Raw genomic sequence first — 57671 nt, forward strand, 5'->3', positions numbered from 1 at the left:
CCGCCAAGGCCCAGTTTGATCTGGCCAGCAGACGCACGAAATGCTGCGATAAACGGATACCTGAAGTCTCGCCTCCGCCCATGGCCACCCGTCGTCCGCAACGAAAAAGGGCGCGAGGTGTGCCCCGCGCCCTTTTTCTGAACCAGAACGGCTTGTTGCCGATCAGCGCTTCGCTAACTAGTATCTCTGCATGCTATTGAAAATACGTGTTTTTCGGCATTGTAGATTCATTTGTCCAAAAAACGTACACACCACTCAGTCATACGTTCCAGTTAGCCTGCTCCGGTCTTGGCCTTCATTGCCAGCAGCACAGCGCGATCCAACTCGCCGCCGTCCGTTGCTGCCCTAAACGCTTCCAGCACCGCAGCCACCTCATCAAGCTTGTTCACGAACACCGCATTGTTGCGACCGCTGATGGCAAGGATGCGCGCCCCGTAGCGGCACTGCACATACCAGCCATTGTCTTGCTGGAAAAACCACGGACGGACGCGCTTGGGAACTTCAACAAGTGCCTTATCGCCGTTGCCATCCTCGCGCCAACGCTTGATCTTGGTGATGTAGCTCTCGCCACGCGCTGTGGCATCCAACACCAACCGTTGCTCTGCAATGCCAGCCAGCAACTTGTCGCGCCGGGCGATCACCGGGTCTCTCTGCACGACGCGCTGGACGGTCTTAAGGTTGAGCTTTGCAAGGAATGACATAGCGTTTCTCCATCGTTTGATAGCGACACGCTGTAGCCAAGGCATTGTTATGTCTACCTATTTCCTTTTTCTTGGCAGGAAAGAACGCTCCATGATCTTGAGTGGCTCAAGATCGCAGCCGTCACAGGTCCGATCTCACGCGCTCAGCCGCGAGCCTAATCGCGCGCCTTCTCCGATCCTCGGCCAGTCGTTCTGCCCATGCGTTAAATTTGTCGTTTCTTTCGATGGCCGGGAACAGTCCGAGTTCGACGTAATGGAGGATGGCATCGATTTTTTTGCGATAACGGCTTATAATGGCCGACTTTGAAGCCTTTGACGCTACATCGTTTTTTACTTGGCCAAGTTTTCCCTGCAGAAAGTCATATAGGTCATAGTGATTGAGGTCGGGGCGTTCACGTTGTGCGCGGTGAACCTTCAAAAAGGTATGCAGCGCGCTCAGGGCGGGGTTGGTAACGACAGGATAGCGGGCTCTGCTGGGGCCCTCCTCGGCTTTGAACTTGGCCATTTCGGGCTTTAGGAGCAGCCGCAACTCGGCAACCGCCTGATCAAGATCGCCCTTGAGCGGAATGGAGAATAGGACACGATCCTCGAAGCCAGCCACAGGCACGGGTGGTGTTTCAATCTCGACGCCGCTTTTGCGTGGCTCGCAGAACAGCTTGCGACCATCGAGTGTCCACCATTCGCGAAAATTCAAATCAAACACGCGCTCGAAATCTGGAAGGATCGAGCCGATTGGGTAATGCCCGGACGGCCGATCAAGCTTTTCCCGCAGATTTGGGATCTCGCGGACAAATCGCCACCAATAATAGTATATCGAACATTTCCAGCCTTGCGCCCCTGTATATGGAGGCTGGGGCCGATCGCCGCTGTACGCATCTTCGGGCTGTGCCCGTTCCAAATGCGGGGGTGCATCGCGGAAATAGTAGATCTGATTTTTGCGCCTTAGCAGATCGGCCTGTTCGTACATCGCTCCCCCCAACGCCCCTTATCGTGACCGCTTGCGGGCCAAATGCATCTTAACAGCACTGGGTCCCGGGGAAAAATGCAATCAAATTTGGGGTGGTGTGTGAATTAGGTGCGTTCCCCTGCGTGGCAGATGGCTGCCTCGCATCCTAGGAGAACGACCATGAATACCGTTGCAAACATCGCCCTGCCCAAGCCCGTCACCGTTGACGAGCTCAATGCCTATGTCGCCGCCGCCGAACTTGAATATGGCAACTACAAGTCTAGCGCCATGAAGTCTGCTGCGAACGCATACCTCGTTTGGCATCATGGCGAGTCCGTGAACGCCGAACCCACTATGCGCACGTGGCTCGATGGGCAGATTGCTGCTCGCAATACCCTGATTGATGCCCACAACAAGGCCGTCGACGATGCGAAGCGGCGCGCAAAGGAATGCGCCGAGGGCAAGATCAATGACCCCCTGACGGAAGAAGCTACGGCGGTCCTGCTGGCTATGCACAAGCGCAAGCCCTCCGAATGGGCTGCGCACAAGCAGGTTAAGATCGAGGGTCGCGATGGTTCAAGCAATTTCACACGCATTGTCAAATTCGTCTTTGGCTTCAAGAAGCCTTCTGACGCATCGCATGTCTCGCGCTATGCCAAGGTGCTGGAATATATTGAGCAGCACAAGAACGAGCTTGGTGGAGACTTCTCGGTTGACGCAATCGTGGCACTTTTGAACGAGGTAGGCGGTTTCGAGGCGGCAATCGACAAGGTGCGCAACCCCGAGGCTGCAAACGATGATAATGTGCGTGCTGCGACCCTGACAAAGATCAAAGAAGCCGTGGATCGCGCAGAAGGTGGTGAAGAAATTGCCTTCACGCCCAAGTACGAACAGAACGGCTACGTCTTCCTTGTTGGCCGCCCGAGCGCAAATGGCGTCAAGCTCTGTGGCGAGCTTGCGATCAACGACAACGAGGCGAACGACCTCATGTTCAAGGTCGATGCGGCAATCATTGGTTCTGCAGACCCTGCCGTTGAATTCATTTCGCGTGTTGTCAGCATCGGCGATCTGGTGCGTGAAGGCCGCGAGGGCAATGCCGTAGACACTGCTGGAACGGGGAAGAGGTTCAAGGTTGCTCGCACCTTCTCGCTGACCGATCTTGGCAGCAAGACGCAGGTGGTCGTCTCTGCCCGCTACACCGAGGCATCTGTGGTCATTCACGCCGCCCCCAAAGCCAACGTGAACATCGGCAAGGTTGAACCAGATCAGGCCGCGCTGCTTAACTCGGAAGATGCTGCTTACATGGCCAAGCACTTTAGTAGTGCGGCTCGTTGCCTGCTAATGACGATCAATGCCTCGCAAGGCGACAGCGATATTCCCGTGCGCTGGAACGTCACTACCGCTCTTGATGGAAAGGATCAGAATAAGGCAATTGTCTGGTCGTCGATGTACAAGGAGGCGCACTGCCCCGTGGATAAGCGTCATTTCGATCCAAAGTGCTCGATGACGCTGACGCAGGAGCAACTGCGCTTGGTGTACAATGATTGCCTGCGCGACTGGGGCAAGAACAAGCAGGATGATCAGAAGGCCAACAAGCAGCTCACTGTCAAGTTTGACGGTGTCACGCTCACAGTCGGGCACGTGGTCTACGGGATTAAGTCATATCCTCTGGGCGATAAGCTGGGATCGCCTGTTTCCCTCGACATTCGCCCGCGTGACATCGTGGACCTGTTTGCAAAGCTGATCGAACTCAACGTGCCGTTCTGCACTCTGCACGGCGACGCTGATGGGATGTTGGCGATTAGCTGGGATGACGAGGTTGGCGACTACACCGTTTATCAGCCGGTGGTCGACATGCGCGGCGGCCTGAGCAAGACCTGCGTCGGGTACATGAAGGTCAGCAAGTAAGCACTTGCCGGGTGGCGCGCAGCTAAACGCGGGCCACCCACCCCCGACATCTTGAGCAACTCAATATCTGGAGAAATTCAATGGACGCAATTTTCCATAATGGCGAAGCTATGCCCTACCCCAAGGTCCCCAACCATATTGTCGACGACCCCACCCCTCGTGATCAGGCAATCTATGTGCCGTCGATTTCGCCGGGTTTTGCCACAGCGGTTCATGAGGGGCAGTGGTCCCGCGCACTGCCCCAGGGTGTTAGCGCAAGCGATCTGAACTTCCTTGACCCTGCAAATCCCTTGATGCGCCTCAGCCACGCCATGACCTCTGCGGGGCAGGCGTTGAAGCAGGCCAAGCCCTGCATCATTACCGAACGTGATCGTTCGGGCACACTGATCGTGGGCGACAGCGGCGGCTATCAGATCGCCTCCGGCCGCCTCACGATCAATGGCAATGCGGATCGCTTGCGCATCCTACGCTGGCTTGAAGCAACCGCCGATGTAGCAATGACGCTGGATGTACCTACGTTCCCCGTGATCAAGAACCCTGCGCTTTACCGTTTCAAGAGCACGGCGGACTGTCTCACGGAAACGCTAGATCACCTCAAGTTTTTCGCTGCGAACCGCAATCATAACTCCGGGACTCGTTTCCTTAACGTCCTTCAGGGCAACAATCAGGCAGAGGCAGACACATGGTACGACCACGTTAAGACCTTCGATTTTGAAGGCTGGGCGTTTGGCGGCGTATTGCGCAACAATTTCTATGAGGTGTGCCGCCGCATCCTGATCATGGCGCGTGAGGGACAGCTTCAGGGCAAAAGCTGGATCCACATCCTCGGCACGTGTGAATTGGATACCGCCGTCCTGCTGACTGCGCTGCAACGTGCCATCAACACGCACATCAACCCCAACCTGCGGATCAGCTATGACACCAGCAGCCCGTTCCGCATGTCGGCCTATAACTCGGTCTACACGCTACCTTCGTTCACCGCGAAGGAGCTGACAATGGGCGCGAAGGATACGCCCGATGATATGCGTTTCATAGGTTCGCAGGTGCGTTGGCCGTGGCCTAGTCCCATTGGTGATCGCATGGTTATGGCGGATTTCTGTGTTCCCGGCCATCGTCACACGCGGCACTACCGTGATCAGCTCAGCGAAACCTATGCAGCGCACCACAATCTCGGGGCACTGTGCTGGGGGATCGCCACGGCAAACCGTGTGTTCGATGCCGAATGCCTGAACCACGACCACACCATTGCGCTTCCGGTTGGTGCCGCAGCCGAGGCCATCGAGAAGGTGATCTCTTCGGGCTCGATGCAGACGCTCTCCAGCTTTGCCGGAACCTTCGCCAACCTCCGCCACGGCAAGCTGCCCGACAGCGGTGACGAGGACCGCGCCTACTGAACCATAACATAAGCCCCAACCGTGCAGCCGCCTACCGCTGCATGGTCCCCTTGATGGCATGGCGCTTGGGAGCATTGCGCCATGCCATCTTTTTAAGCAGCTTAATGTTCAGCTTTTCGTAGTTGCAGCACACTCCAACCCCCAGCGACTATCTCACCATAAAGCGAGTAGTGGCCTGATCCAAGTTTGTCTTCCTGAAATATACCTCATAGCCCAGTTCGGTCAGTTGCTTGAACGCAGCGTCATTCTTCATAGCCGCTGCGCACTGGCTTTGGATGGCCTGATGACTTTGCATAAAAGCGTTCAATTGTGCGCCATCCCCCGACCTGGCCACATTGTCATAGCCCCCACGATACCGCGCAACCTCGCGCTGGTGGCGATCTAAGGCTTGATCGTAGGTGAGGCCCATTTTGTGGCCAGCAATTCTAGCAGAATAGCTCAGAGCCTCAGCTAGTTGCTGGAAGGTTTGCCAACTGGCCTCCCCCCTTGCCTTGCCTTCGACAGCCGTCAAATTAGCCGGGCCTGCGCACTTAAGCGACAGCATGAATATGCGATTAAGGTTCGAGGAAGGGGCAGGCGCACTGCTTTGGGGTGGCGACGCTTGTGCTACACCTCTAAGCTGCGCGATGCGACTGCGATACGCAGACGTGAGGCACGCCTTGTCCGAACAAGTCCGAAACGAGTTCCTCAGCCAAACTCTCTGACCATCAATCACTACCTGCCGATCAGGAGCACTGTCTCGTGCCATCCTGAAAGCCTGCATCATGGCGACATCGAGCCTTGCCAGCTCATCGTCACCGCATACCAACCGTTCTTGAGGAGTTGATGCTTTGGAGCAGTCAAAGCTCGGGCTTGTGATAGGGCCAGCATGTGCCGGAGATGGCAATGAGACGACGGAACACAGGCCTGCGGCAAGCGACAACACAGGCAATGCCAAGAGTTTCTGAATGGCTTTCATTGTGAAGCCCCCTTCTTTTTTCGTGAAATGTTTAGGCTCAGAATTTTACCGAGCCATCTTCGTTGCAAAGGTTTGCCGCCCCTAGGCCTGCGTTCCGTTCGTCAGGGCCAAGTGCCATGACCATGCGCGACGAAACGCATTGGTCGTAATTGTTGCCCGACACGCATTCGAGATTGGCGCTAGCCCACGCCTTGCAAACTCTGGCTCGCCAAGGTTTGCTGCCCGGTCCTGTGTCGGCTGTTTGCGCAGATGATTCTGATTTCTCGCTGTTAGTCGCCCTAGCGGCTAAGGCTTGCTCATCCATCCATTGGCCAAGCGTCTTTCCATTTGAGGATGACGCAGCCTCTTCCGCCGACCTGTTTTTTGCCTCTTGAGCTTTAGCAGCCTCGGCAGCCTGCGCTTGTGCGGCAACATCAGCCAAATGCTTCGACCAAGACGCCTTGTCGTGGAAGCCTGCCTTGTCGGCCTCGCGCATCTCTGCGACTGATGCGAAGCCGAGGCTCTGAGCCTGGTCCTTGTCACGATGACCGGTGATGCCTGCGATGACGAACAGGATCGCCAAGGCCGCTAGGACACCAATTTTGCCGCGCATGCCAAGTTTGCCCCAGCCGCGCCAAGCAAGCGCCAACCCGTTAGCGATGCCGGAAACCGCATTGCGGAGTAGTTTGAACCACCATCTGCCCGAGATGGCTTGTTTCTCGTTGCCCTGCATTGCGCCCTCCGCTTTTGGGGAGGTCTTTGCGATCAGGCTAGCCTCACCTTTTTTGAGAGGCACCGGCCAAGCCGGGTGTTGGAAACCCTGCGTGATCACAAGGCGCTGCCGCTTTTGGGCAGAGCCTTGGACATACGCGACAGCCACCCGGCCAGAGAATCTCTGACCGGCGATCACGTATTTGAGGTTTCCACGCCTCACAGCCGGGACTGACCGGACTGCTCCAGCACAATGCGCGAAATGGCCTGAGAGGGCAATGGGGGTACCGGATAGGATAACTTGAGGGCTTATGGTGATGGCTCAGCCGCCCCCCCCTCATCGCTTTAAGCCGGGTCTGTTGGCTAGGGCGAAGCCTTGCCTGATCATGTCGTACCCCATTCCAAAGGCGGGAAGACCACCATCGCCAACAGACAAGCTGCCTGCCCAGCCTGCAATCTCGCCAACAGCGGAAAGACCCGAGCACCGCTGTCCGCAGCGATCTTGAGCCATGCAAACTAGCTCATTTGCGCTCCAAACCTCCTGTTTTTTGGTCAATCTCTTGCGTTTCCGCACGAATCGGAACGGCAAAACACATTTATCGTAGAGCAAAATGTATTTTTGGTAATGACATACCGCTTGACCGATTAGCGAATCAGGTTCAGATGGAGCGCATGGAGGCGATCATGCAAACCACGGTTCATATTCAGCAGAGGATGTCCCAGCGCGGCATCAATGGCAAAATGCTCGACATCGTTCTCGAACATGGTCGCTTGGACAAAGATAAGCATGTCTTGGGCCGCAAGGCCGCGATCCGGCTTCTTGATGAGCTTCGTGCGCAGGAAATTGCGGTCAAAAAAATCATCGACAAGGGCGGGATGGTTGTCGTGTCTGACAACGGCGCCTTGATCACCACATACAACTACAGCGGGCGTTACTGATTTTATGGAAACCCAACAGAAAATTTTTGACCAGATCGTCGACAGCCTGCGCGAGACAGGCATGACTGACGAGCGGGTAATCGAACTAGCCCTTCAGGTGATCGTATGGGAGAAACTCTCCCACGACGGCGCTCTGCCAGAGGAACTTCAGCTTCAACAGAAGTATGCGGACAACGCTCAGCGCGGTGCCCATGCGATGTCGAAGCTGGCGGAGCTCGATGGAGTAATTGGCGAAGCATTCGCTACAGCCAATATCAACACCCTGATTGTGTCCGCCGACAATCTCTTCAATCATCTGCGCCGCGCGATTGAAACGCTCCTTCGCCTTCGTAAGTCGGGCATGTTGGAACAGAGCTGGTCGCTGGATGTCTTTGAGGGGCTGAATAGCCGGACAGGCAGCTTTGCACTGCCGCCCGAGCTCGCCGAGTTGATGGTTGCGCTTGCGGATGTGCAACCAGAGGAGTCCGTTTATCTGCCTTGGGATGCCACGGCACAATGCGCAATGCGAGCTTCCCAGCAAGGCTGCGATGCGCTGATCGAGACTCCCATGCGGACTTCGGTCCCAGCTCTCATAAATCTGCTCATGTCGCGCCAATTCGATGTGATTTATGGCGATCCGATCCGCCAGCCAGGTGCGATTGGAGGTGGTAGGCTTCGCAAATTCGATTCCGTAATTGCGTTCCCACCTTTTGGTATGCGCTATGATTTTTCTGCGGTTGAGAGTGATCTTTGGGGGCGCTTCCCTGAACGAACCCAGTCGGGTTCCGTGCTCGCGATCCGCCATGCGCTCGCCCAGTCTAAGGGACGTTGCGTCCTTGCTGTACCTAACTCATTTCTCTTTGGCTCAGGTCCAGAAACAGTCTGCCGTCAGCAGCTTATCGAGCGAGGGCAGATTTCTGCTGTCATTGCTTTGCCACCGATCCTTCCGCATGCGCCGACATTGCCGTTCTCATTGATGCTGCTCGATGCCGCTGGTGGGTCGGAATTCATTCGCTTTATCGGTGCTGATGATGACCGCTTCCGCTCCATGGTGTCGCGGACGCGGGCGAAGCTCACGGATGTTCAAAGCCTTGCGGCCCAAGCTCTGGTCAGCGAGCCGTCCGATGTCATGCGTATGGTTTCGATCCACGAGGTTCAAGCTAACGACTACAATCTGGAAGTCGGTCGTTACCTGCTCGATCAGGCCGCTCAGCGCCTTCAGCAACGGCTCCAAACCGCCGAAACCATCGTGCTTGGTGACACGGTAGAGCTGATCCGGTCGCTTCCTTTGCTCCGCGACGGTGAAGGCCTGAGTGTTCATGAAGTTGGCGCAGCGGACCTGCCGCCCTTCGGTTACATCGAGAGCGCAAGCCGTGAAGTGACTGTTGAAGGGGGAATTGCAAAGCGCAACGCTCACCAGTTTCTCAGGCCATTCGATGTGGTGCTCATCATCAAGGGTAGCGTCGGCAAGGTTGGCATCGTGCCTGCCAGCTGCCCGTCTGCCGGAGAAGGCGGCTGGATCGCGAGCCAATCCGCAATCGTGTTGCGGAGCCGGCGGAAAGATCCACTCGAAGCCCACGCTTTGGCTGTCCAGCTGCGTTCGCCTGTCGGGCAAGAGTTGCTGAAAATGATCACGTCTGGCGCTTCCATTCTCCTCATTCAGGTGCGGGAGCTTCAACAGATGCGGCTCTTTGCCTTTGACACGGTGACTGCAACTCAAGCGCAGAACGCGATTGCGGCAGAAACTGACATTCAGGCCCAAATTATTGCACTTGGCGAGCATCAGGCTTCGGTCGCAGCCGACCTGTGGACCCGCGTCTAACTCGCACTCGCACTTAATCATCTTGAGATACTCAATGTGCTTGACCCAGTGCGCTGCGAGAAGGACAACTTGAAAATGGACAAGAAGGCCCTATCCGAGCGCGATATCTGCACAAAGTTCATCACCCCTGCCGTAAAGAAGGCGGGCTGGGATGAAATGACCCAGATCAGGGAGGAAGTAAGCTTCACCAAGGGCCGCATTATCGTGCGCGGCAAGATGGTCAGCCGTGGCCAAGGCAAGCGAGCCGACTACATACTCTACTATAAGCCGAACATTCCCCTCGCGATTATCGAAGCCAAGGACAACACGCAGGCCATTGGCGCAGGTATGCAGCAGGCACTGGAATACGCCGAAACCCTCGACATCCCGTTTGTCTTCGCCTCGAATGGCGACGGCTTCGTGTTTCACGACCGGACCGGCAATGCGGCCAATGTCGAAACGACGCTGAGCCTCGATAACTTTCCATCACCGGATGAGCTTTGGCGGCGATATGCTGAAGCCAAAGGGCTGACTGCCGAGGCGGAAGAGATCGTCCTTGAAGACTATTACGACGACGGCAGCGGCAAGACCCCGCGCTACTATCAGGTCAATGCCGTCAACGCTGCCATGGAAGCCATAGCCAAGGGGCAGAACCGCATCCTGCTCGTCATGGCCACGGGCACGGGCAAAACCTACACCTCGTTCCAGATCATCTGGCGGCTGTGGAAGGGTGGGCACAAGAAGCGCATCCTGTTCCTCGCCGACCGGAACGTGCTGGTCGATCAGACGATGGTCAACGACTTCCGACCCTTTGGCCCCGCCATGGCCAAGCTGTCCGCTAACGCCAAAACCATTGAACGCGATGATGGCAGCAAGATTGAGCTGCCCACTGCCGTGGATAAAAAGCGCCGCGTGGATACAGCCTACGAGGTCTATCTTGGGCTGTATCAATCCCTGACCGGCCCTGAGGAACGGCAGAAGCTCTACAAGGAGTTCTCGCCCGGTTTCTTCGATCTTATTGTGATCGACGAATGCCATCGTGGCAGTGCCAGTGAGGACAGCGCATGGCGGGAAATCTTGGAGCATTTCTCGGAAGCAACGCAGATCGGTCTCACGGCCACGCCCAAGGAAACCGAGTACGCCTCCAACATCGCCTATTTCAACGAGCCGGTTTATTCGTACACGCTGAAACAGGGCATTCGCGACGGCTTCCTCGCTCCCTACAAGGTTATCAAGGTCCACATCGACCGCGACGTTGAAGGCTATCGCCCCGAGAAAGGGCAGGTGGATCGCGACGGGAACGAGATCGAAGATCGCATCTACAATGCCAAGGACTTCGACCGAAATCTGGTTCTCGACGACCGCACCAAGCTCGTCGCCAAGAAGGTCACTGAGTTCCTCAAGGAAAGCGGCGACCGCTACCAGAAGACCATCATCTTCTGCGTCGATCAGGAACATGCTGCCCGGATGCGGCAGGCGTTGATCAACGAGAACGCCGATCTTGTTGCCGAGAACCACCGCTACGTCATGCGCATCACCGGCAATGACAAGGAAGGTTTGGATCAGCTCGGCAACTTCATCGATCCCGAAGTGCGCTACCCCGTGCTCGTCACCACCTCCCGGCTGCTTTCAACCGGGGTGGATGCTCAGACTTGCCGGCTAATCGTGCTGGACCGCGAAGTGGGTTCGATGACCGAGTTCAAGCAGATCGTCGGTCGTGGCACCCGTGTCCATGAGGACACCCAAAAGTTCTTCTTCACGCTCATGGATTTCCGAGGCGCGACAAATCACTTTGCTGACCCAGACTTCGATGGCGAGCCGGTCCAAATCTACTCACCTGGCCCGGACCAACCGATGGTGCCACCTGACCCCCCGGAAGGTGGTGACGAACCGCAAGGCGGCGAAGGCATCGACGGAGCGGATGGCGGCGAGACCGTTCTCATCAACCCGCTTACAGCGCCGGGTTCAGGGGCGCCCTCTGATGGGTCTCGCAAGATCTACGTCGATGGTGTTCCGGTCGTCATCGTCGCTGAGCGGATCGAGTACCTCGACGAGAACGGCAAGCTGGTCACGGAAAGCCTGCGCGACTTCACAAAGAAGGCACTCCGCAAGCACTTCGCTAGCCTCGATGAGTTCCTCAAGCGCTGGAATGATACCGATCGCAAGCAGGCAATCGTTGATGAGCTGGCTGCCGAAGGCCTGTCGCTAGACGTGATCGCGGAAGAGCTGGGCAAAGACCTCGATCCCTTCGATCTCGTTTGCCACATCGCCTTTGATCGCAAGCCGTTGACCCGACAGGAACGGGCCGAGCAGGTCAAGAAGCGCGACATTTTCGGCAAGTATGGCGATCAGGCGCGGTCCGTGCTCGATGCCTTGCTCACCAAGTATGCCGACGAAGGCATGCTCAACCTCGACGATACCAATGTGCTGCGCATTCCGCCGTTGAATACGCTCGGCACTCCCATGCAACTCATCAAAGCCTTTGGGGGCAAGGCTGGCTTTGAAGATGCCGTCCATGCCCTTCAGAACGAACTTTATCAGGAAGTCGCATAACCTATGTCAGTGAGCACTCTCGTCAAATCTATCCAAAAAATCATGCGGAAGGACGATGGCGTCGATGGCGACGCTCAGCGCATCAGTCAGCTGTGCTGGTTGTTTTTCCTGAAAATCATCGATGATCAGGACCAAGATTTCGAGCTCACCCGCGAAGGATATCAGTCGCCTGTGCCCGATCGGTTCCAGTGGCGGAATTGGGCTGCTGATCCTGAAGGTCTGACAGGTGAGGCTCTAATCCGGTTCGTGAATGACGAACTGTTCCCGGCAATGAAAGCACTGCCGGTGATCGGTGAGGGCCTCAACCGTAAGCGGGTCGTACGTAGCGTATTTGAAGACACCTACAATTTTATGAAATCAGGTCAGGTCCTGCGTCAGGTCATAAACAAAATCAATGATATAGACTTCAATAACCTGACCGAGCGTCAGCACTTTGGCGATGTGTATGAGCATCTGCTCAACGACCTGCAATCCGCTGGCAATGCCGGGGAATATTACACACCTCGCGCCGTCACCGCGTTCATGGTGGATCGCATTGACCCTAAGCCCGGCGAGATCATCTTCGATCCATCTTGTGGCACGGGCGGTTTCCTAACCTGCGCAATGAAGCACATGCGAGATCGCTATGTGAAACGGCCCGAGGATGAGAAACTGATGCAGGCGTCATTCCGGGCAGTGGAAAAGAAGCCGCTGCCGCACATGCTCTGCGTTACCAACATGCTGTTGCACGACATTGAAGACCCCAGTTTCGTGCGTCACGATAACACGCTTGCCCGCCCTTACATCAGTTGGGGGCAGCAAGACCGTGTAGATGTCATCCTTACAAACCCCCCGTTCGGCGGGCAGGAAGAGGACGGCATCGAGAGCAACTTTCCGGCACATTTCCGCACTCGTGAAACTGCAGACCTGTTCCTCGCGCTGTTCATCCGCCTTCTTCGGTCTGGCGGTGTGGCGGCAGTGGTGCTCCCCGACGGCACCCTGTTTGGCGAAGGGGTGAAGACCCGGCTCAAGGAGCAGCTGCTTGAAGAGTGCAATCTCCACACCATCGTTCGCCTGCCCAACAGCGTGTTCAAGCCCTATGCCTCTATCGGCACCAATCTGCTGTTCTTCGAGAAGGGCGAGCCGACCAAGGACATCTGGTACTACGAGCATCAGGTGCCGGAGGGGCAGAAGGCCTACTCCATGACCAAGCCGATCCGGTTTGAGCATTTCCAGAACTGCATCGACTGGTGGGGCGGCGCAGCTCGTGCAGGGCGCGAGGAAGGCCCGCAGGCTTGGAAGGTCAGCATCGACGAGGTCAAGGCTCGCGGCTTTAACCTCGACATCAAGAACCCGCACAGCGTCGAAGCTGATCACGGTGATCCGGCGGAACTGCTTGAGGCACTCAATCGGTCGGAGGCGAAAACGGCAGAGCTGCGCGATCAGCTGAAAGCCATTCTGGCTGAGGCGCTTGCACGATGAATGCTGCGCTATTGCTGGAACACTATCAGCACATTGCTGAAGCGCCTGATGCCATTGCGCGGCTGCGCCGGTTCATTCTGGACCTCGCCGTGCGTGGGAAGCTGGTTGAGCAGGACCCGAACGACGAGCCTGCTTCTGAGCTGCTAAAGCGGAGCCAAAAAAGGGCGCTGACCGGGCGCAAAGCGGCCATGCAAGATGTGATGGCTGAGGCGCCCTATGACCTGCCTTCATCATGGAGTTGGGTGCCTGTCAGTGCCGCATTCCAATATGATGCTGGGCGTAAGGTGGAACCGAAAGCATTGCGATCCGACGCTTGGCTTCTCGAACTTGAGGATATTGAGAAGGACACAGGCCGATTGCTTAACCGGTCACTGGTCTCCGAACGTTCACCTCAAAGCACAAAGTCTGAGTTCACGGCTGGCGACATTCTGTATGGGAAGCTGCGCCCCTATCTGAACAAAGTAATCGTTGCCGGTGAAGGGGGCTATTCGACAACCGAGATCGTCGCCCTGCGCCCTCTCGTGGATGCATATGCACCATATTGCGCATTGGCCTTTCGCCGCCCCGATTATGTCGACTACGTATCGCGGCTTGGGCAAGGCACAAAGATGCCTCGATTGCGCACTGAAGATGCGTTGATCTCACCATTCCCCCTCCCGCCCCTTGCTGAACAGCATCGCATCGTCGCTAAAGTCGATGAACTTATGTCACTGTGCGACCAGCTTGAGGCAGCGCGGGCAGAGCGCGAAACGGGCCGTGACAAGCTCACGCTGTCCACCTTGGCCAAGCTCAACCAACCCGACCCCGAAACCTTCGCCGCCGATGCTAGCTTTGCGCTCGAACATCTTGAGCCACTCACGAAACGCACCGATCAGATCAAGCAGCTCAGGCAGACGATCCTGAACCTTGCTGTGCGGGGAAAACTGGTGGCGCGGGTTGCTGGAGAAGGTAGTGTCAGTGAGCTGCTTGACAGCCTGCGCGATATTGGTCCTTTGCAAGGACGTGGACGTCGCGCCCCTTCCGGTGGGCGGCTTGAGACATCTGAGTTTTATCTGGATATTCCCCCTCATTGGAGCTGGGCTCGTATCCATGAGCTTGGCATTACACAAACCGGCACTAGCCCCAGCTCCTCAAACGCTGACTTGTTCGGGAATTTCATCCCGTTCGTTAAACCGGGCGATCTCGACGGGGCATCAATTTCGTACGATGGCCCCGGACTATCTGAAGAAGGCGTCGGTCATTCTCGTCTTGCACCAGCTGGCACCGTGATGATGGTTTGCATTGGTGCGACACTGGGAAAAGTGAATGTCACTGACAGGGACGTCTGCTTCAATCAACAAATCAACTCTGTCACCCCGCATGTTCGAGACATTGCACGTTTTCTGGCCATCGCGTTCAAGGCCTCAGGTTTCCAGAGCTTGGCTTGGAGCAAAGCCGGGACGGGCACATTGCCCATCATTAGCAAAGGCAAGTGGGAGGTCTTGCCGGTTCCCCTCCCGCCGTTAGCGGAGCAGCATCGCATCGTGGCCAAGGTCGATGAGTTGATGGCACTGTGCGATCAGCTTGAAGCCAGCCTCACCGAAGGCGAGCAGACCCGCTCCAAACTGTTAGAAGCGGTGCTGCATGAGGCTTTGGAGCCGGGCTTGGCCGCATAAACCGATGTTAGTTTTCACTATCGAGGCAGAAAGGATTGACTGTGATCCATAAGGTTTCGGTACAAAATTTTAAGAAATTTAAGGCGGCAAGTTTCGAATTGCGCCCAGCTGGGTTGTCATTTTTGGCCGGTGGGAACAACTCTGGTAAATCAACTTTTCTGCAAGCGTTGGCGGTCTGGGATTTTTGCCGCACGGTACTCGAAATGGAGCGTGGTCTCGAAAGCTTGCTTCCAGGATACACTCGGCAAGGTTTGGGCCTATCTGATGATGAGTTCTCGCCTATCTCTTTGCCAAGCCTCAAGCACCTTTGGACTAATCTAAAGACTATCGAGCCCGGCGCTAGAGATGGCTATTCTCTGGAAGTCCGATGCGACTGGGTGGATGCCGCTGGGGTAAACAAGCATCTAGCTTTAGCTCTCGCGTTAGCAAACGATCGTCTATTTTTGAGAGCATCTAGCTCAAACCTTGCCGAAGGTGATCTGCTTCCGCCGCTTGCTTATCTCCCCCCATTTGCGGGAATTAGCAGCAGGGAAAATCGGATGTCTGGGGCAGAGCGTCGGGCGATGACCGGCCGCGGTCTTGCCGGAGGTGTGATCCGCAACATACTGCACGATCTGCACCGAGACAATGAGCGCAAGCGAGCCAAGCTCAAAGAGGGAAGGACAAAGATCAAGGGATCGGACTTGGAAAAACTCCGGTCTGAAGACCCGTGGGAAGTGCTACAAACCACCTTGGCTGAAGTCTTTGGCCTGCAACTTGAAGTTGCCCCTTTCAACGATCTATATCACACGTATATCAAAGTGAACACGATCAAAGGTAAGTTGGAAGGCAGAAAATTTGTACGCCATAGCGGTTTCAGGCCGCGAGATTTAATGGCCGAAGGCAGCGGCTTTCTGCAGTGGCTGAGTGTTTATGCGCTGGCAGTATCGCCTGAAGTTTGCACCTTGCTGCTCGACGAGCCTGATGCTCACCTCCATCCGTCTCTACAATCGCAGCTGGTCGAAAAGCTTGAAGCCATTGGGCAACGGCTCCATAAGCAAGTGCTTCTTGCGACGCACAGCACGGAAATTTTGCGGGGTGCCGACCACCTTCAGGTGATGCATTTTTCGGGATTGGGCGCCAAATATCTGCAAGAAGCTGATCAGAAGATTGGGCTTTTTCTCGGTTTGGGCAGTGACTATGCGCCCAAGCTTGATCCTTTGCGTAAGGCGAAGCGGCTTCTCATAGTGGAGAATCTGAGCGACAGTCGGATGCTGCGCATATGGGCTGAGAGACTTGGACTGGCGTGGCCCAAAAATCTGGTGGAGTGGCCATGGAATGGAGGTCATGCCGAAAGGAAGCAACTTTTTTTACAACTCCAGTCCGAGATTCCCGAACTTAAGGCATTAAGCTTAAGGGATCGCGATGACATGGAATTGAATCATGTCGATCAGGAAACTTTGCGGGACAAGTCCATTCAAGCTCCGCACATAAATATGGTGCTGAGGGTTTGGAGGCGGCGTCATATCGAGAACTACGTCTTGTTGCCCGCAGCAATTGCCCGAGCTTCAGGGCGAGATATAGCCGAGATTGAAGCGGCTATTGCTATTCATGCGCTTATAGTCCCGGCAAATTTTGCTGCAAAGGATGTCGCTCTAGCGATGTTGGATGCCCGAGGCAAAGAGATTACCCAAAAAGGCGCAGGCTCTATGAGGGCTTTATACGGGGTGTCACCAGAGGATATTGCTAAGGCTATGGAGCCGAATGAGATCCCAGAGGATGTTAAAACCTTGCTGAATCAGATCTCAAACATGTGCGCTGATTGACGTTAAAATGCGTTGGCCGCGCTCCTGAGCTGCTCATCGGATAGGTGGCAGTAGAGCGCAGTGGTCTGAATGCTGGAATGCCCCATTAAAATCTGGATCGTTGCCATCCCGATCCCGATTTCATTCTTCCTTGTGGCGAATGTGCGCCGCCCTGCGTGGCTGCTAGTGTCGATGCCTGCTGCGCGGTAAATGGATTTGAGCCTTGTCGACAGCGTGACCGTGCACATGTGTTTGCCCGTTCGCGAGCTGGCGATCAGGGGCCCTGAATCGGTCAGTTTTTGTGAGTTACTCAAGAAGTTGGTCAAAACCCGGCGCAGCTCGTCACCGACAAACACACGACGAGAGCGATTGCCCTTGGTCTGGTGCTTGGCAAGGTGAATGACCTCAACCGCTCTGCCGTACAAGCCTCTGACATCACCGATCTTGAGCGCGGCGATCTCTCCCACCCGCATGAAGACCTTGCTGGCATAGCAAAATCGTTCCTGCGTCATGCCACCTTTTTGTGTCGGGGCGCTTAGCCCGAGGAAAGGTGAGCTGATGCCAGAACGGCATCGGCAATGCCGACATAATCGGACCGCAGTTCGGCGGGGCCCTCTATCACGATGTCACCGGCCCACATGCACAGGTGCTGCGCAAGTTCCCGCATGCCGCCAGCCGCGAACTGTATCCGCAACGAGCCATCGGCCATTTCTTCGACCATCTGATTGCGATGGAAGCGCCAATGCCGTGCACGTTCCGCGGCATGGGTCAAAACCTTGAGTGACACAGGATAAATCTCGCCCTGCCAGATGCCGAAACTGCGGGACATCCATTCGTCCAGATCAAAGCCCGAAATGTTCTCCGCTATCCGATCTGACAGGGCAATCTCGCTCATGCGGTCCAATCGGTAGTTCACCGGCTGCATATGCTCGCCCGGCACTTTGGCAATCAGGTAGCTTAGCGGCCCCTGTACCAGACCGTATGGTGTAACCCTGCGCCACTCCGGCTTGGGTTTGCCATCAGCCTGATATTTGAACTCCACCATCACACCCGCCATGATCGCGTTCTGAATGACGGCGAAAACCTCTCCCGCGACTGGAATGCATGGCCCGGCAGGAACGAACATTCTCTGAGCGATGTTAAGTGCCTCAATATCCGGCGCGATGCGGGTGCGTGCTGCCAGGTCCAAGGCACTTTGAACCTTGGCCTGCAAGCCAGCGAGAACGTCGGCTCTGGCATCCTGTCTGCTGGCACGAAGCGCTGAGACTTCCTCTGCAAGTGTCGCTAGTTCAACGGCATTGGGCTTGGTGAACATGCGTCCGAGCTTGCCCGCGATCCGCCAGCTTCTATTCCGACCGTCCTGCAACACTTCCAAATCAAAGTGGGCGGCAATGACATCACGCATGCGCTCTGCGGTTCGGCGGTTCACTCTCAGCAATGCCGCCATTTCATTTAGGCTCAAGCCCTCATTATGTTCCACCAATGCGTGGGCTAAGGTTAGTAGGCGATCTAATTTTGGCATACGCACTAATACTTACTCCTTTTAGCCTAGCGCTTCCGTTTGGTCATAGCAAAGTAGAGTACCTACGACAAAGTCGGCCGTATCTCTCCAAAATCACTTTCCCGAAGCTGCGAACCTTGCCATACCAATCTCGCATACACCGTTTTGCGGCGTTGAGTGGCGTGCCGCTAGACCGATATTAGACCCGTCTAAATGGGCTTTTTTTGGAGATTTTTTGTTTATGGCCGATGAAAAACATCTCTACGAGACGCTGCTTGAAGACACCATGGCTGCATGGCTATGGGAGGATAAAGTAGAATATGATGAGGATGGAAATTATTATCATATTGGAACGCCATATACCATCGACGGTACATCGAGCTATCGCATGTTCATTGAGGCGCATGTAGACTCTGCCCTTATAAAGTTCTATGTTTATTCGCCAATAAGCATGCCTGAGAAGCGGCATAAAGACACCTGCGTGGTCATAAACCGACTGAACAAGAACGTATATTGCGGCGCGCTTGATATTTCCGGCGATAATGTCCGTTATTGGCAGGTTGTTGATGTTGAAGGGTTCAACCCTGAGGTCCAGCTAATTACCAACATTCGTCAAGCGGCGGGCGCTGCATTCCGGGCAAAAGTCACTGAAGCTATAGGGTCGCTTGCATTCACTAAGCTATCCGCTGAAGATATCATTGCTCAGTACGAAGCTCCCGAAGATGATGGTGCCGATGGAGATGAAGTGCCTGATGAGCTTTAACGCTCAATAGGCAACGCATTCACTCAATCGGGACTTTCTCAATGTCTTCACCGGTAGCGCGTGTATTTTTGTCCTCCACGTTCCGGGATTTTGGTGAAGAACGGGATCTACTGGTTCGACGAGTGTTTCCGGCATTACGGGCGCGGTTGCGGGAACGCTTCGTCGAACTGGTCGATGTTGATTTGCGTTGGGGCATTACAGCCGATCAGGCCGAACGTGGCGAAGTTCTGCCGATATGCCTTGCAGAAATTGATCGCGCTCGGCCATGGTTCGTGGGTATGCTCGGGGATCGATATGGCTGGGTACCGAAGCCCGATGCATATGATGCTGGCCTTATTGAAGAGCGCCCCTGGCTGAATGAGCATCGAGGCGGCAAGAGTGTAACTGAGCTAGAGATACTGCACGGCGTTCTCAATGATCCTGCGATGGCCGGCCGCGCGCTGTTCTATTTTCGTGATCCCGCTTATGCGCGTAAGAAGGGCGGCGACTATGTTTCCACTTCGGCTGAGGACAGCCAACATCTTGAGCAACTCAAGGACCGTATCCGGGCCAGCAGCTTCCCGGTAGTCGAGAGCTATGTTTCGCCTCAGGCACTTGCCGAGCGGCTTGAGGCTGACCTTTGGGCTTTGCTGGATGAAGCTTTCCCGGCTGAGGATGTGCCCGATCCCTTTACCCGGGAGCAGCGAAAGCATGAAGCCTATGCCGCACCACGCCGCCGCCTATATCTCGGTGCTAATCGTTACATGGCCGCGCTCGATACGGCTCTGGGCGATAATGCCCAGCGTGTTCTGATCACCGGCCAGTCAGGTGGCGGCAAGAGTGCGCTCATCGCTAACTGGCTGGAGGGATATCGAAAGGCGCACCCACAAGATCGTATTCACAAGTACTTTCTTGGCGGCAGCGCCGATGCGGCAAACCCGGCGGCTATGGTCCGGCACCTTGCCGAACACATCAAGCGTGAAACCGATAGTGCAGATGAGATTCCTGCTGATCCCCAAGCACTCTTCGACAGCCTGCCGACTTGGCTGGCTTATGCCTCCTCGCATGCGAGCAAGGAAGGCTACCGCTGGGTGATCACGCTCGATGGCTTGAATGGCCTGACTGACTTAAGTGATCTGCGCTGGTTCCCAACATTTCTGCCCGAGTGCGTGCATGTGGTGATCTCATGCTTGCACGGAGAGGTTCTTGAGGCACTCAAGACCAAAGGTCAGTGGCAGGAAATCGAGGTGGCCCCACTGGATGCCGAGGCATCACGGGAATTGCTGCGTGTTTATCTGGCCCGCTACAACAAGGCGTTGGCTACAGATTTGGAGGCGCGAGCACTCGCTCACCCACAAGCCACCAATCCTCTCTTTTTGCGCACACTTGCCGAAGAACTGCGACTGTTCGGCAGCCATGAGGAACTTTCGGACCGCCTTGACCATTATCTCACCAGCATCACCGTTGACGACCTGTTCGAGCGGGTCTTGGAGCGGGTAGAGGGGGATTGCGGCAAGCGTCGGTTGCAGACGGTCATGACCGCGCTATGGGCAAGCCGTGCCGGCCTCACCGAGCAGGAAATCCTCGAATATGCCAAGCTGGTGCCCGCGACCTGGGCGCCGATCCGCTTGGCGTTGGATGAGGCGCTCATTGAAAGCGGCGGGCGGATCACGTTCGCACACGACTACATGCGGCTCGCCGTCTCGGACCGCTACATGGCTGGCAACAACGAACTGGGAGATGAAAACCAAAGCCTGGAAGCTCTCGCCCTGCGTCGCAAGGCGCATGCGAAACTGGCGAGGTGGTTCGAGGCACATGCGTTCCAGGATGGCACCGAGGGCGACGTACAGTCCCCAGCGCACTTTACCATTGATGACGCTCGTGCCGCCGAAGAAATCCCTTACCAGTGGAAGGCAGCGAAAAACTGGCACAAGCTCCAAGCCTGTCTCACTAAGCGCGACATGTTCGAAGCCACCTATGCATGTCGCTCCAACGAGGAACTCCTAGGTTATTGGCTCGCTGTCGAGACCAACACAAGCACATGTTTTGAGAACGCCTATGCCAAGGCCTGGAACCAGTGGGCGCTCAATGAAACCGCAATCGAAATCGGAGACCTAGCATCCAACCTTCAGATATTCCTGTCCTTTTCAGGAAAATTTTCGCCCTTTACACTCAAACTTGCGCATCTATCGCTCGAACTTGATGAAAAATTAAGGGGATTTGAAACTCCAGCGGTTGCTGTATCTCTCAACAACCTAGCTGCTCTGCTTCGGGACATGGGTGACTATGCTGCGGCAGAGCCACTGTTTCGCCGCGCGCTGGCGGTTGCTGAGAAGGTCCTAGGGCCTGAGCATCCCGAAACGGGGGCCTCCTATAGCAACCTCGCGGGTCTTCTTTACCACATAGGTGACTATGCGGCGGCAGAGCCACTATTTCTCCGCGCGCTTGCAATTGCTGAAAAGGCCCAAGGGCCTGAGCATCCCTCCACAGGCACCAGTCTCAACAATTTGGCCGTCCTGTTACGTGACATCGGTGACTGCGCTAGAGCTGAAGCGCTGTTGCGCCGTGCGCTGGCGATTTATGAAAAGACTCTAGGTCCTAACCATATCAGCACGGGTGGCTCACTCGATAATCTAGCTATTCTGCTAAAAAATTTGGGGGACTATGCGTCGGCTGAACCACTGTACCGCCGCGCCCTCGCCATTGCCGAAAAGTCCCAAGGGCCCGAGCACCCCTCGACAGGCACAACGCTCAACAACCTGGCGGGGCTGCTTTATGCCATGGGGGACTATACTGCATCAGAGCCACTGTTTCGCCGCGCGCTGGCGATTGCTGAGAAAACCCAAGGGCCCGAACACCCCGATACAGGCAATCGCCTCAACGGCCTGGCTCTCCTGTTGAAAAATTTGGGGGACTACGCGTCGGCTGAACCACTTTATCGCCGCGCCCTTGCCATCGCTGAGAAGTCTCAAGGGCCCGAGCACCCCGATACAGGCAATCGCCTCAGTAACCTCGCGGGGCTACTTTACGCCATGGGTGACTATGCCGCAGCAGAGCCTCTGTTTCGCCGCGCGCTGGCGATTGCTGAGAAAACCCAAGGGCCCGAACACCCCGATACAGGCAATCGCCTCAACGGCCTGGCTCTCCTGTTGAAAAATTTGGGGGACTACGCGTCGGCTGAACCACTTTATCGCCGCGCCCTTGCCATCGCTGAGCAGTCTCAAGGGCCCGAACACCCCGAAACAGGCACGAGCATCAATAACCTCGCGGGGCTACTTTACGCCAAGGGTGACTATGCCGCAGCAGAGCCACTGTTTCGCCGCGCGCTGGCGGTTGCTGAGAAGACCCAAGGGCCTGAGCATCCGCAAACCGGCACGAGCCTCAATAATCTTGCACTCATGCTGAAGATCATGGGGGATTACGCTTCAGCTGCGCCTCTTTATCGCCGCGCCCTAGACATCGCTGAGAAGTCTCTAGGACCCGAGCATCCTGCGACAATCGCAAAGCTCACCAACCTAGCTTACCTGCTTCAAGAAATGGGAGACTACGTTGCAGCCGAGCCGTTGTTCCGTCGTGCGCTGGCGATTTCTGAAAAGTTGCGAGGTGCCAATCATCCAGAGGTAGGCAACATTGTTTATGGTTTGGGAAACATCCTTGTCGCACTGGGTCGCTTTGATGAGGCTGAACTGCTCTTCCGCCGTGAAATTTCCATCATTGAAAAATCAGAGGGGACGGATTGCGCATCGGTTGGCATTAGCTGCCACCAATTGGGAGTTCTATTACGAAACGCCGGTCGCCTTGATGAGGCCGAAGTCGAACTTCAAAAGGCTTTAGTGATACGCGAAAAGCTTGATCCGCACAGCGCTGACCTGAGCTATACCCTCAGTGCGCTGGGAAAACTCTACGCCCTGCGTGGAGACATGCTGTCAGCTCACTCGTACTATGACCGGAGTCTGACTATCCTGCGCGCGCAGGCCGATCCTGACGAAAACGACATTCGCGATGTCGAGCAGCGAATCGCGGAATTGGGCGGGGATTGATTGAATGGCGCCCAACATGACATCTCAAGCGTTCATTCCCTTCGCCATAGGAATCACCGGCCATCGAAATATCTCACGCGTTGAAGAAGATCGGGTCCGTCCGGCTCTTGATGCCTTCTTTTCTAATCATGCGCGAGCCTATCCCTTCGTTCCGCTGCGCCTGCTTTCGGGCCTAGCCGAAGGGGCAGATCGGATCGTTGCCAGGGTCTTTCTGGAGGTAAGATCGCGTTTGATGGCCGAAGGCCGTGATGGCGTGGCAAATTGGGAGTTGGTTGCAACTATTCCCTTCTCAGAACAGTCCTACAAGGACGATTTCCCTGAAACCCAAGACGAGTTCTACGAACTCATGGCGGCGGCTTCGGACGTGGTCGCCGTTACCCAAACGCCTGCTGAGGCACTGCGGCGCGAACCATCGCTGCGAGACAATGGATATGAGGCGCAAGGCTATTACATGCTGCGCCATTCCAACATGATCATTGCGTTATGGGATGGTATCCACCTCGAACTACGCGGAGGCACCTCTCACGTTGTGCGTCTAAAGCTTAACGGCCATGAGAGCCCCGATAACCCCTTCTCGGTGCATGATTGCGGATCGGTCTTCCATATCCCTGTGCAACGCAGTGAACCATCAAATTCACATGCGCCAATGGCACCTCGGCATCTGTTCCCGGCAGCCCATCCAAACGGGGAAAAAGATCTTGAGGAACTCAAGATTGCCATTGGCCGTTTCAACCAATCTGCCCATCTAACTGTCCAACCGGACGATATAGCGCAATCGCTGCGTTATCTATCGCCATCGGACGAGGATGGAACGGCAGCCCATCAGCATTGGCTTGACCGCGCCTCCGGGCTCGATCTGACGGTCATCAATGCTTTTGCCGCTACCGATACCATGGCGAGCTGCCTCGACAAAAAGCGCATCCGCTTCACGCGTGTGCTCTATGGCGCCGGAATGATACTCGCATTAGCCCTTTGGATTGGCCTGGATAGAATTGCCCAGGGCTGGATGGTCGGGCTCTATCTTTGTGCGTTGGGCTTGATTGTCGCCCTGTACAAACGGCTCAAACAGCGCGATCTTGCTATCGATCGGTTGGACTATCGTCTGCTTGCAGAGGCTTTGCGAGTACAAATTTATTGGCGCATGCTCGACGGCATGAAGTCCGAGCATGAAGCGCCTGATGATCAGCCTGAGGCAGAGTTTCTCCATGCCATGGTGCTGGATGGCTTGCTTTCGCAACAGGCTTTGGAAATGGGATGGCTTCGGGAAGTTCTGAGGCTGTGTGGTATGGATCGAAATCCTACCCGACTGTCACGAGCGGATAGAGCACTACACCTTCATCACTGGATCAGCGACCAAAGCGGCTACTTTGCGCGGACCGAGCGCCGATATGACCGCCAGCACTCAATTCTTCGCGGAATGACATTGGCGGCGGCTGTCTGTGGCATTTTGGCAGCAGCCTGTGTGGTGTGGATTGATCAGCATGATCTCCCGGAATCGCTCCGACATTACGCTTCGATCGCCGCCGCGTCATTGCCTGCCGCCGCCCTGCTTTTGGAATCCTATAAGGATCGCATGGCAATTGAGGAGCAGGCCAAAAATATGGCGCGCATGAAGGGCGTCTTTCATCGAAGTCGCGACCGACTAAAGGGAATGAGCACCAGCCACATGCCCCCACTAGGCCTCATTCGCGCATTGGGCCAGGAAGCCTTGGCCGAAAGTGCCAATTGGTTGATTTTGCGCCGATCAAAGCCGACTGTCCTTCCAACCTGACGGTTTGGACTATCGTATATCGTAGCGCAGATAGAAAGAGTTCAACATGGCTTCAAAACTCATCGAGACTGCTTTTTTCAAGGCGGCTTTGGGCTATGCGAAAGCAATTGCCCGTATGCGAGGCGAACAGGTGCTCACGCCACTCACAATGCTGGGAGGCTTACTAAAAGCATCAATCGAAGCCGATGACGGCGATGACGCCCAAGGGGTGGCCAACAATTCCGACAGCATCAAGGCGGCCCTTCATGCTCATGGTTTTGAGTTGTCTGAAGGCGATATCGAACCACTCGATGACAAAATCCAATTGGCAGATGATCTAAAGAACTCCCTCAATTCGAACGGCAAGGACCTTGCAAAGTTTCTGGATGCGCTTTTGAACAGCGTTTCTCCCGTCTCGCTCAATGGCAATCCCCTTGCCTCTATCATCTCCCCATATTTAACTGATTATCTAGGTGAAGGCGATGAGCCAACGATTGGCGGCGACGCATTCTCTGCCGCAGCGTTCTGCGCCTTCGAGAAGGGCGAGTTCAAGGATTACGCGGGGCTATCATCGTTCTTTTCCGCTAACCGCCTGTACCTTTTGGCGCTGATCGACAAGGTGTTCGGCGGCAGGCGGAGCGCAAAGCGAGAGGCTCCCGAAAACAGCAAACTTTCTTCCGACCTTGAAGCCGCTCTCCGTGATCGGGACGATGGGCATAGTGCGCGTTTCGTGTCAGCCCTTGATGTTGGTCTCACAACAGGTGTGAACATTATCGCTGACCGGATTACCGCTTACCATGAGGCCGGGCACGCCATAGTTTCATCTGTTTTACGACCTGAAATTCCAGTGAACCGTGTATTGGTCAAGCGTGAAAAAGGTTATCTAGGCGTCACAATGTACGACGGCACTGCTCCTCAGCGCAACCTTTACCGGCGTGAGGATTATCTGGTTGAACTCTGCGTTTGTTTGGCGGGACAGGCGGCACAAGGCATAAAATTTGGCCCTGATTTTATGGATGAAGGGGTTTCGTCCGATATTGAGAGAGCCACAAAGAGAGCATGGAACAGCATTGCTTATTATGGGTTAGACCCTGAATTTGGGCCAGTTGACCTATCGATCTTCAAGCAAAGTTCCGGCTGGTTGTTCGATGAGGCGCAAAAGCGATTGCAGGCCGTTATGAAAGAGGCTGCTAGCCGCACGGACAATATTCTCAAGGAGAACTGGATCAAGCTCGAAGCCATAGCCGCAGCCCTGATCGAAACCGGGGATGTAGATTTTGAGCAATTCGTCGCTGGCCTGAAAATCAGCGGGTTAGAGCAAGTCCCAGGTGTGTTGAGGGCTGAGAATGTGCCGGTTACTCGGGCTGTCGCATTTACCAGCCAACCCGGTTCACACCAGACCCCCGAAGGTGCCGTTCGGTATGAAGCTGGGGATGCCATCGTCACTGGTGAAGATGGCGATAGCTGGCCTATATCACGCGCCATTTTTGAGCAGTTTTACCAGCCCGAGAACGCTGAGAGTTTTGGTGGCGATGGTCTTTACGTGAAAATTCCAAAGCAGGTTCTGGTTTTACCGCTAGGTGAAAGATCACGGGTTGATATGTCAGGGGGGCGCGGCGTCCTTCTCGGAAATAGCGGTGATTGGATAGTTGATTATGGCTGTGGCGACATGGCGATAGTGTCAGGAGGCGTTTTTGAGCGGCTCTATCGGATTTGCGATTAAGCGCCAGGCGCTTGCAATTTTTATCTGATGAATTTCTCTTCGAAAATTAGGATTGATCATGTCATTCGCAATCAATCAGCAGCACTATGGCCAATTTCTCACGCTCGCGCATCAAACCGGTTGGCCAGCAGCCCGTAAGCCGGCTTCCTGGGCCAAGCGTGTGGGCGCTGAAACGCACTTGGTCGATCTGCTAAGCGATAAGCAGGTAGAGCGTAACTATCTGAAGGAAATTTGCGCAAATTCATCGGTATCTGATGAAGCATGCTTTTTGGCGATCATGGCATGGGGTGGCATGAAATATGATCATGGACGAACCGCATGGGGCCTACGTGAAAAATGGTCGCCTATCATAGCCGATATACGCGAAGGCCGGTTAAGCCGTGTCCAAGCGTATGAATGCTTCCGCAAATTTAGAATTTCAAATCCTCGATGTGGCTTTGGACCAGCCTATTACACAAAGCTCATATTTTTTGCGTCTTCGGAGCATGATGGCTACATTATGGATCAGTGGACATCCGTTAGCGCCAATCTTCTGCTAAGCTATAATAGCCATCCAATAGTGGATTTGACCGCGGCCACCTCTCGAGGGCAAACTTCTCATTCAGTGTCCGATAGAAACGCTGAAGATGTTTACGAAACTTTTTGTAAGGGCATTGAATTTCTAGCATCCCAAGACGACCTTCGACAAGGTCTTGGGATCACGTCAGCTGAAGAGGTGGAGATGCGGATGTTCTCATATGGCGGACGGCATCCCGCGGCATGGCGCCAGTACATAAAGCGACAGCCTCAACCCCCAAAACGATATTTGTAGCTCCCCGCGATAAAATCAGAAATTCTCATTGGGAGGAAGGCCTCACCCAGCGTTCGCGGCGTTCCTGAGCTGCTCATCGCTCACGTGACAATACAAAGCGGTTGTTTGGATCGATGAGTGGCCCATGAGCTGCTGGATCGTGGCCATACCAATGCCAATCTCATTTTTCCGCGTGGCGAATGTACGCCTGCCCGCATGGCTTGATGTGTCGATGCCTGCTGCGCGATAAATGCCTTTCAGGCGGGTACTCAGTGTCACGGTGCACATGTGCTTGCCCGTGCGAGAACTGCGGATCAGCGCCGCGCCATCCGGCAAATTTGTTGAGTAACTCAAGAAGTGGGTGATGTGTTTGCGCAGCTCGTCACCCAGGAACACACGCCGCGATCGATTGCCTTTGGTCTGATGCCGGGTGAGATGGACGACCTCGACAGCTCGGCCATCAAGCCCGCGCACATCACCGATCTTGAGTGTGGCAATTTCGCCTACGCGCATTCCGCCAAGGATGCTGAGTGCCAGTGCCAGTTTATCCCGTTGGCCGTGGCTGCTGGTTTCCGCAATGCGCAGGACACGCTTCGCTTCGTCCTTGCTTAACACCTTCGCCTTGGCCATCTGAACTCGCCTTTGATTAAGAAATATTGTCATAAACACATATATTCACCATGCTCGGTGGCCAACCGGAATGAATGGTAGTGCTTTTCCATAATATTCAATGCGCTATCGGTTCGTGATTAAGTTTTGTGTATTTCTTTATATATGGGATGTGTCCTGTGTATGGACTGTGTCGTGCTTTGTGTTCGTTGTGGTGTGTTCATAGAACTGTATAGGTGAGTGTTTGTTTTATGTATAACAAGGACGAGCTGCGGAAAGCTCCGCAACCCTGACCTCGATGCCTGCCGTGATGTGCCATGATGAAGACTGTGCGAGCGTCGTATGCCTAGCAATTCGACCTCTTCCATTGCCATGATGTGAGCCAGTGCGTGTGCCGCTGAATGCCTTGAAGATTGAGCCTAAGTTTGCCGTGATTGAATGAATTGCCTGAATGAGGACGGTGCGGATGCCATGCGCAGATTGCACTGCTTGGCCGCCTCTCGCTCCCGTTCTTCCATGCGCTTGCGGATGATAATCATATGGACCGGGATCAACGCCATGGCCTCTTCCAGCGTGTCCGCGTCAACACGGTTGGCAATGCGCTGTAACCGAGCCTCGGGATCGAAAGCCGCATAACGCGTCAAACCACTCAGGCCGTGGTCGCAATCCAGAACATGTAGGTCATCGCGAAAACGCCAAATCTCTTTGGTCACATATGCGGCGATTGCTGGCTTGCTGTGGATTGGCGTGATCCAGTTTTTGCGAAGCTCGGCTGTTTGGGGGTTGAGGCCATTCCAAAGCACATTGAGGATCGCGGAAAACGTGACGGGATCGAAGGGTGACTGCGCCACGAAATGTACGTGAATGCACCTCTGGCTCTTCCCGAACTCCAAAAAGCACCGGCGGTTTATGCCGAACCCTTGGTCGGCCGCTTGCCCGAAGAAGATGCGATCCACCTTGTGCCAGAATGCGCTGATAAGCTTGATGGCGATAGCGTGATCCATGCGGTCGCCATCCTTGAAGGCCAGCACTCCCGTCACGTCATATGGACCAGCCATGATCTCCGAGATGGATTTGGCCGCGATCTTTTGGCCCCAGTTCATGACAGCGCCCACTCAAGTGCTGTTTGTCGATTGTTCCTTCTCCGTCCCTGCATCCTGCTTCCTTGATAAATATGCAGGAAGAGACGCGCTGCCAGCCCATCCCATCCCACGCGTTTATTTATCAACGGGAGCAAAAAACATGGATAAAACGGTTTTGAATGAGGTGTTTGAACTCCTCCGCACCATCAAGGCGGTGGACAGCGAAAGCGAGTTTAGTAGGGATTGGCTGGGGCGCGGCGAATGTTATCTGCGCACATTACGGTTCAAGAAGGCTAAGCCATCCGTGGCAACCATCGCCATCTGCGCCAGCAAGCTACAGCACTATGGCAACCAACTGGTCCACGATGGCAAGCATCATTGGATCGGGGAGCGTTTCCTGACGTTGAGCCAGGAGTGCCATGCGCAGATCAACCAGCAGAGCATGGCGAAGTGGCTCTAAGGAATCAGCCCAAGGGTCCATTTTAACATATTAAAATCAGATATTTGAGGCCGCAACCGGAAAAACATATGCGCTCGTGAAAATCTGCGTGGCGATTTCTGGGCAATGCAAAATCTAGGCAGGGCCAATCTTACAGGTCGTGGGTCCCCGCGTTTTTGCGAAAACGGGCTAGGTGCGAAAATCTGCAAAAACCCCGCAAGCCCGAACGATTTTTAGGGCCATGTAAGAACCGTTCGCGGCCGGCTCATGCGCTATGCGCGAAAAGCTGGATGCGCACCTATTTCAATTTTCGGCGTTCATGATGTAGCAATGTTGCCAAGAGCAACGACGAGGAGGGTGGCATGAAGGCAATTTGGGGCAAGGATTGTTCTGGTGACACCATCGCGCCCAATGCTTCCGCAGAGGTGAAAGCGCACATCAGCAGCATCGTGAAAAGAGTAAACAAGGCGTGCGGTGGAAATGCCTTCATCGCCCTTGAACGTAATGATGGCGCGTGGATTTTTGTCCCGATAATGGGAAATCAGGCCAACCGAAGCCTATGCTCCCTTTGGCCAGCTGGTGAAGCGTTGGACTATGATGTCCGCTCCGAAACGGAAGATAAGTCGAATCGGCGGAAGTTCGATAAAGATCAAGTTTTCACCCTCTTCACCGGGATTGATAAGCGTTATCAGCGCATTAAGGCCGCGTGTGCAAAAAAGCTGGGCTTCACAGCCTAACCGGACTTGCGCAGCTTTTTCCAGTGCGCCTCCTGCTCCCGCTTACGCTTCTGCGCATCCTTCTCGCGCTTGAAGGCAACTTTGGCCTGATCGACCTGACGCTTCTTGGCTGCAATGGCATATTGCGCCGGGCTCAAGGGCTTGATGGGCTTGAGGGTGGAAAATTCGTAAAATCTCATAGCCATATTTAGCCGCCGAACATCTTGAGTTACTCAATATTCCTCGGCCAGCATCACCGTCAGCACACGCGCGGTGACAGCCGGATCGCTGGGATCGGGCGAGCGCATGAGCAAATCGAGGTCGTAGTAGTCGAACTTCCAGAACACGAGCTTGCCCGCAAACTCGAAGCTGCCGAAGTCATGTTCGCCATGTGCATCGTTGCGTTCATTGAAATCGGCATAGCTGCACACCTGCTCGAAAATTTCGCCTACGTCGCCCAAGTCGGCAACGCCGGGCGTTATAACCACACGGCAGCCAGTCAGCTTCGTTCGAGCCGCATCATTGAGTGCGGCAATCTTTGCGGCAGTCATCAAGCGCGCCAGAACGCAAGCAAGTTGACGCGCCCGAACATTGCTTCGCCAATCTGGCGGGCTGCAATGTCGTTTTCTGCGCTGATGTATGTGTAGGTGGTGTGGCTGGGGGAGGTGCGTACCCAGAGCCTGTAGTGTTGCATGGCCTGCTCCTGCATCGTTGTTGATGCAGGCATCATATGGTCAGGCAACCCTGCGGCCTACCGGAAAGGCGGAATAAATGTCATAAAAACAGATATTTAATCTTCGTTCTGAAGGAAAGCATCTTGAGCGACTCAATATCCCCTACGCTCCCGACGCTCGATTTCCTTTTCCTTTTCCTCACGTGCATTGGGACCTTCAGGACCTTTGAAACTGACAAGCCCATGGTTCGCGATGAGCGCATCGGCATCGTCAATAATCCCCCGGCGCACATAGTGCTTTTCCAAGCTCTGCCTGCCCGTGCCCATGTTGGTGCCGATGAGATCGTAGGCGATGGGATTGAAGCCAATGGCTGCAAATCTGCCCTCGGCGTAAACATGGCGGAAACTGTAGGCGCTGCGCCTATCCCCGCGCTTGTCCTTCAGCACGCCAGCTTCTTCGAGCATGATGGGAAGGGTCTTGAAAAAGCCTGTAGCCTGCTTGCCCTTCTGGTCGCAAAACAGCCAATCGGTAGGATCAGTGTGACCGGTTAATGCGCAAAGCTCGGCATAGGTGGCGAAAACCGAGGGATTGCTGGTGACCGTGCGGGCGCCGGTCTTGGTTTGATCCGAGACCGAAATTTCAAGCACTATCGTCTCATACAAATCGGTTCTCGTGCTCATTATGTCGCCATGCTTGAGCAGCAGCACCTCTCCAGTGCGCATGCCGGTGCCTTCGATGAACTGGATGTAGAGCTGGAGTAGCTTACGCTGATACAGGTGGCGGGAGTTGATGAACGCCCCGGGCAGCTTGTCATTGTCGCCCTCGCCCAGAACCCACCTGTCCATGTAGCTGTGCAGCTTCTTGAGTTCGCCAGCATCGAAGCTGGGGCGACGCTTGACGGCAATGCCTTTGCGCGAAAACGGATGGCTGATGATGGGCTGAAAACGAAACAATCTATGCGCGATGCCGTAGGCGAACACCTCTTTCAGCGCACTCTGCTCCATGTCCAGGGTCTTTTTAGACGGCGTGATCTTGTGGTTGCCGTAGCGCCTGCGCTCGTTCTCGTCCTGATTGGACCAGTAGGCATTGCGCCACTTCCAGTAGCCTTCAACCACCGCCTGCGTCATGTCCTCCATCTTGTGCTTGCCAAAGTAGGGCAGCCAATACCGGCCGCTCTGCTTCACAAACCAAGCGACACGTTGGCTGACGCCCGTGCGCCCTTTGGCGCTCCAAGTGTCGTGAAGCTCTTGCTCACGCTTGGCCCACCACAGCGCGTACACATCGGCAAAGGTGATGCTCTTGGCTGGTTCCTTGTTGCGCGCTCGGATCCTGAGATCATCATAGCGTTCCAGCGCAACCCGCTTGGCCTCGTCTAAATCAAGCTCGCCTGTGGTTTCCTGAACGTGGCTGAACTTCGTCCCGTTCAAATCGGTCATGCCGCGCACATGCAGGCGCATATGCCATATGGGCCGCTTTGCACCCGCTCGATGGAACAGGATCACTTCACCGTCTTTGAGTTCGACCCTGTTGTTATACCGCTGCGCCATGCCTGCTTACGCTCGCTCACTATTCTTTGTACAAGAAGCGTACGCGGCGAGATGTGTTTCGTCTATTGAAAGAGTGCTTGTACCATTTTTGTACGTAGCCGAATATGAAAAAGCCCGGGAAAAATCCCGGGCTTTCCAATAGTTTAAAGCAGATGCAAGAGGCGCGGAAATTAACGCTTCGAGAACTGGAAGCTCTTGCGCGCCTTGGCCTTGCCGTACTTCTTGCGTTCGACAACGCGCGGGTCGCGGGTGAGGAACCCGGCGGCCTTTACGGCGCTGCGCAGCGCGGGCTCGAACTTAGAGAGCGCCTGCGAGATGCCGTGCTTGACCGCACCGGCCTGACCCGAAAGCCCACCGCCCTTGACGGTAGCGATCACGTCGTACTGACCTGAACGATCAGCGACCTCAAATGGCTGGTTGATGACGAGACGCAGGGTCGGACGTGCGAAGTACACTTCCTGATCGCGGCCGTTGACGGTGATCTTGCCCGAACCAGGCTTGATCCACACGCGGGCAACGGCGTCCTTGCGGCGGCCGGTGGCGTAGGAACGACCCTGCGCGTCGACTTCACGCTCGCGCAGCGGCGCGGCAGGGCCGGTCGGGGCACGGGGCGCTTCGGGCGAAGCCGAGACGGGGGCAGCGGGAGCAGCCGAGGTCAGATCCTTGAGATCCGCGAGGCTGGAGACGGTATCGGTTTCAGACATGTCTTACGCACCCACCTTGTTCTTGCGGTTCATCGAAGCGACGTCGAGCGGCTCGGGCTGGGTCCCGGCGTGGGGATGTTCAGCGCCGGCATAGAGATGCAGTGCACGCATCTGCGCACGGCCGAGCGGGCCGCGCGGGATCATGCGCTCGACCGCCTTTTCCAGCACGCGCTCGGGGAAGCGACCACCGAGGACCTTGTCCGCGGTGACTTCCTTGATGCCGCCGGCATAACCGGTGTGCTTGTAGTAGATCTTGTCCTTGAGCTTGTTGCCCGTCAGCTTCACCTTGTCGGCATTGATCACGACGACGTGATCGCCGCAATCGACATGCGGGGTGTAGCTCGGCTTGTGCTTGCCGCGCAGGTGATTGGCGATGATCACCGCGAGACGACCGACAACGAGGCCATCGGCATCAATGAGATGCCACTTCTTCTCCACCTCGGCCGGCTTGATCGACCGGGTGACTTTCGTGAGCGCCTTCATGGCTGAAACCCATCCTAGGATAGTGGTACGCCATGAACGAGCCGAAGCCCGACCGATGGCGAGGAAGCGCGCCTTTGTTGCAAACGGCGTGAAGAGTCAAGCAAACGGCGGGTTTTGAGAGAGGTAAAATAATACCGCTCCCTCAAACCTGCTTCCCGAGCTGGTGCGCGCCCCATGCCGTGCAGACCACCAGCAACGCCCCGGTGAGCTGGTGGAGCACTGCGATCCAGATGGTCACTCCGCTCATGACGGTCGCGATGCCGAGCACGATCTGCGTGCCGAAGGCAGTATGGATCGCGACCGATACAGGCCGATGGCCGGCACGACGCAGCTTGCGGCCCATCACGACCAGCACCCCTACAACCGCCCAGGCCCACCAGCGGTGGATGAAGTGGACGAGGTAGGGATCGGAGAACAAGGCGTGCGCCGCGCCCTGCGACCATTCGATGCCAGCCGGGAAGAACGCGCCCTGCATCAGCGGCCAGACATCCCAATTGAACCAGCCGCCGCCCGCCACAGTGCCCGCGCGCATCCCTGCGAGCAGCGCGCCGTAGAACAACTGCACCAGCAGCATGCCAAGGGCCAATGCCGCAAAGCCGGTGAGTCTCGCGCGGGGTTCACCGCGGGACAGTGAGCGCAGATCCAGCATGGTCCAGACGACGCCGGACAGGGTGGTCAGGGCCACCAGCAGATGTGCGGCCAGCCGGAAGTGGCTGACCTTCACATCATGGACGATGCCCGACTTGACCATCCACCACCCGACGGCGCCCTGCAGCGCTCCAAGCGCGAGAAGCGCGAGAAGCCGCGGCTTGTAGCCTGTCGGAATTTGCCCGCGCAGCCAGAACCACACCAGGGGCAGCGCAAAGGCCATGCCGATCGCGCGTGCCAGCAGGCGGTGGACCCATTCCCAGAAGAAAATGAACTTGTAAGTGGCGAGCGTCATGCCCGCTGGACCGTTGACCAGCACGTATTGCGGGGTCTGGCGGTACTTGTCGAACTCGGCCTGCCAGTCCGCATCGGTCAGCGGCGGCAGGGTGCCCGAGACAGGCTTCCACTCCGTGATCGAGACGCCCGACTCGGTCAGCCGGGTAATGCCGCCAACCACCACGATGGCGACGATCATCATCGCGACGATGAGCAGCCAGCGGGACAGCGCAAGCGGCGCGGGAATGGCGGTGCGGTTACGGACTGGGGCCATGGCTACTGCATCCATGGCCGCGCCTCTGCTCGCCGGGCCGCCGAAACGCAAGCGCCAATGGGGGCATTCCGATAGGTGTTGCGCCGGAGCTCAGCTTGAGCATTGCGTTATGTGATACTATTACATATAGCGACCGCCATGACTGATCGCCCGGACTCTTCGCCTGCGATGCTGCGCGGCCGGTTTGACCGGCTGGGTGTGCTGATCAGCGGGCTTTGCATGGTGCACTGCGTGGCCGGGCTGTTCCTGATCGGCGTGTTGGGACTGGGCGGCGGCGTGCTGCTCAATCCGGCGATCCATCGCTTCGGACTGGTGGCGGCCTTCCTCGTGGGCATGTTCACCATCGGGGCGGGCGCACTGCGCCATGGCCACCGCCTGCCGCTGGCGCTCGGCAGCACCGGCCTCGCGCTGATGGCAGCCGCGATTGCCAGCGACCACGGCACGGGCGAGGCGCTGCTGACGATCTGCGGCGTGGTGCTGGTCGCCTCGGCCCATATCGTCAACATGCGGCGCAACACCTGCTGACAGCTTGCGTGCGCCGTGGCGCGCGCTAAAGCCCGTCGCATGTCCACCGATACTGCAGCATCTCTCACCCTCACCATCAATGGCGAACCGCGCCGCGCCGCGCCCGGCACGATCGCCGATCTCGTCCGCAGCCTCGAGCTTGATCCCGCCAAGGTCGCGGTGGAACGCAATGGCGAGATCGTCCCGCGCTCGACGCTGGGAGCCGTGGCCGTCGCGGACGGCGATGTACTGGAGATCGTGCATTTCGTGGGCGGTGGGCAGGATGATGATACCTGGACCGTGGCAGGCCGCACCTTCCGCTCGCGCCTGATCGTCGGCACCGGCAAGTACAAGGACTTCGCGCAGAATGCGGCGGCGGTCGAGGCTTCGGGCGCGGAGATCGTCACGGTGGCGGTGCGCCGGGTCAACGTCAGCGATCCCAAGGCACCGATGTTGACGGACTACATCGACCCCAAGAAGATCACCTACCTCCCCAACACCGCCGGCTGCTTCACGGCCGAAGACGCGATCCGCACGCTGCGCCTCGCGCGCGAGGCGGGCGGCTGGGACCTCGTGAAGCTGGAAGTGCTGGGCGAGGCGCGCACGCTCTACCCGAACATGGTCGAAACGATCCGCGCGACCGAAGTGCTGGCCAAGGAAGGCTTCCTGCCGATGGTCTACTGTGTGGACGATCCCATTGCAGCGAAGCAACTCGAGGATGCCGGCGCAGTGGCGGTCATGCCACTCGGCGCGCCGATCGGCTCCGGCCTCGGCATCCAGAACCGCGTGACCATCCGTCTGATCGTCGAAGGTGCCAAGGTTCCGGTGCTGGTCGATGCGGGCGTTGGCACGGCGAGCGATGCCGCGGTGGCGCTGGAACTCGGCTGCGACGGCGTGTTGATGAACACCGCGATTGCCGAAGCCAAGGACCCGATCCGCATGGCCCGCGCGATGAAGGCGGCGGTCGAAGCGGGGCGCGATGCCTATCTTGCGGGCCGGATGGGCACGCGCAAGTATGCCGATCCCAGCAGTCCCCTGGCGGGCCTGATCTGACATTTCATTTGCGCTGAGGCGCACCATCGGATCAACCTGCGCTCCGGGGCCAGACGGAGCGTAGCGTGGGAGACAGCGGTGAAGCAGGCGTAGCGCGCCGCGCCATGAACAAGGCGATGCTGCGCATCGTTCCGTTTCTGCTGCTGGCCTACATCATGGCCTATGTCGACCGCGTCAACGTGAGCTTTGCGGCGCTGCAGATGAACGCCGATCTCGGCTTCAGTTCGACGGTCTACGGGTTTGGCGGCGGCCTCTTCTTCATCGGTTATGCGCTGTTCGAGATCCCTTCGGGGGCCATGGCCTCGCGCTTTGGCCCGCGCCAGTGGCTGGCACGGATCATGATTACCTGGGGCTTCATCGCCATGGGGATGATGCTCATCCGAACGCCTACGCAGTTCTATCTGATGCGCTTCCTGCTCGGCGCCGCAGAGGCAGGGTTCTTTCCGGGCCTTGTCTACTACCTCTCGCACTGGTTCCCGAAAGCCTGGCGGGGGCGCGCCGTCAGCCGGATCTACATCGCTCCGGCGCTGGCCGGCGTGTTGATGGGGGCGACGGCTTCGCCGTTGCTCGGGCTGGACGGCCTTGCCGGCGCGCGCGGCTGGCAGTGGATTTTCCTCGCCCAGGGCCTGCCCGCCGTGCTGGTAGGCCTTGTCCTCCTGCGCTTCCTGCCCGACAAACCGGCGGACGTGCGCTGGCTGGCGCCGGAGGAGAAGGCCTGGATTGCAGCAGAGTTGGCGCGGGACGCGGCGCTGATCGGCCATTCTAAGAACCACGATCTGCGCACTGTTCTGGCCAATCCGACGGTCTGGCTGCTGGGCTGCACGGGGCTGCTGCTGAACGGCGCGATGGGCGGCTTTGTCCTTTCGGCTCCGGCCGTGTTGGCGGCGAACGGCGGGCTCGACACGAAGACCATCGGCTGGCTGGTCAGTCTCGGCGGCTTCAACGGGGCGGTGGTGATCCTGCTGGCCGGCTGGCATTCCGACCGTCACGGCGACAGGCTGCGCTATGCCGCCGCGCTGGGCAGCATTGCCGGTCTGGGCCTGTTGCTGATCGGCCTTGCCCCCTCGCCGGGCGCCGTGGTGACAGGCTATCTGCTCCAGACTGCGGTGAGCTTTGCGGCGGGAGGGCTGGTCATCGCATCATGGCCTGACGCGCTGCCGGTCCGCCAGCTTGCTGTCGGCAGCGGCGCCATCAACACCTTGTGGCAGCTGGGCTCGTTCGCCTCGCCCTACGCCTTTGGCGCGATGCGCGACGCCACCGGAAGCTACCACGCGGGACTGCTTGGATCGGCCGCACTCGCGCTGATCTACGCCGGATACGTGCTCTTCGTCCGCGCGCGCATCCGGCACATGCAGAGCCGCGCCGCCGCAGCCTAGCTCATCCCGCAATCCCCGCTGCCGCCAGCACCGCCAGCGTCAGGATATCCGGCGCGATCGAGGTCATCGCCGCGATCTGGACGGGCTTTTCCATGCCGATCAGCATCGGGCCGATCACCGCGTTGCCGGCGAGTTCGCGCAGCAGCTTGGCGGAGATGTTGGCCGATTGCAGGCCGGGCATGATCAGGACGTTGGCAGGGCCGGAAAGGCGGCTGAACGGATAGCTCGCCATGACCTTGGGATTGAGCGCGGCATCGGGCGCCATTTCGCCCTCGTATTCGAAATTGGGCTTCTGTTCGTCGAGGATCGCGACCGCGCCGCGGATCTCGTCGAGCCAGCGCCCGCTCGGATTGCCGAAGGTGGAGTAGGACAGGAACGCGACGCGCGGCTCATGCCCCATGCGGCGGGCCACAGCGGCGGTCTCGGTCGCGATATGCGCCAATTCCGCGGCATTCGGGCGCTCGTTCACCGTCGTGTCGGCAAGGAACACGGTGTAGTTCTTCGCGATCATCATGTGGATGCCGAAGGGCAGGTGGCCGGGCTTGGGATCCAGCACCTGGCGCACTTCCTTGATCGTCTGCGCGAACGTGCGGGTCATGCCCGAGATCATCGCATCGCCATGGCCGAGCGCGACAAGCAGCGAAGCGAACACGTTGCGGTCCTGGTTGACCATGCGCCGCACGTCGCGTTCCAGAAAGCCGCGCCGCTGCAGCCGCTCGTAGAGATAGGCAACCATTTCCGGCACGAGCGGCGAGACGGCGGAGTTGTGGATTTCGAAGCTGTCCGGATCGCCGACGCCGAGTTCGGTGAGCAGATTGTGCACCGCCTGGGTGCGCCCGACGAGCACGGGCGTGCCATAGCCGAAATCGCGGTACTGGATCGCCGCGCGCAGCACGACCTCGTTCTCCGCTTCGGCGAAGACGACACGCTTGGGATTCTCCTTGACCCGCTGATAGACGCTGGTGAGCGCGCTTGTGGTGGGATTGAGGCGCGCCTTCAGCTCGGTACGATAGGCGTCGAAATCCTCGATCGGCTTCTGCGCCACGCCCGAATCCATCGCCGCCTTGGCGACGGCGGAGGAGACGACTTCCATCAGGCGAGGATCGAACGGCGCGGGGATGATGTAGTCGAGCCCGAAGGTGTGGTTCTGGCCGTAGGCGGCGGCGACTTCCTCGGGCACCGGCTCGCGCGCCAGTTCGGCGATGGCGCGGGCGGCGGCGATCTTCATTTCCTCGTTGATGGCCGTCGCCCGCACATCGAGCGCGCCCCGAAAGATGAAGGGGAAGCCGAGCACGTTGTTGACCTGGTTCGGATAATCCGAACGGCCAGTGGCGACGATGCAATCGGGCCGCGCCGCCTTGGCTTCGGGCGGGGTGATTTCGGGGTCCGGGTTGGCCATCGCGAAGATGATCGGCTGCGGTGCCATCTTCTTGACCATTTCCGGCGTCACCGCGCCCTGCACTGAGAGGCCGAGGAAAATATCCGCGCCCTCCATCGCCTCTTCGAGCGTGCGGTGCGGCGTATCGATGGCATGGGCAGACTTGAACTGGTCGATGCCGGCGCGGCCGATGTAGATCACGCCCTTGCTGTCGCACATGGTGACGTTGGTATGGCGAACACCCATCGCCTTGATCAGCGCGGTGCAGGCGATCGCCGCAGCGCCCGCGCCGTTCACCACGACCTTCACGTCTGCCAGGTTGCGGCCAGTGAGGAAGCAGGCGTTGAGCAGGCCAGCCGCGGAAATGATCGCGGTGCCGTGCTGGTCATCGTGCATCACCGGGATCTTGAGACGCTCTTTCAGCGCCTGTTCGATGATGAAGCATTCGGGCGCCTTGATATCCTCGAGATTGATCCCGCCGAAGCTCGGCTCCATCAGCGTGACCGCATCGATGAAGGCCTGCGGGTCCTCGGTCGCGAGTTCGATGTCGATCGAATCGACGTCGGCGAAGCGCTTGAACAGCACCGCCTTGCCTTCCATCACCGGCTTCGAGGCGAGCGCACCGAGATTGCCAAGCCCGAGAATGGCGGTGCCATTGGAGATCACCGCAACGAGATTGCCCTTGGCCGTGTAGTCATAGGCCGTCGACGGATCCTCGGCGATGGCGCGCACCGGGACGGCGACGCCGGGCGAATAGGCCAGGCTGAGGTCGCGCTGGGTCGCCATCGGCTTCGAAGCGATGATCTCGATCTTACCGGGGCGAATCGTGTTATGGTAGAACAGCGCCTCACGTTCGGTGAAGCGGACATTGCTCTCGTCGGTCATGTATTCCCCCTTGGCGCGTCCGTTGCTGGCCCGCCAGCCCCCCCTCAGACATGAGGCGCGCGCCGCGGGTACGGCCTGATTACAAGTCCTTAGTGCGCCAGTTCGGAAAACCCAAGGGCCGGACGGCGAAAAGCAGACTGCGGCCTTCCTGCCAGACGAGCTGGAGCCGCGAATCCGGGCGGCGGGGCATCCCGGTATCGATCAGCCATACATAGTCGACGCGTTCGATCGGCGCATATTTGAGCGCGGTATCGACGCTGCGCATGCGGCCACCCTGGCACGCCGGCGACCACACGAACTCGGAGGGATCGGCTGTGAAGTTGCGGCCCGGGCGGAAGCGCGGAATGACCATGTGCAGGCCCGGTACCGCCCAGTTGTCGTTGACCCAGGCCTGCCGGTAGAGGCTGGCAAGGCTGGCAAGGTGATCCCGGCGGGTGTTGCGCCAGGATTCGGAGAGGCACGAATGCTCGACGAAGGCGAGGACGCGGCTGCCGGGCTCGACGTGGTGAAGCGCCGAAAGCTGCTTGCGGTAGTCGTCCGCGTAGTCTGCAAAGCTGGCGGCGGTAACGACAAGCCGCGTGCCCAGCAGGAGCACACCGGCCAATGCGATCATCCTCGCCCGTTCGAGCGGCACACGGCTCCAGTCCTGAAGGCCGAGCGCCAGCATGCAGGCGACCGGGAGCAGGCGCACATCGACGAACGCACTGCCATTGATGTCGCTGGGAATGGCCATGAAGAGCAGGAAAACGAGCAGGCCCGGGAGGCCGAGCTGCCACTTCCAGCGTGCGCCAAGCAGCCAACCGAATAAGATCAACGCGAAGCAGGCTATCGTCGTCGCGCCATCAAGCAGGAGCGATTGATCACGCAAGGTGAGGATGAAGTACCAGGCCTTCTGATCCCAGCGCCAGCGGTTCATGCTGCGCGCGGGTTCGGGCGAGAGGTACTTCCACAGAATGATCGTGACCACCGTCGCCACAAGCGGCCAGCACAGGATGAACAAGCGCTTGGCGATCGCCCGCCAGTCCTGCTCATCACGCAGGCGGCGCCATTCGGACGGATGCCACCAGCCGGCCGGGAGGCGATCAAGCTCGCGCCCTACCGCGTTCGCGCCGACCAGCAGGCCAAGCAGCAGACCGCCGATGGCATGGCATAGCATCGCAACCGGCTGCGCCGCGATCAGCAGGGCGGCCCGTTGTTTCGGCTTGTCTTCGAGCCAGACGGCGGCGGCGAAGGCCATCAGCGAAAGGCCCGTTGCCAGGATATAGTTGAGGAAGCCCGTCAGCAGCGGGAAGCTGAACACGAACATCAGCGCCCAGGGCGCGCCGTGCCCGCCCTTGGGATTGAGCACGCGGATCGTGGCGAGGCAGCCCCCGGCAAACAGGCCGGTCGCCAGCACCGTACTCCACCAGCCCGCGGCAAGGATGCCAAACTGCGCGCCGATCAGCTTCGCCAGCACATCGCCGCCGATGTTGAGCGTGAAGACCCACTTCCATGAAAAGTACTTGAGCAGCGGGTTGCCCGGGCGGGCGGCTTCGATCGCAGCCGCGCCCATGTGGCCCGGCACGTCGATCAGCGGCGGCACTTCGACCAGCGCGAAGGGAAGGCACACGAGCACGACGATGATGGTAATGCCCGGCAGGCTAAGCCAGGGCAGCGCGACCGCACGTTCCCACAGTGCGCGCAGGCTCATCGCAAAGGTCTTCTCGCGGACTTGCATCAACCCCAGTTCACTTTCGCATCGGCGTCAACCGGGATGGTCGATCTGACCATCTCCAAGACCCCCGGGGGCACTCGCCCCCCAAGAACCTCCGCAGCATCCGCCCAGCCTATGCCCGGAAATGTCGATATCCGGTGTCGATCGTTTGAGAAACCCGCGGCGCTCGTCTAGCCACAACCGCTGTGAGCTCCCATGCCCCAACTCCGATGATGGCGCAATATCTTGCGCTGAAGCAGCAGGCTGACGGCTGTCTGCTGTTCTACCGCATGGGTGATTTCTTCGAACTGTTCTTCGAGGACGCGAAGATCGCCGCCAGCGTTCTCGATATCGCGCTCACCAGCAGGGGCGAACACGGCGGCGTGCCGATCCCGATGTGTGGGGTGCCGGTCCATTCGGCGGAGGGCTACCTCGCCCGGCTCATCCGCGCCGGGTGCCGCGTCGCGATTGCCGAGCAGACCGAAACGCCGGAAGAAGCTCGCAAACGCGCGGGGTCAAAGGCGCTCGTCGCGCGCGACATCGTCCGCTTCGTGACGGCGGGGACGCTCACCGAAGACGCCCTGCTCGAACCGCGCCGCGCCAACGTGCTGGCGGCCGTCTGCACCGTGCGGGGGATGGCGGGCATTGCTGCCTGCGATATCTCGACCGGGCGGATGGAGCTTGAGGAATGCGCGCCCGAAGCACTGGCCGCCGCACTGGCGAGGCTCGGCGCGACCGAACTTGTCAGGGCCGAGGATTCCGCCGTGGAGCTGCCCGAGGCCGCCGAGCGCCCTGCCCGCGCCTTCGATTCGCAGCGCGGCGCGGATCGGCTCATGGCGCTGCACGGCGTCGCGACGCTTGATGGCTTCGGAACTTTCAGCCGTGCGATGCTGGCCGCTGCGGCGGGGCTGATCGACTATCTCGAACATGTCGGGCGCGGGAACCTGCCGCTGCTGCTGCCGCCGGTGGTGCGCGAGGCAAGCGCCTTCATGGCGATGGACGAGGCGACCCGCGCCAGCCTCGAGATTCTCTCAGGGTCCGGAGGAGGTCGCAAGGGCAGCCTGATCGAGGCCATCGACCGCTGTGTGACGAGCGCGGGCGCGCGGCTGCTGGCAGAGGATCTTGCCGCGCCGCTGACCGACCTCGCCGCCATTCGCGCCCGGCTCGAGCTGGTGAGTTGGCTGCATGATGACCCGCTGCTGCGCGGGGACCTGCGTGCCGTGCTGCGCGCGGCCCCGGATATCGGCCGCGCGCTGGGGCGGATCGTGGCAGGCCGGGGATCCCCACGCGATCTTGGCCAGTTGCGGGACGGCCTTGGCGAAGCGCAGCGGGTGCAAACGCTGCTTGCCGCGCGCACTGACCGGCCGGCGCTGGCGGATGGCCTGATCCCGGCGCTGGGCGGCCACGGCGCGCTGATCGATCTCTTTTCCCGCGCGCTCGTCCCCGCACCGCCCACCGAGCGGGCGAGCGGCGGGTTCATCGCGGGTGGCTATGACGCGGCGCTCGATGCCTTGCGGGACGCCGCCGGCAATTCGCGCCGCGCCATCGCCGCGCTTGAGGCTCGCTACCGCGAGGAGACGGGCACCCCTTCGCTCAAGATTCGCCACAACGGCGTGCTCGGCTATTTCATCGAGGTGCCGGCGCGCCATGCAGACCGGCTGATGCTGCCGGACAGCGGCTTCACCCACCGCCAGACCATGGCCGGCGCGGTGCGCTTCAACGCGCTGGCGTTGCACGAAGAAGCGAGCCGGATCGCCGAGGCGGGCGGACACGCGCTGGCGGCGGAGGAAGCGCATTTCGAGGACCTGACCGCCCGTGCCGTGTCGGCGCGCGAAGCGATTGCGCAGACCGCGGCGGCGCTCGCGCGGATCGACGTGGCCGCCGGGCAGGCCGAGCGGGCGGCGGAAGGCGGCTGGTGCCTCCCGCATCTCACCGAAGACACCGCGCTTGCGATCCGCGGCGGGCGGCATCCGGTGGTCGAGGCGGCGCTGGTGGCGCGGGGCGAACGGTTCGTGGCCAACGACTGCACGCTCAGCCCGCGCGACCGGCTGTGGCTGATCGGTGGCCCCAACATGGGCGGTAAATCGACGTTCCTCAGGCAGAACGCGCTCATCGTGATCCTCGCCCAGGCAGGTGGCTTCGTACCGGCGGAGGCGGCGGACATCGGCGTGGTAGACCGCCTGTTCAGCCGCGTCGGCGCAGCGGACAATCTTGCGCGCGGGCGCTCCACTTTCATGGTCGAGATGGTCGAGACCGCCGCGATCCTCGCGCAAGCAGGAGAGCGCAGTTTCGTCATTCTCGACGAGGTAGGGCGCGGCACCTCCACGTATGACGGCCTTGCGCTTGCCTGGGCGGTGGCGGAGGCGGTGCATGAGGTGAACCGCTCGCGCTGCCTGTTTGCGACGCACTACCACGAGCTCGCCCGCCTTGCCGAGACGTGCGAGGCGCTGTCGCTCCACCATGTCCGCGCGCGGGAGTGGAAAGGCGATCTGGTGCTGCTGCACGAGCTGGCCCAAGGCCCTGCGGACAAGAGCTACGGCCTTGCCGTGGCGCGGCTCGCCGGGGTGCCCGCGCCGGTGGTGAAGCGCGCCAAGTCGGTGCTCGACCGGCTGGAGAAAGGCCGCGCCGCGACTGGCGGGCTGGCGGCGGGGCTGGATGACCTGCCGCTGTTCGCCGCAGCCATCGAGGCGGCGGAAGAGAAAGTCGATGCGCTGCGCGAGAAACTGGGCGCCATCGACATCGATTCGCTGAGCCCCCGCGCGGCGCTCGATCTGCTCTATGACCTGAAGCACGAGCTGTGAGGATGTGGCGCGCCCTGCTGCTGGCTGTGTTGGCCTGCCTTGCAGTGCCGCTGGCAGCGAAAGCGCCCGGCAAGCCCATCCAGCTCGATCAGGAACTCTACCGCACCGTGGTCGAGCGCGTGCGCAGCGGCGAGAATTTCTACCCGGCAACAATGGATGCGCAGCGGGAACGCTCCTACCCGGTGCAGCCCGCGCTTGCCGTTCGCCCGCCGACGATGACGTACTTGCTGGCGCTGCTGCCCAGCACGGCGACCCGCACCGCCGCGCTGATCGCGCTACTGTTTGGCGCACTGATCGCCATGCGGCAGAGCCTGTCGGACCGACCCCCGGCCGAGGCGCTGGCGATGGTCGCGCTGGCCGTGGCGGGGCTGTTCGGTGCGTTCTTTCCCGACAATGTCTATCTGCACGAGCAGTGGAGCGTGCTGCTGGTGATGCTCGCGCTCGCGGCGCATCGGCGGCCGTGGCTTTCGGTGGGCTTGGCGCTGCTGGCCGTGCTGATGCGCGAGACGGCGCTGGCGTGGCTCGCAGCTATGGTTCTGTACGGCCTGTGGCAGCGGGACTGGAAGCGGACTGGTCTGGCGGTGGCTGCCATAACGCTGGCGGGCGGACTGTGGGTGCTCCATGCGCAATTCGTCTTCGCGCAGGTTCAGCAGGACGACCTGATTTCCCCCGGCTGGGTGCGTTTCGGCGGGCTGTCGCTGGTGATCGACGCGCTGCGCCGCAATCTGGTGCTGACCGGCCTACCCGGCCCGCTGATCCTGGTGGCCGTGACCGCCTCGCTCGCCGCGATGTTGCGCTGGGGCCGGGAGTTCGAGCGCATCGCCGCCATCGGCAGCACCGGTTTCCTCGCCGCGCTCACCGTGTTCGGGCGGCCCGACAACGGCTACTGGGGCTTCATGGCCGCGCCCTTCGTGCTGCTGGGCTTGCCGCTGCTGCTGCGTGAGGGACGCGAGCGCCTCAGACGCTGAGGAACATCCCCGCCAGCGCGGCGCTCATCAGGTTGGAGAGCGCTCCTGCGGCCAACGCCTTGAGGCCCAGCTTCGCGATCACCGGGCGCTGGTTTGGCGCAAGGCTCCCCGAAACCGCCATCTGGATCGCGATCGAACTGAAATTGGCAAAGCCGCACAAGGCAAAGGTCACGATAGCGACGGTATGGGCGGAAAGGTCCTTCGCCGCGCCGAGATCGATGAAGGCGACGAATTCATTGAGCACGATCTTGGTGCCGAACAGGCCACCCGCCTGCGCCGCCTCGGCCCAATCGGGCGCGCCGAGGAGGAGGAAAACGGGGGCAAACACCGTGCCAAGGATCTGCTGGAAGGAAAGCCCCGGATAGCCGATGTGCGCGCCAAGCGCGCTAAGCAGGCCGTTCGCCATGGCGACCAGCGCCACGAAGGCGAGCACCATAGCACCAACCGCAACCGCCAGCCGCACGCCGGTCTGCGCGCCCTGGCTGGCGGCCATGATGAGGTTGGCGGGGCGTTCCTCCTCCGGTGTGGATACCGCAGCATGGGGCCCGAGGTGCGGATTGTGCAGGGGTGTTTCATCGTGTGCGTGTTCGGGCGGCGGCACATCGGGCATGATCAGCTTAGCCATCAGCACACCGCCGGGCGCGGACATGAAGGCGGCGGCGACAAGATAGTCCACGCGTATGCCCATTGCGGCGTAGGCGGCAAGGATTGTCCCCGCGACGCCCGCCATGCCCACGCTCATCACCGTGAACATCTGCGAAGGACTGAGCGCGGAGAGATAAGGCCGAATGACCAAGGGCGATTCGCTCTGGCCGACGAAAATGTTGGAGGCAGCGCACAGCGCCTCGACCCTGCTGATGCCGGTGATCTTCTCGAGGCCTCCGCCGATCCAGCGGATTACCAGTTGCATGATGCCGAGGTAGTAGAGGATCGAGATCAGCGCCGCGAAGAACACGATCGTCGGCAGCGCGGCAATCGCGAAGCTGCGACCGCCGATGGCAGGATCGGCGAGCGGGCCAAACAGGAAGGCAACCCCCGCCTTCGCATAGCCGAGCAGCCCTTCGACCACCGCCGCCCCCCCCTGCAGCGCGGCTTTTCCCGGCGGGAAATAGAGCACCAGCGCAGCAAACCCGGCCTGCAGCGCAAAGGCCGGCACCACCACCCGCAGCCGGATGGCCCGGCGATTGGACGAGAGAAGAACGGCGGCCAGAAGGATCAGCGCCATGCCGGCGAGGCTCATCAAAACGCGCATCGCGGGCCCGCCGCTCCCCTTACAAAACCCTGCCCAAAACCCTGTGCATCATGGCTTAAACGGGATTTGGCGCAGGGTCAAAATCCCGCTAACCACCGGCAATGCAGGATCACGACCCGGCCCCGGCCATCCCCCTTTCGCTCTTTGCATTCTCCCTGCTTTATGGCGGCCTTGTCGTGCTCGCCGGCGTGCTCGGGACGAAGATTGCCGCGCTGGGGCACTGGCCGCTGGTGGGCGATCTCGCGGTCGAGAGCGGGATCTTCGCGTTCCTGTTGCTGGTCGTGATGGCAAGCGCGGTTGCCGAACTCTACGGGCAGGATGCCGCCAACCGCCTGGTTCGCTTCGGTTTCGTGCCGCTTATCGCCTCGATGCTGCTGCTGACCTTCGTGATCAACGTCGTGCCACCCGCGCCGTTCTGGGGTGATCAGGACGCCTATGCCCGCCTGCTTGGCCAGGGCGCGCGCATGCAGTTCGCGGGGCTCATTTCCTATGGCACGTCGCAGACGCTCAACGTCTATGTCTTCTCGCGCCTTGCGGGCGGACGCGGGCGGCTGCTCATCCTGCGCGCATGGATCGCCAGCCTGCTCAGCCAGATGGTCGATACGCTGATCTTCATCACCATCTCGTTCGCCGGCGTAAAGGATGCGGCCGGCGTGCCGCTGCCCATCGGCGAGATCATGGCGGGGCAGATCGCTGCCAAGCTGCTGCTTTCCACGATCATGGTTCCGCCGCTGATCTGGGTCTTCGTCAAGCTCGGGCGCTGGATGGACGGTCAGCGCTAAATATTGCGCCGCCGCGCCGCTTGGTCCAAAGCGCGGGGCATCATGGCAACCACGCACGATCCCGCAGAAGACGACGCCGCCCACCACAAGGCGATGCTCGCCAAGGCCGAAACCCTCACCGAGGCGCTGCCTTATCTGCAGCGCTATGCAGGCAAGACCTTTGTTGTGAAATATGGCGGCCACGCCATGGGCGATCCCGATCTTGCGCAGGATTTTGCCGAGGACATCGTGCTGCTCAAGGCGGTGGGCATCAATCCGGTGGTGGTCCACGGCGGCGGCCCGCAGATCGGTCGGATGCTGAAAGCGCTCGGCATCGAATCGAAGTTCGTCGATGGCCTTCGGGTGACAGACAAGCAGACCGCCGAAGTCGCCGAGATGGTTCTGGCGGGTGCGATCAACAAGGAACTCGTCAGCTGGATCGCACGCGCCGGGGGCAAGGCCATCGGCATTTCCGGCAAGGACGGCGGCATGGTGATCGCCCGCAAGGTCGAGGCGAAGAAGGCCCCCAAGGCGATCAACGACGCGGAAAGCGGCGAGACCATCGTCGTCGACCTCGGCTTCGTGGGTGAGCCGGCGCGGATAGATACCACGGTGATCGACACCATTACCGGCGCCAACATGATCCCGGTGATCGCCCCCATCGGCGTCGGCGAGGACGGCGAGACCTACAACATCAATGCCGACACCATGGCCGGCGCGATTGCCGCCGCGCTCGGCGCGGCGCGGCTGTTCCTCCTCACCGACGTGCCCGGCGTGCTCGACAAGGAGCGCCGCCTGCTGACCGACCTCACCCCGGCAGACATCACGCGCCTTGCAGAGGACGGCACGATCAGCGGTGGCATGATCCCCAAGCTCGAAACCTGCGTCCACGCGGTTGAGGCGGGGTGCGAAGCGGCGGTCGTGCTCGACGGGCGCGTGCCGCATGCCATGCTGATCGAGATTTTCACCGCACGCGGCGCCGGTACGTTGATCCGCGCCTGAAGGGGCCTCCCAACTTTGCGAACTTCGCGGGTGTGAGTACTGGACAAATTTGTATGCAACACATACAAGTTTGTCCATCGCTGACGGCCGTTCGGCGATGGGGCCCTTGTGGCTTCGGGAGAGGGTCGGCTAGGAGCAGGGCTCCTCGCTGACATAGGGAATGCATGATGCTGTTCTACCAACTGATCAATGCCATACTCCTGCTCATTGGCATCGTTCGAGCAGTCGTCATCGTTCAATTCATCCTCTTTTTGCTTGTCGCATTCAATGTGATCAGCATGCGCAACCAAGTCGTCTCCGCTCTCAATACTGCGCTTAGCGCAATTCTCGACCCGATTCTTAATCCTATCCGACGAGTAATGCCTAATACTGGCGGAATCGACTTTTCACCCATGGTTGTGATCTTTGGCCTAAGCCTATTGACCGAGCTTATCGGCTTTATCGGTCAATTGGCGCTGCAGATTTAAATTAACCATTAAGAGAGTACCGACATGACTGCCGCGATTATCGATGGGAAAGCCTTTGCCGCGACCTTGCGCGCGAAGGTGGGAGAACTGGCCGCCGCGTTTGAGGCAAAGGCGGGTCGCAAGGCAGGCCTCGCTGTGGTGCTGGTAGGCGAGGATCCGGCGAGCCAGGTCTATGTCCGCTCCAAGGGCAAGCAGACCGTGGAGGCCGGTATGGCCAGCTTCGAGCACCGCCTGCCCGCAGAAACGGCAGAAGCCGAACTCCTCGCGTTGGTCGAGCAGCTCAACACCGATCCCGCCGTCGACGGCATCCTCGTCCAGCTGCCCCTGCCGAAGCACATGGACGAGCAGAAAGTCATTTCCACGATCAATCCCGACAAGGACGTCGACGGGTTCCACGTGATCAGCGCGGGCCGGCTGGCAGTCGGACAGCAAGGCTTCGTGCCCTGCACCCCGCTGGGGTGCCTGATGCTGCTGAAGGACCGGCTGAGATCGCTTTCGGGCCTTGATGCCGTGGTGATCGGGCGTTCCAACATCGTCGGCAAGCCGATGGCACAGCTGCTGCTGGCGGAAAGCTGCACGGTCACGATCGCGCACAGCCGCACGCAAAACCTGCCCGAGGTGGTGCGCCGCGCCGATATCGTCGTGGCGGCGGTGGGCCGTCCGGAAATGGTCAAGGCGGACTGGATCAAGCCCGGCGCCTGCGTGATCGACGTCGGCATCAACCGGGTGCCTGCCGCCGAAGAAGGCAAGACGCGGCTGGTCGGCGATGTCGACTATGCCGGTGCGATGGCCGTGGCAGGCGCGGTCACTCCGGTGCCCGGCGGCGTCGGCCCGATGACCATCGCAGTACTGCTGCGCAATGCCCTGGTGGCGGCCTACCGCAATGCCGGGCTGGCACTGGCGGCGGACGCGATCTGAGGCGCGTCCCCCACAGGCCTGCCTTTCTATTGCCGCCCGCCTGCTCTAGGCTCAGCGCCATGAAGCGTTTGATCCCCCTTGCCTTGCTGGCCTTCGCGTCGCCCTTGGCCGCACAGGAAAGCCGCCCGGCCGTCACGCCGGCGGGCAATCCCAGCGCGCTCATCGCAGCAGAGAGCGCCTTTGCCCGGCTGGCTCGCGAGAAGGGGCAGTGGACGGCCTTTGCCGCGACCTCGGCGGACGAGGCGGAAATGTTCGTGCCGCAGCGCGTGCTCGCCAAGATCTGGCTCAAGGGGCGCGCCAACCCGGCCGAAACCGTGCAATGGCAGCCAAACCTGGTCTGGATGAGCTGCGATGGCAGCGCGGGCGTGACGTTCGGCGGCTATCATGCAGGGACCGCGAGCGGCTGGTTTTCCACCGTGTGGCAGCGCCAGAAGAAGGGCGAGTACAAGTGGGTGCTCGATCAGGGCGGCGACCTCGCCGCGCCGCTTTCCGGCGCCGATTTCATCACCGGCAAGGTGGCGGACTGCCCACCGCGCCCGCACCGTGATCCGCTCGCCGACGAGCCGCCCCGCCCCCGCAAACACGACAGGAACGCACCGCCACCCTTGCGTCCGCTGGCCGGACCGATCCCGGCGCTGGCCACCGTGCCCGGTGCGGACAGCGCGGACGGCCGATCGATCGACGGCACGCTGGCCTGGCGCTCCACCGTGCTACCCGGCGGGACGCGCGAATGGACTGTGTGGCTGTGGCAGGACAGCAGGATGAACGAAGTGCTGAAGCGCACCGAAATCGCGAAGAACGAGGGGTAAGGCGATGCTGGCGCTATTCCTTTCCGCCTTCACGACGCTGTTCGTGGTTATCGACCCGCCCGGCTGCGCACCGATCTATGCGGGCCTCACGGCTTCCGCCACCCCGCGCCAGGCCTTCGGCATGGCGGTGCGCGCCTGCCTCATCGCCAGCGGCATTCTGGTGGTTTTCGCGCTGTTCGGCGAGGACCTGCTGGGCGCGCTGCATATCGAGCTCGACAGCTTCCGCATCGCGGGCGGGATCATGCTGTTCATGATCGCGATCGACATGGTGTTCGAAAAGCGCACCGAGCGGCGCGAGGAGCGGGCAGAAAAGGTGCGCAACGCGCAGCCGCATGTGGAGGACGTCTCGGTCTTCCCGATGGCCATGCCGATGCTGGCGGGGCCAGGCTCGATCGCCTCGGTCATGCTGCTGACCGCGCGGGCGCATGGCCTGCCCGAGACGCTGGTAATCCTCGCCGCGCTCGGCGCCGTGATGCTGCTGAGCTTCTTCGCGCTGGTTGCCGCGCGGCCGATCATCCGCGCGCTGGGCTCGCAGGTGGAAGCGGTGATCACCCGGCTGCTGGGTGTGCTGCTGGCAGCGCTGGCAGCGCAGTTCGTGATCGACGGGCTGCGCGCGCAGTTTTGATTTACTGAAGCGTCACCCGGCCATCGTCCGAATCGCGGCGGCCGAAGAACTGCATGAGCTGGACGAGAAGTTCGCAGCGCGCGGCCAGGCTGTCTGCCTCGAGCAGCGCCTGCTTGGCGGCGGCATCGAACGGGGCGATCTGCGAGACACCGTTGATCAGCGAGACATCATCGAGCCGGCCCACCGATTCCCAATCGACCGAATAGCCCTGCGCTTCGGCAAAGCGGCGCGCCTCGCGCTCGAACGAGGCGCGTTCGACCGCGCTGAGGCTGGCGCCCGCATCATCCTCGATCAGTTCGCCCTCGACCTGCCGGAACGGCGTGGTCACATCGAGTTCGCGCAGCAGACGGAAGCGGGCGATCCCCTGGAGGATGACGTTGTAGCGCCCGTCTTCCATTGCCTCGACTTCGCCGATCTTGCCGACGCAACCGATGTGGAACAGCGGCGCGCCATCGTACTGGCCCTGGGGCTGGATCATCGCGATGCGGCGGTCGCGCACCAGCGAATCGGAGATCATCGCACGGTAGCGCGGCTCGAAGATATGCAAGGGCAGCTGCAGTCCGGGAAACAGCAGCGCCCCGGTGAGCGGGAAAATCGATAGGCGCACAGGCCGGCTGTCCTGCCCCATCGCGTCAACCGAACAGCACGGTGGAGAGCTTGCGGCGCGTGGCGGCGACCCACGGATCCTCAAGGCCGATGGCTTCGAAGATCTGGAGCAGGCGGGTGCGCGCGGCACCTTCGTTCCACGCCCGGTCCTGCGCGACTATGGTGAGCAGCAGGTCGGCCGCACCATCGCGGTCCCCGGCGGCATAGAGCCCATTGGCGAGCGCAAGCTGCGCCGCCATGTCAGCCGGATCGGCGGCGACTGCCGCGCGCAGCCCGTCAAGCTCGCTTGGCTCGGGCGCATCGGTGGCGAGCGCAAGGGCGGAACGGGCCTGGGCCAGCGCCGGGTCTTCGGCGAGCGCGGGATCGAGCGCAGCAAGAACCTCTTCCGCAGCCGCCTTGTCACCCACCACAAGCAGCGCGCGGATCAGGCCGGACTGGGCGGCGGCGCTGTCGGGCGCGATCTCGGCGATCTGGGAAAAGATGCCGACCGCCCGTTCGCCGTCACCGGCTGCCAGCACTTCCTCACCCATCGCCAGCAGCGGGGCGATATCCTGCGCAGGAGCATCGCCCGCCTGGATCGGCAGGCGCGCCAGCATCTGGTCAAGCATCTGGCGCAGCTGCGATTCGCTGCGCGCGGGCGTGAGATCGGCCACAGGCTGGCCCTGGAACATGGCATAGACGGTGGGAATCGAGCGCACCTGGAACTGCGCGGCGATGAATTGTTCCTCATCGACGTTGATCTTGGCGAGAAGGACGCCCCGATCCGCATATTCGCCGCAGACCTTTTCGAGCACCGGCGTGAGCGCCTTGCACGGCCCGCACCATTCGGCCCAGAAATCCAGCACAACCAGCTTGGTCATCGAGGGTTCGACCACGGCCTTGCGGAAGCGGTCCACCGCTCTCTGTTCATCGAGATTGAGGCCAAGGCTTGCCACTGGAAGGTCTCCGCACTGGAAATGGTGGGTCTGTTCTCACCCCATGTGGGAAGCGAGGGCGGTTCGGCAAGGGCATTTGCGGGCAAGCGGACCGCACCGTATGCGGCAAGCGCATTTTTGCTGTTGCGCAGCCCCCGCCGGGAAGCTAATGGCGCGCTTCACCCCGGTCGAGCCCTTCCAGAGAGCCCGGCCAGAAACGCACGAGCGGGCGTAGCTCAGGGGTAGAGCACAACCTTGCCAAGGTTGGGGTCGAGGGTTCGAATCCCTTCGCCCGCTCCAGTTTCTCTCCAGTGAAATCCGATATTCGAAATCCGCCCCCCCTGGGGAAGACGGGCGTCAGTTCGCGTTCGCGAGTCCCTATACGGAACAGGTTGACACAGTTGACACAGTCCTAAGGGGAAACTCGCGAGGGGGCCGCAGGGTATCCTTGCCGAGGTGTTTTCACGGGAAGGATGCAGGCCAGCGGGCATGGCTGCAGTGTACCGCAGACGCCGGGCTGTAGGACAGCTGCCTAGGCGCGTGCCTAGCTGGCAGCGTTACCGGCGCGCCGCCGACGCGCGCGGATGCGGGCGGGTTTCATCGGCCTGGCTTTCAGAAACCAAGGGCGGTGAGGCCGGGATGTTCGTCGGGGCGGCGGCCAAGCGGCCAATCAAGCCTGCGCTCGCCCGCCGCGATGGGGTGCTCGTTGATGCTGGCAAGCCGGCGCTGCATGAGGCCCTGTTCGTCGAACTCCCAATTTTCGTTACCATAGGCCCGAAACCACTGGCCGCTGTCGTCATGATATTCGTAGGCGAAGCGTACCGCGATGCGATTGCCCGCGAAGGTCCACAGTTCCTTGACGAGGCGGTAGTCGAGTTCGCGCGCCCACTTGCGGGCGAGGAACGCTTCGACTGCGGCGCGGCCTTCGAGAAATTCGGCGCGGTTCCGCCAGCGGGTGTCCTCGGTATAGGCCAGCGCGACGCGCTGCGGATCGCGGGTGTTCCAGCCGTCTTCCGCCATGCGCACTTTCTGCGCGGCGGTTTCGGCGGTGAAGGGCGGGAGCGGCGGACGCGACATCACAGGGCCTTTCGTGAGGCGTGCGTGGGAGGGGACGCCCCCAGGCTGCGAGAAAGAGGGTGGCACCCGGGCAGGGGTGCGGGGGGATGGGTCCTGCCCGGGTGCTCTTGGCTCTGCGCGACCGAAACGGCCACCAGAGCGCAGAGGGCCGCCGGGAAGGGAGGGGGGAACCGGCGGCTGCTGCTTATACGTAGGAAGCCACTGGCGGCTCCGGTAGGGGTATAATCCCGATTATCATGTTCCACTTTCCGAAATGGCGGCAAGCTGTGCTTCGAGCGCGGCAATCCGCGCATCACGCACAGCCAGCGCCTCGGCCACCTCTTCGGCGGGCAGAAGCTGCGGGATGTGCTGCGGGCAATTGATGTCCCACGCGGTGATCGTGAAGACCATCGCCTGTTCGGGAACGCCGCGATAGCCGGGCATGGCAAGCGCGGCCTCGAGATCGGCATCGCCCTCGATCACATCGAGTTCGCCCCAGAGCTTGATACGGCGGCGGTTCGCGTAGTCCATCAGGAAGAGGAACGCCTTGCGGTTCTCGGCGGCGTTGCCGGTGGAGATGTACTGCCGGTTGCCGCGATAATCGGCAAAGGCGAGGCGCCGGTCATCGAGCACCTTGAGGAAGCCCTTCGGCCCGCCGCGATGCTGGATATAGGGCTGCGCGCAAGGGTGTCCTGCGGTTGGGGCACTGGCGGTGCCGAGATAGAAGCTGCGTACCTCGGCCACGAACGCGACGAGGCGGGCATCGATCCGGTCGGCCATGATCATGCCGGCATAATGGGGCCGCGAACCCTTGCGGATCTGCGCGGCCTTTACGGAAGGCGTGAAAGCGTAGTCGACGGCATCGGGCATGACGGGTGACCTTGGCGGGCTGTTGGCCGCGTTGTAGCGCGGCGGCGCGCAGCCACCAGCCCGGCATGGCGCAAGGCACCCTTGCAGAAAATGGACAGGTGGCGGGCCGCCCCGCGCGCCGCTCTGCCCGCTGCCCTGCTCAGGCGATCAGCGCGATATCGGTGTAGGCCAGCACGGGATGGCTGGAGGTGCCGAGCTGGATGATCAGGATCGGCGCTGCCACGCCATAGCCGTCCGCATCGTACCAGAGATTGCCGGTCGTGGTATCGTAGAGGAGCCGATCAGTGGAATCGTGGACCTGCGTTACGCCGGTACCCGACCAGAACTGGTCTGCGCTGATCGTGCCCAACACGCGCCCGAGGCCGCGGAAGGCATCCTTGTCGAGCTCGATCCGGTCGCTCTCTCCCTGATTGAAATCGACGATCACATCGACCGGACCGCCCGTGACGGGCTTGTCGGCAAACACGAACACGTCGGTTCCGCTGCCGCCCTGGAGCGTATCGGCACCCTGCCCGCCGATCAGCCGGTCGTTGCCCGCGCCGCCGATCAACACGTCGTCACCCTTGCCGCCATCAAGCAGGTTGTTGCCGAGATTGCCGGTGATCGTGTTGTTGTCCGCGCCGCCGGTACCATAGAGATCGGCGCTGCCGGTAAGCACGAGCGCTTCGACCGACTTGGCGAGCTTTACGCTCACCGTGGCGTAGACCGTGTCATAGCCCTGCAGCGCGCGCTCGATGACACGGTCCTTCGCGTCATCGACATAATAGGTGTCATCGCCGAGGCCGCCGGTGAGGGCATCGGCGCCTAGCCCGCCGTCGATCGTATCGCCGAAGGCTGTGCCGGTGATGCGATTGCTGCCCGCGTTACCAAGGATGATCACGGCATTGAGCAGCTTGGCTGCGGACACCGCCACGGCTGCCGTACCGGTGCTGTCGGCTACTGCGCCGGTGCCAGTGCCGATCACGATGCGCTCGATCCCTGTGTCCTTGTCACTGAACACCGAGTAGCCCGAGGTGGTGTAGCTGAGACGCACTTCGTCAGTGCCGGTGGTGCCGGTATCCTGGATCTCGCCCTGGAAGCCGTCACGCGTGTTGCTGACCACATAGAGATCGCTGCCATCGCGCCCGTCGAGCGTATCCTTGCCGCCGCCGCCTTCGATCACGTTGTTGCCGCTGTTGCCGGTGATCACGTTGCCGATCACGTTGCCGCCTGCGCTGAGATCGGCAGTGCCGGTCAGCGTGAGGTTGTCGGCATAATCGGTGAGCTTGAAGGAAGCGGATGCAATGACGAGGTCGGTGCCGCCGCCCTGCGCGGTCTCGATCGCCTTGTCGGCGGAGTTGTCGACATAATAGGTGTCGGCCCCCGCGCCGCCAATCATCGTGTCGGCTCCGGCACCGCCATCGATGACGTTGTCGCCGTCGTTGCCGGTGATCACGTTGGCCTGGGCATTGCCGGTGGCGTTGATCGCGGCCTTGCCGGTCAGCGTGACATTCTCGAGGCTGGCGGCAAGGACCCAGGTGATCGAGGACTGCACGGTATCTGTACCGGCGCTGTCGGTCACCGTGTCGCCGGCATCGTCGACGATGTAGGTGTCGTTGCCCGCCCCGCCATCCATCGCGTCGGCACCCTTGCCGCCGTCGATCGTGTCGTTCCCGCCGAGGCCGGAAAGCGTGTTGGCGCCATCGTTGCCGACGATCACGTTGTTTGCATCGTTGCCCGTGCCGGACAAGTCGGCAGTTCCGGTCAGCGTGAGGTTCTCGACATTGTCGACCAGCGTGTAGCTGACGCTTGCGGTGACCGAATCCGCGCCTTCATCGGCATTTTCGACAATCAGATCGCCGATGGAATCAACGGTGTAGCTATCGTTGCCGGTGCCGCCGATCAGCGTGTCGACGCCCGCGCCGCCATCGAGGGTATCGTTGCCGCCGTTGCCCAGGAGCGTGTTGTCGGCGCCGTTGCCGATGAGGATGTTGTCCGCCGCCGTGCCTGTGCCGTTCACCGCATCGCTACCGGTGAGGGTGAGGTTCTCGAAATCGTCGCCGAGTGTCCAGCCGAACTTGGTGACGACGGTGTCGACACCCTGGTTGGCTTCTTCCACGATGACGTCGTCCACGCTGTCGACATAATACGTGTCGTTGCCGGTGCCCCCGATCATCGCGTCCCCGCCGGCGCCGCCATCGAGAATGTCGTTGCTCGTGCCGCCGATCAGGGTGTCGGTGCCGTTGCCGCCATAGAGCGTGTCGTTGCCGTCTTCGCCGGAAAGGATGTTGTTTCCATCATTGCCGGTCATCACGTTGCCGAGGATGTTGCCGACGCCCGCGTAGTCACCCGTGCCGGTGAAGACGAGGTTCTCGATGTTCTTGCCAAGCGCGTAGGAGAAGCCGGCGCGGATGGTGTCGGTGCCTTCGAACTCGGATTCGATGACCACATCGCTGACGGCACTGAGCACGTAGGTATCATCGCCCTTGCCGCCGACCAGCGTATCGGCACCGGCCAACCCGTCGAGATAGTCGTTGCCGCTTCCGCCGTTGAGCAGGTTGCCGCCCGAATTGCCGATCAGCACGTTGTCGAGAGCATTGCCGACCAGGTTGATTGCGCCGCTGCCGAGCAGGGTAGCGTTCTCGACATTGGCCGAAAGCACCACGCTGGCCGTGGCGTAGACGAGATCGGTGCCCGCATTGGCCGCCTCGGTGATCGTATCGCCGGCGTTGTCGACATAGTAGATGTCGTCGCCGAGGCCGCCGGCCATATCGTCTGCACCGGTGCCGCCATCGATCACATCGTTGCCACCGAGGCCACTGATCGTGTCGTTGCCGCCGAAGCCGCTGATCGTGTCATCGCCTTCGGTGCCCGTCAGTACGTTGGCGGCGCCGTCGCCGTTGATCGTGTCGAGCGTGCCGTGGAAGGCGGCGAACGCCAGCGAGTGGGCCTCGATCGCGCCGCTATGGGCCTCGAGCGTCCAGTTG

General features: G+C 59.8%; 50 protein-coding genes and 1 tRNA gene (1 of these 51 cut by a window edge). 28 read left to right on the forward strand and 23 right to left on the reverse strand.

What is annotated here, in order from left to right; genetic code table 11:
- Positions 1-272: 272 nt before the first annotated feature.
- Together AQZ52_RS01995 and AQZ52_RS18365 are read right to left on the reverse strand one after the other, a co-directional pair.
- Complete coding sequence (locus AQZ52_RS01995; RefSeq protein WP_067906272.1) at positions 273-701, reverse strand: DUF6641 family protein; 429 nt, start codon at positions 699-701, stop codon at positions 273-275.
- A 121-nt stretch (positions 702-822) separates the two neighbouring features.
- Positions 823-1668: a hypothetical protein gene (locus tag AQZ52_RS18365; protein WP_156424748.1), complete on the reverse strand. Its 846-nt coding sequence runs from the start codon at positions 1666-1668 to the stop codon at positions 823-825.
- Positions 1669-1827: 159 nt separating this feature from the next.
- On the opposite strand from AQZ52_RS18365, the gene AQZ52_RS02005 reads away from it, so the two are divergent.
- Positions 1828-3555: a hypothetical protein gene (locus AQZ52_RS02005; protein ID WP_067906274.1), complete on the forward strand. Its 1728-nt coding sequence runs from the start codon at positions 1828-1830 to the stop codon at positions 3553-3555.
- Positions 3556-3635: 80 nt separating this feature from the next.
- Entirely contained in the window at positions 3636-4949 is a 1314-nt protein-coding gene (locus AQZ52_RS02010; RefSeq protein ID WP_067906275.1) for a hypothetical protein, read from the forward strand.
- A gap of 148 nt (positions 4950-5097) precedes the next feature.
- Here AQZ52_RS02010 and AQZ52_RS18370 read toward each other — a convergent pair whose 3' ends face one another.
- Both AQZ52_RS18370 and AQZ52_RS02020 read right to left on the reverse strand, forming a co-directional pair.
- Positions 5098-5907: a lysozyme inhibitor LprI family protein gene (locus tag AQZ52_RS18370; RefSeq protein WP_156424749.1), complete on the reverse strand. Its 810-nt coding sequence runs from the start codon at positions 5905-5907 to the stop codon at positions 5098-5100.
- Positions 5908-5944: 37 nt separating this feature from the next.
- Positions 5945-6796 carry a hypothetical protein gene (locus tag AQZ52_RS02020; RefSeq protein WP_067906277.1) on the reverse strand — a complete coding sequence of 284 codons (852 nt, stop codon included), beginning with the start codon at positions 6794-6796 and terminating at the stop codon, positions 5945-5947.
- Positions 6797-6973: 177 nt separating this feature from the next.
- On the opposite strand from AQZ52_RS02020, the gene AQZ52_RS19275 reads away from it, so the two are divergent.
- From AQZ52_RS19275 to AQZ52_RS02050, 7 genes are all read left to right on the forward strand, one after another.
- Positions 6974-7117, forward strand: coding sequence for an HNH endonuclease (locus AQZ52_RS19275; protein WP_082697496.1), 144 nt, complete (start codon positions 6974-6976; stop codon positions 7115-7117).
- 152 nt (positions 7118-7269) lie between these two features.
- Positions 7270-7536, forward strand: a complete 267-nt coding sequence (locus AQZ52_RS02025; RefSeq protein ID WP_205626406.1) for a hypothetical protein — start codon at positions 7270-7272, stop codon at positions 7534-7536.
- Between the two features lie 4 nt (positions 7537-7540).
- Positions 7541-9337, forward strand: a complete 1797-nt coding sequence (locus AQZ52_RS02030; protein ID WP_067906278.1) for an N-6 DNA methylase — start codon at positions 7541-7543, stop codon at positions 9335-9337.
- A gap of 75 nt (positions 9338-9412) precedes the next feature.
- Positions 9413-11869, forward strand: coding sequence for an EcoAI/FtnUII family type I restriction enzme subunit R (hsdR, locus tag AQZ52_RS02035; RefSeq protein WP_067906279.1), 2457 nt, complete (start codon positions 9413-9415; stop codon positions 11867-11869).
- 3 nt (positions 11870-11872) lie between these two features.
- Positions 11873-13330, forward strand: a complete 1458-nt coding sequence (locus AQZ52_RS02040; protein WP_067906280.1) for an N-6 DNA methylase — start codon at positions 11873-11875, stop codon at positions 13328-13330.
- A complete protein-coding gene (locus AQZ52_RS02045) occupies positions 13327-14985 on the forward strand; it encodes a restriction endonuclease subunit S (protein WP_067906281.1) in 1659 nt (552 codons plus the stop codon). Before AQZ52_RS02040 ends, AQZ52_RS02045 begins: the two co-directional genes overlap by 4 nt.
- Positions 14986-15026: 41 nt before the next feature.
- Entirely contained in the window at positions 15027-16790 is a 1764-nt protein-coding gene (locus AQZ52_RS02050) for an ATP-dependent nuclease (protein ID WP_169793702.1), read from the forward strand.
- Between the two features lie 2 nt (positions 16791-16792).
- Here AQZ52_RS02050 and AQZ52_RS02055 read toward each other — a convergent pair whose 3' ends face one another.
- On the reverse strand, positions 16793-17281 hold the full coding sequence (locus AQZ52_RS02055) for a tyrosine-type recombinase/integrase (protein ID WP_067906283.1): 489 nt from the start codon (positions 17279-17281) through the stop codon (positions 16793-16795).
- A 23-nt stretch (positions 17282-17304) separates the two neighbouring features.
- Positions 17305-18291 carry a helix-turn-helix transcriptional regulator gene (locus AQZ52_RS02060; protein ID WP_082697498.1) on the reverse strand — a complete coding sequence of 329 codons (987 nt, stop codon included), beginning with the start codon at positions 18289-18291 and terminating at the stop codon, positions 17305-17307.
- Between the two features lie 220 nt (positions 18292-18511).
- Between AQZ52_RS02060 and AQZ52_RS02065 the strand changes: the two genes are divergently transcribed.
- Genes AQZ52_RS02065 through AQZ52_RS18375 form a run of 5 tightly spaced genes read left to right on the forward strand, consistent with a single transcriptional unit; the run spans position 18512 to position 27336 of the window.
- Positions 18512-19033 carry a type III secretion system chaperone family protein gene (locus tag AQZ52_RS02065; protein ID WP_067906285.1) on the forward strand — a complete coding sequence of 174 codons (522 nt, stop codon included), beginning with the start codon at positions 18512-18514 and terminating at the stop codon, positions 19031-19033.
- Positions 19034-19074: 41 nt separating this feature from the next.
- Entirely contained in the window at positions 19075-23052 is a 3978-nt protein-coding gene (locus AQZ52_RS02080; protein ID WP_082697499.1) for a tetratricopeptide repeat protein, read from the forward strand.
- A gap of 4 nt (positions 23053-23056) precedes the next feature.
- The gene (locus AQZ52_RS02085; RefSeq protein WP_156424751.1) at positions 23057-24823 is read left to right on the forward strand and encodes a hypothetical protein; all 1767 of its coding nucleotides are present in this window, start codon (positions 23057-23059) and stop codon (positions 24821-24823) included.
- 46 nt (positions 24824-24869) lie between these two features.
- Positions 24870-26525: a PGDYG domain-containing protein gene (locus AQZ52_RS02090; RefSeq protein ID WP_082697500.1), complete on the forward strand. Its 1656-nt coding sequence runs from the start codon at positions 24870-24872 to the stop codon at positions 26523-26525.
- A gap of 58 nt (positions 26526-26583) precedes the next feature.
- A complete protein-coding gene (locus AQZ52_RS18375) occupies positions 26584-27336 on the forward strand; it encodes an 8-oxoguanine DNA glycosylase OGG fold protein (RefSeq protein ID WP_156424752.1) in 753 nt (250 codons plus the stop codon).
- 42 nt (positions 27337-27378) lie between these two features.
- Here AQZ52_RS18375 and AQZ52_RS18005 read toward each other — a convergent pair whose 3' ends face one another.
- Positions 27379-27945, reverse strand: coding sequence for a tyrosine-type recombinase/integrase (locus tag AQZ52_RS18005; RefSeq protein WP_169793703.1), 567 nt, complete (start codon positions 27943-27945; stop codon positions 27379-27381).
- 398 nt (positions 27946-28343) lie between these two features.
- The gene (locus AQZ52_RS02100) at positions 28344-29027 is read right to left on the reverse strand and encodes a hypothetical protein (RefSeq protein ID WP_067906292.1); all 684 of its coding nucleotides are present in this window, start codon (positions 29025-29027) and stop codon (positions 28344-28346) included.
- On the opposite strand from AQZ52_RS02100, the gene AQZ52_RS02105 reads away from it, so the two are divergent.
- Entirely contained in the window at positions 29026-29466 is a 441-nt protein-coding gene (locus AQZ52_RS02105) for a DUF6626 family protein (protein WP_205626407.1), read from the forward strand. The genes AQZ52_RS02100 and AQZ52_RS02105 overlap by 2 nt on opposite strands.
- A gap of 341 nt (positions 29467-29807) precedes the next feature.
- Complete coding sequence (locus tag AQZ52_RS02110; RefSeq protein WP_067906294.1) at positions 29808-30182, forward strand: hypothetical protein; 375 nt, start codon at positions 29808-29810, stop codon at positions 30180-30182.
- Here AQZ52_RS02110 and AQZ52_RS02115 read toward each other — a convergent pair.
- From AQZ52_RS02115 to AQZ52_RS02140, 7 genes are all read right to left on the reverse strand, one after another.
- On the reverse strand, positions 30179-30367 hold the full coding sequence (locus AQZ52_RS02115; RefSeq protein ID WP_082697502.1) for a hypothetical protein: 189 nt from the start codon (positions 30365-30367) through the stop codon (positions 30179-30181). The two genes, AQZ52_RS02110 and AQZ52_RS02115, sit on opposite strands and share 4 nt — an antisense overlap.
- 27 nt (positions 30368-30394) lie before the next feature.
- On the reverse strand, positions 30395-30712 hold the full coding sequence (locus AQZ52_RS02120; protein ID WP_067906296.1) for a DUF3768 domain-containing protein: 318 nt from the start codon (positions 30710-30712) through the stop codon (positions 30395-30397).
- On the reverse strand, positions 30712-30855 hold the full coding sequence (locus AQZ52_RS18380; RefSeq protein ID WP_156424753.1) for a hypothetical protein: 144 nt from the start codon (positions 30853-30855) through the stop codon (positions 30712-30714). The genes AQZ52_RS02120 and AQZ52_RS18380 overlap by 1 nt, the downstream gene beginning before the upstream one ends.
- A 132-nt stretch (positions 30856-30987) precedes the next feature.
- Entirely contained in the window at positions 30988-32382 is a 1395-nt protein-coding gene (locus AQZ52_RS02125) for a hypothetical protein (RefSeq protein WP_156424754.1), read from the reverse strand.
- Between the two features lie 170 nt (positions 32383-32552).
- Positions 32553-33086 (reverse strand): 30S ribosomal protein S9, encoded by a 534-nt coding sequence (gene rpsI, locus AQZ52_RS02130; protein WP_082697503.1) that lies wholly within the window; start codon positions 33084-33086, stop codon positions 32553-32555.
- Positions 33087-33089: 3 nt separating this feature from the next.
- On the reverse strand, positions 33090-33569 hold the full coding sequence (rplM, locus tag AQZ52_RS02135; protein WP_067906298.1) for a 50S ribosomal protein L13: 480 nt from the start codon (positions 33567-33569) through the stop codon (positions 33090-33092).
- A 142-nt stretch (positions 33570-33711) separates the two neighbouring features.
- Positions 33712-34767, reverse strand: a complete 1056-nt coding sequence (locus tag AQZ52_RS02140; protein ID WP_067906299.1) for a COX15/CtaA family protein — start codon at positions 34765-34767, stop codon at positions 33712-33714.
- Between the two features lie 138 nt (positions 34768-34905).
- Between AQZ52_RS02140 and AQZ52_RS02145 the strand changes: the two genes are divergently transcribed.
- The 3 genes from AQZ52_RS02145 (at position 34906) to AQZ52_RS02155 (ending at position 37700) form a co-directional block, all read left to right on the forward strand.
- Positions 34906-35292: a MerC domain-containing protein gene (locus AQZ52_RS02145; protein WP_067906300.1), complete on the forward strand. Its 387-nt coding sequence runs from the start codon at positions 34906-34908 to the stop codon at positions 35290-35292.
- 39 nt (positions 35293-35331) lie between these two features.
- Positions 35332-36324, forward strand: a complete 993-nt coding sequence (thiS, locus tag AQZ52_RS02150) for a sulfur carrier protein ThiS (RefSeq protein ID WP_067906301.1) — start codon at positions 35332-35334, stop codon at positions 36322-36324.
- 65 nt (positions 36325-36389) lie between these two features.
- Positions 36390-37700 (forward strand): MFS transporter, encoded by a 1311-nt coding sequence (locus tag AQZ52_RS02155; protein WP_240481408.1) that lies wholly within the window; start codon positions 36390-36392, stop codon positions 37698-37700.
- Between the two features lies 1 nt (position 37701).
- Here the strand turns inward: AQZ52_RS02155 and AQZ52_RS02160 are convergent, their stop codons facing one another.
- Both AQZ52_RS02160 and AQZ52_RS02165 read right to left on the reverse strand, forming a co-directional pair.
- A complete protein-coding gene (locus tag AQZ52_RS02160; protein ID WP_067906303.1) occupies positions 37702-39963 on the reverse strand; it encodes an NADP-dependent malic enzyme in 2262 nt (753 codons plus the stop codon).
- A 79-nt stretch (positions 39964-40042) separates the two neighbouring features.
- Positions 40043-41653 carry a hypothetical protein gene (locus AQZ52_RS02165; protein ID WP_156424755.1) on the reverse strand — a complete coding sequence of 537 codons (1611 nt, stop codon included), beginning with the start codon at positions 41651-41653 and terminating at the stop codon, positions 40043-40045.
- Between the two features lie 233 nt (positions 41654-41886).
- Here AQZ52_RS02165 and mutS point away from each other — a divergent pair, with 233 nt between their 5' ends.
- Together mutS and AQZ52_RS02175 are read left to right on the forward strand one after the other, a co-directional pair.
- Positions 41887-44457: a DNA mismatch repair protein MutS gene (mutS, locus tag AQZ52_RS02170; RefSeq protein ID WP_067906305.1), complete on the forward strand. Its 2571-nt coding sequence runs from the start codon at positions 41887-41889 to the stop codon at positions 44455-44457.
- A 2-nt stretch (positions 44458-44459) separates the two neighbouring features.
- Positions 44460-45425, forward strand: coding sequence for a hypothetical protein (locus tag AQZ52_RS02175; RefSeq protein WP_067906306.1), 966 nt, complete (start codon positions 44460-44462; stop codon positions 45423-45425).
- Here the strand turns inward: AQZ52_RS02175 and AQZ52_RS02180 are convergent.
- Entirely contained in the window at positions 45415-46677 is a 1263-nt protein-coding gene (locus AQZ52_RS02180) for a NupC/NupG family nucleoside CNT transporter (protein ID WP_067906307.1), read from the reverse strand. The genes AQZ52_RS02175 and AQZ52_RS02180 overlap by 11 nt on opposite strands.
- 101 nt (positions 46678-46778) lie before the next feature.
- Here AQZ52_RS02180 and AQZ52_RS02185 point away from each other — a divergent pair, with 101 nt between their 5' ends.
- The 6 genes from AQZ52_RS02185 to AQZ52_RS02210 all read left to right on the forward strand — a co-directional run bounded on the left by AQZ52_RS02185 (position 46779) and on the right by AQZ52_RS02210 (position 51259).
- Entirely contained in the window at positions 46779-47459 is a 681-nt protein-coding gene (locus AQZ52_RS02185; RefSeq protein WP_067906308.1) for a queuosine precursor transporter, read from the forward strand.
- Between the two features lie 42 nt (positions 47460-47501).
- Positions 47502-48440 (forward strand): acetylglutamate kinase, encoded by a 939-nt coding sequence (gene argB / locus AQZ52_RS02190; protein ID WP_067906309.1) that lies wholly within the window; start codon positions 47502-47504, stop codon positions 48438-48440.
- A 164-nt stretch (positions 48441-48604) separates the two neighbouring features.
- Positions 48605-48907, forward strand: coding sequence for a YggT family protein (locus AQZ52_RS02195; protein ID WP_338045465.1), 303 nt, complete (start codon positions 48605-48607; stop codon positions 48905-48907).
- 24 nt (positions 48908-48931) lie between these two features.
- Positions 48932-49825 (forward strand): bifunctional methylenetetrahydrofolate dehydrogenase/methenyltetrahydrofolate cyclohydrolase FolD, encoded by an 894-nt coding sequence (gene folD / locus AQZ52_RS02200; RefSeq protein WP_067906310.1) that lies wholly within the window; start codon positions 48932-48934, stop codon positions 49823-49825.
- 59 nt (positions 49826-49884) lie between these two features.
- Positions 49885-50634: a hypothetical protein gene (locus AQZ52_RS02205; RefSeq protein ID WP_067906311.1), complete on the forward strand. Its 750-nt coding sequence runs from the start codon at positions 49885-49887 to the stop codon at positions 50632-50634.
- Between the two features lie 4 nt (positions 50635-50638).
- The gene (locus AQZ52_RS02210) at positions 50639-51259 is read left to right on the forward strand and encodes a MarC family protein (RefSeq protein ID WP_067906312.1); all 621 of its coding nucleotides are present in this window, start codon (positions 50639-50641) and stop codon (positions 51257-51259) included.
- A gap of 1 nt (position 51260) precedes the next feature.
- On the opposite strand, the gene AQZ52_RS02215 is transcribed toward AQZ52_RS02210, so the two are convergent.
- Both AQZ52_RS02215 and AQZ52_RS02220 read right to left on the reverse strand, forming a co-directional pair.
- Positions 51261-51887: an LON peptidase substrate-binding domain-containing protein gene (locus AQZ52_RS02215; protein WP_205626408.1), complete on the reverse strand. Its 627-nt coding sequence runs from the start codon at positions 51885-51887 to the stop codon at positions 51261-51263.
- A 4-nt stretch (positions 51888-51891) separates the two neighbouring features.
- Positions 51892-52800 carry a tetratricopeptide repeat protein gene (locus tag AQZ52_RS02220; RefSeq protein ID WP_067906313.1) on the reverse strand — a complete coding sequence of 303 codons (909 nt, stop codon included), beginning with the start codon at positions 52798-52800 and terminating at the stop codon, positions 51892-51894.
- A 204-nt stretch (positions 52801-53004) separates the two neighbouring features.
- On the opposite strand from AQZ52_RS02220, the gene AQZ52_RS02225 reads away from it, so the two are divergent.
- Positions 53005-53079: transfer RNA gene (locus AQZ52_RS02225), tRNA-Gly, on the forward strand.
- Between the two features lie 312 nt (positions 53080-53391).
- Here AQZ52_RS02225 and AQZ52_RS02230 read toward each other — a convergent pair.
- From AQZ52_RS02230 to AQZ52_RS02240, 3 genes are all read right to left on the reverse strand, one after another.
- Positions 53392-53856, reverse strand: coding sequence for a nuclear transport factor 2 family protein (locus tag AQZ52_RS02230; RefSeq protein ID WP_067906314.1), 465 nt, complete (start codon positions 53854-53856; stop codon positions 53392-53394).
- Between the two features lie 234 nt (positions 53857-54090).
- Positions 54091-54705, reverse strand: a complete 615-nt coding sequence (locus AQZ52_RS02235) for a pyridoxamine 5'-phosphate oxidase family protein (protein ID WP_067906315.1) — start codon at positions 54703-54705, stop codon at positions 54091-54093.
- A 139-nt stretch (positions 54706-54844) separates the two neighbouring features.
- Positions 54845-57671: the 3' portion of a DUF4347 domain-containing protein gene (locus AQZ52_RS02240; protein WP_067906316.1), read on the reverse strand. Its footprint extends 422 nt past the window's final position; the window shows 2827 of its 3249 coding nt (coding positions 423-3249); its start codon lies beyond the right edge, outside the window; its stop codon occupies positions 54845-54847.

The organism is Novosphingobium fuchskuhlense (assembly GCF_001519075.1).
Taxonomy (GTDB): domain Bacteria; phylum Pseudomonadota; class Alphaproteobacteria; order Sphingomonadales; family Sphingomonadaceae; genus Novosphingobium; species Novosphingobium fuchskuhlense.

Coding starts and splice junctions, on each gene's coding strand:
- folD (WP_067906310.1), top strand. CDS start 48,932: ATGACTGCCGCGATTATCGATGGGAAAGCCTTTGCCGCGACCTTGCGC.
- AQZ52_RS02165 (WP_156424755.1), bottom strand. CDS start 41,653: ATGAGCCTGCGCGCACTGTGGGAACGTGCGGTCGCGCTGCCCTGGCTT.
- AQZ52_RS18370 (WP_156424749.1), bottom strand. CDS start 5,907: ATGAAAGCCATTCAGAAACTCTTGGCATTGCCTGTGTTGTCGCTTGCC.
- mutS (WP_067906305.1), top strand. CDS start 41,887: ATGATGGCGCAATATCTTGCGCTGAAGCAGCAGGCTGACGGCTGTCTG.
- hsdR (WP_067906279.1), top strand. CDS start 9,413: ATGGACAAGAAGGCCCTATCCGAGCGCGATATCTGCACAAAGTTCATC.
- argB (WP_067906309.1), top strand. CDS start 47,502: ATGGCAACCACGCACGATCCCGCAGAAGACGACGCCGCCCACCACAAG.
- AQZ52_RS02235 (WP_067906315.1), bottom strand. CDS start 54,705: ATGCCCGATGCCGTCGACTACGCTTTCACGCCTTCCGTAAAGGCCGCG.
- AQZ52_RS02195 (WP_338045465.1), top strand. CDS start 48,605: ATGATGCTGTTCTACCAACTGATCAATGCCATACTCCTGCTCATTGGC.
- AQZ52_RS02100 (WP_067906292.1), bottom strand. CDS start 29,027: ATGAACTGGGGCCAAAAGATCGCGGCCAAATCCATCTCGGAGATCATG.
- AQZ52_RS02110 (WP_067906294.1), top strand. CDS start 29,808: ATGAAGGCAATTTGGGGCAAGGATTGTTCTGGTGACACCATCGCGCCC.
- AQZ52_RS02065 (WP_067906285.1), top strand. CDS start 18,512: ATGGCCGATGAAAAACATCTCTACGAGACGCTGCTTGAAGACACCATG.
- AQZ52_RS02185 (WP_067906308.1), top strand. CDS start 46,779: ATGCAGGATCACGACCCGGCCCCGGCCATCCCCCTTTCGCTCTTTGCA.
- AQZ52_RS18375 (WP_156424752.1), top strand. CDS start 26,584: ATGTCATTCGCAATCAATCAGCAGCACTATGGCCAATTTCTCACGCTC.
- AQZ52_RS02025 (WP_205626406.1), top strand. CDS start 7,270: ATGGAGGCGATCATGCAAACCACGGTTCATATTCAGCAGAGGATGTCC.
- rpsI (WP_082697503.1), bottom strand. CDS start 33,086: ATGTCTGAAACCGATACCGTCTCCAGCCTCGCGGATCTCAAGGATCTG.
- AQZ52_RS02215 (WP_205626408.1), bottom strand. CDS start 51,887: ATGGGGCAGGACAGCCGGCCTGTGCGCCTATCGATTTTCCCGCTCACC.
- AQZ52_RS02230 (WP_067906314.1), bottom strand. CDS start 53,856: ATGTCGCGTCCGCCGCTCCCGCCCTTCACCGCCGAAACCGCCGCGCAG.
- AQZ52_RS02210 (WP_067906312.1), top strand. CDS start 50,639: ATGCTGGCGCTATTCCTTTCCGCCTTCACGACGCTGTTCGTGGTTATC.
- AQZ52_RS18005 (WP_169793703.1), bottom strand. CDS start 27,945: ATGGCCAAGGCGAAGGTGTTAAGCAAGGACGAAGCGAAGCGTGTCCTG.
- AQZ52_RS02180 (WP_067906307.1), bottom strand. CDS start 46,677: ATGCGCGTTTTGATGAGCCTCGCCGGCATGGCGCTGATCCTTCTGGCC.
- AQZ52_RS18380 (WP_156424753.1), bottom strand. CDS start 30,855: ATGCAACACTACAGGCTCTGGGTACGCACCTCCCCCAGCCACACCACC.
- AQZ52_RS02055 (WP_067906283.1), bottom strand. CDS start 17,281: ATGACGCAGGAACGATTTTGCTATGCCAGCAAGGTCTTCATGCGGGTG.
- AQZ52_RS01995 (WP_067906272.1), bottom strand. CDS start 701: ATGTCATTCCTTGCAAAGCTCAACCTTAAGACCGTCCAGCGCGTCGTG.
- AQZ52_RS02105 (WP_205626407.1), top strand. CDS start 29,026: ATGACAGCGCCCACTCAAGTGCTGTTTGTCGATTGTTCCTTCTCCGTC.
- AQZ52_RS02080 (WP_082697499.1), top strand. CDS start 19,075: ATGTCTTCACCGGTAGCGCGTGTATTTTTGTCCTCCACGTTCCGGGAT.
- AQZ52_RS02145 (WP_067906300.1), top strand. CDS start 34,906: ATGACTGATCGCCCGGACTCTTCGCCTGCGATGCTGCGCGGCCGGTTT.
- AQZ52_RS02040 (WP_067906280.1), top strand. CDS start 11,873: ATGTCAGTGAGCACTCTCGTCAAATCTATCCAAAAAATCATGCGGAAG.
- AQZ52_RS02205 (WP_067906311.1), top strand. CDS start 49,885: ATGAAGCGTTTGATCCCCCTTGCCTTGCTGGCCTTCGCGTCGCCCTTG.
- AQZ52_RS02090 (WP_082697500.1), top strand. CDS start 24,870: ATGGCTTCAAAACTCATCGAGACTGCTTTTTTCAAGGCGGCTTTGGGC.
- AQZ52_RS02005 (WP_067906274.1), top strand. CDS start 1,828: ATGAATACCGTTGCAAACATCGCCCTGCCCAAGCCCGTCACCGTTGAC.
- AQZ52_RS02030 (WP_067906278.1), top strand. CDS start 7,541: ATGGAAACCCAACAGAAAATTTTTGACCAGATCGTCGACAGCCTGCGC.
- AQZ52_RS02045 (WP_067906281.1), top strand. CDS start 13,327: ATGAATGCTGCGCTATTGCTGGAACACTATCAGCACATTGCTGAAGCG.
- AQZ52_RS02160 (WP_067906303.1), bottom strand. CDS start 39,963: ATGACCGACGAGAGCAATGTCCGCTTCACCGAACGTGAGGCGCTGTTC.
- thiS (WP_067906301.1), top strand. CDS start 35,332: ATGTCCACCGATACTGCAGCATCTCTCACCCTCACCATCAATGGCGAA.
- AQZ52_RS02010 (WP_067906275.1), top strand. CDS start 3,636: ATGGACGCAATTTTCCATAATGGCGAAGCTATGCCCTACCCCAAGGTC.
- AQZ52_RS02115 (WP_082697502.1), bottom strand. CDS start 30,367: ATGGCTATGAGATTTTACGAATTTTCCACCCTCAAGCCCATCAAGCCC.
- AQZ52_RS02125 (WP_156424754.1), bottom strand. CDS start 32,382: ATGGCGCAGCGGTATAACAACAGGGTCGAACTCAAAGACGGTGAAGTG.
- AQZ52_RS02060 (WP_082697498.1), bottom strand. CDS start 18,291: ATGCCAAAATTAGATCGCCTACTAACCTTAGCCCACGCATTGGTGGAA.
- AQZ52_RS02175 (WP_067906306.1), top strand. CDS start 44,460: ATGTGGCGCGCCCTGCTGCTGGCTGTGTTGGCCTGCCTTGCAGTGCCG.
- rplM (WP_067906298.1), bottom strand. CDS start 33,569: ATGAAGGCGCTCACGAAAGTCACCCGGTCGATCAAGCCGGCCGAGGTG.
- AQZ52_RS02140 (WP_067906299.1), bottom strand. CDS start 34,767: ATGGCCCCAGTCCGTAACCGCACCGCCATTCCCGCGCCGCTTGCGCTG.
- AQZ52_RS18365 (WP_156424748.1), bottom strand. CDS start 1,668: ATGTACGAACAGGCCGATCTGCTAAGGCGCAAAAATCAGATCTACTAT.
- AQZ52_RS02085 (WP_156424751.1), top strand. CDS start 23,057: ATGGCGCCCAACATGACATCTCAAGCGTTCATTCCCTTCGCCATAGGA.
- AQZ52_RS02120 (WP_067906296.1), bottom strand. CDS start 30,712: ATGACTGCCGCAAAGATTGCCGCACTCAATGATGCGGCTCGAACGAAG.